At 41.6% G+C, this 57,671-nt stretch carries 42 protein-coding genes (2 of these 42 only partly in view); 9 read left to right on the forward strand and 33 right to left on the reverse strand.

From position 1 onward, the window contains the following. The 21 genes from T359_RS0101150 to T359_RS18925 form a co-directional block, all read right to left on the reverse strand. A protein-coding gene (locus T359_RS0101150; RefSeq protein WP_026515876.1) for an RluA family pseudouridine synthase crosses the window boundary here: on the reverse strand, nt 1-648 show its 5' portion. Its footprint begins 285 nt before the window's first position; only the first 648 of its 933 coding nucleotides appear in the window; its start codon is at nt 646-648; its stop codon lies beyond the left edge, outside the window. After that, the gene (lspA, locus tag T359_RS0101155) at nt 648-1,187 is read right to left on the reverse strand and encodes a signal peptidase II (protein WP_026515877.1); all 540 of its coding nucleotides are present in this window, start codon (nt 1,185-1,187) and stop codon (nt 648-650) included. The genes T359_RS0101150 and lspA overlap by 1 nt, the downstream gene beginning before the upstream one ends. 20 nt (nt 1,188-1,207) lie before the next feature. Then, nucleotides 1,208-2,311: a 3-dehydroquinate synthase gene (aroB, locus tag T359_RS0101160; RefSeq protein WP_026515878.1), complete on the reverse strand. Its 1,104-nt coding sequence runs from the start codon at nt 2,309-2,311 to the stop codon at nt 1,208-1,210. Nucleotides 2,312-2,391: 80 nt separating this feature from the next. Continuing rightward, complete coding sequence (locus T359_RS0101165) at nt 2,392-2,904, reverse strand: cell division protein SepF (protein WP_026515879.1); 513 nt, start codon at nt 2,902-2,904, stop codon at nt 2,392-2,394. Between the two features lie 81 nt (nt 2,905-2,985). Then, nucleotides 2,986-4,512, reverse strand: a complete 1,527-nt coding sequence (locus T359_RS18920) for an HlyD family efflux transporter periplasmic adaptor subunit (protein WP_197027041.1) — start codon at nt 4,510-4,512, stop codon at nt 2,986-2,988. Nucleotides 4,513-4,616: 104 nt separating this feature from the next. After that, the gene (locus T359_RS0101175; protein WP_026515880.1) at nt 4,617-5,036 is read right to left on the reverse strand and encodes a hypothetical protein; all 420 of its coding nucleotides are present in this window, start codon (nt 5,034-5,036) and stop codon (nt 4,617-4,619) included. A 147-nt stretch (nt 5,037-5,183) separates the two neighbouring features. After that, nucleotides 5,184-6,146, reverse strand: coding sequence for a D-alanyl-D-alanine carboxypeptidase family protein (locus tag T359_RS0101180; protein WP_026515881.1), 963 nt, complete (start codon nt 6,144-6,146; stop codon nt 5,184-5,186). Then, nucleotides 6,130-6,525, reverse strand: coding sequence for a methylglyoxal synthase (gene mgsA / locus T359_RS0101185; RefSeq protein WP_026515882.1), 396 nt, complete (start codon nt 6,523-6,525; stop codon nt 6,130-6,132). The genes T359_RS0101180 and mgsA overlap by 17 nt, the downstream gene beginning before the upstream one ends. A 4-nt stretch (nt 6,526-6,529) precedes the next feature. After that, complete coding sequence (locus tag T359_RS0101190) at nt 6,530-7,654, reverse strand: FtsW/RodA/SpoVE family cell cycle protein (RefSeq protein ID WP_026515883.1); 1,125 nt, start codon at nt 7,652-7,654, stop codon at nt 6,530-6,532. Nucleotides 7,655-7,682: 28 nt separating this feature from the next. Further along, complete coding sequence (locus tag T359_RS0101195) at nt 7,683-10,466, reverse strand: penicillin-binding transpeptidase domain-containing protein (protein ID WP_242839020.1); 2,784 nt, start codon at nt 10,464-10,466, stop codon at nt 7,683-7,685. Nucleotides 10,467-10,533: 67 nt separating this feature from the next. Next, on the reverse strand, nt 10,534-11,058 hold the full coding sequence (mreD, locus tag T359_RS0101200; RefSeq protein WP_051544846.1) for a rod shape-determining protein MreD: 525 nt from the start codon (nt 11,056-11,058) through the stop codon (nt 10,534-10,536). Between the two features lie 9 nt (nt 11,059-11,067). Continuing rightward, nucleotides 11,068-11,937 carry a rod shape-determining protein MreC gene (gene mreC, locus T359_RS0101205; protein WP_026515886.1) on the reverse strand — a complete coding sequence of 290 codons (870 nt, stop codon included), beginning with the start codon at nt 11,935-11,937 and terminating at the stop codon, nt 11,068-11,070. Continuing rightward, nucleotides 11,937-12,941 (reverse strand): rod shape-determining protein, encoded by a 1,005-nt coding sequence (gene mreB / locus T359_RS0101210; RefSeq protein ID WP_026515887.1) that lies wholly within the window; start codon nt 12,939-12,941, stop codon nt 11,937-11,939. The genes mreC and mreB overlap by 1 nt, the downstream gene beginning before the upstream one ends. Nucleotides 12,942-12,951: 10 nt before the next feature. Beyond that, the gene (gene radC / locus T359_RS0101215) at nt 12,952-13,668 is read right to left on the reverse strand and encodes a RadC family protein (RefSeq protein ID WP_051544847.1); all 717 of its coding nucleotides are present in this window, start codon (nt 13,666-13,668) and stop codon (nt 12,952-12,954) included. Nucleotides 13,669-13,761: 93 nt separating this feature from the next. Then, nucleotides 13,762-15,060, reverse strand: coding sequence for a methionine gamma-lyase family protein (locus T359_RS0101220; RefSeq protein WP_026515889.1), 1,299 nt, complete (start codon nt 15,058-15,060; stop codon nt 13,762-13,764). Further along, the gene (gene miaA / locus T359_RS0101225) at nt 15,050-15,979 is read right to left on the reverse strand and encodes a tRNA (adenosine(37)-N6)-dimethylallyltransferase MiaA (RefSeq protein ID WP_026515890.1); all 930 of its coding nucleotides are present in this window, start codon (nt 15,977-15,979) and stop codon (nt 15,050-15,052) included. Before miaA ends, T359_RS0101220 begins: the two co-directional genes overlap by 11 nt. Beyond that, nucleotides 15,979-18,066: a DNA mismatch repair endonuclease MutL gene (mutL, locus tag T359_RS0101230; protein ID WP_026515891.1), complete on the reverse strand. Its 2,088-nt coding sequence runs from the start codon at nt 18,064-18,066 to the stop codon at nt 15,979-15,981. The genes miaA and mutL overlap by 1 nt, the downstream gene beginning before the upstream one ends. After that, a complete protein-coding gene (mutS, locus tag T359_RS0101235) occupies nt 18,066-20,708 on the reverse strand; it encodes a DNA mismatch repair protein MutS (RefSeq protein ID WP_035783643.1) in 2,643 nt (880 codons plus the stop codon). The genes mutL and mutS overlap by 1 nt, the downstream gene beginning before the upstream one ends. Nucleotides 20,709-20,789: 81 nt before the next feature. After that, complete coding sequence (gene miaB, locus T359_RS0101240; RefSeq protein WP_026515893.1) at nt 20,790-22,244, reverse strand: tRNA (N6-isopentenyl adenosine(37)-C2)-methylthiotransferase MiaB; 1,455 nt, start codon at nt 22,242-22,244, stop codon at nt 20,790-20,792. Between the two features lie 31 nt (nt 22,245-22,275). After that, nucleotides 22,276-23,526 (reverse strand): peptidase T, encoded by a 1,251-nt coding sequence (gene pepT, locus T359_RS0101245; protein WP_026515894.1) that lies wholly within the window; start codon nt 23,524-23,526, stop codon nt 22,276-22,278. Further along, the gene (locus T359_RS18925) at nt 23,513-25,471 is read right to left on the reverse strand and encodes an alpha-amylase family glycosyl hydrolase (RefSeq protein WP_035783442.1); all 1,959 of its coding nucleotides are present in this window, start codon (nt 25,469-25,471) and stop codon (nt 23,513-23,515) included. Before T359_RS18925 ends, pepT begins: the two co-directional genes overlap by 14 nt. A 135-nt stretch (nt 25,472-25,606) precedes the next feature. On the opposite strand from T359_RS18925, the gene T359_RS0101255 reads away from it, so the two are divergent. After that, entirely contained in the window at nt 25,607-25,969 is a 363-nt protein-coding gene (locus T359_RS0101255; protein ID WP_051544848.1) for a DUF1292 domain-containing protein, read from the forward strand. Here T359_RS0101255 and T359_RS0101260 read toward each other — a convergent pair. From T359_RS0101260 to T359_RS0101275, 4 genes are all read right to left on the reverse strand, one after another. Next, nucleotides 25,900-27,852 carry an ATP-dependent helicase gene (locus T359_RS0101260; RefSeq protein WP_026515896.1) on the reverse strand — a complete coding sequence of 651 codons (1,953 nt, stop codon included), beginning with the start codon at nt 27,850-27,852 and terminating at the stop codon, nt 25,900-25,902. The genes T359_RS0101255 and T359_RS0101260 overlap by 70 nt on opposite strands. After that, nucleotides 27,842-29,323 (reverse strand): glutamate--tRNA ligase, encoded by a 1,482-nt coding sequence (gltX, locus tag T359_RS0101265; protein WP_026515897.1) that lies wholly within the window; start codon nt 29,321-29,323, stop codon nt 27,842-27,844. The genes T359_RS0101260 and gltX overlap by 11 nt, the downstream gene beginning before the upstream one ends. Before the next feature lie 77 nt (nt 29,324-29,400). Further along, on the reverse strand, nt 29,401-29,838 hold the full coding sequence (locus T359_RS0101270; protein ID WP_026515898.1) for a dUTP diphosphatase: 438 nt from the start codon (nt 29,836-29,838) through the stop codon (nt 29,401-29,403). Between the two features lie 19 nt (nt 29,839-29,857). Further along, complete coding sequence (locus tag T359_RS0101275) at nt 29,858-32,476, reverse strand: heavy metal translocating P-type ATPase (protein WP_026515899.1); 2,619 nt, start codon at nt 32,474-32,476, stop codon at nt 29,858-29,860. A gap of 187 nt (nt 32,477-32,663) precedes the next feature. Between T359_RS0101275 and T359_RS0101280 the strand changes: the two genes are divergently transcribed. Both T359_RS0101280 and T359_RS0101285 read left to right on the forward strand, forming a co-directional pair. Beyond that, nucleotides 32,664-35,105, forward strand: coding sequence for a beta-mannosidase (locus T359_RS0101280; RefSeq protein ID WP_026515900.1), 2,442 nt, complete (start codon nt 32,664-32,666; stop codon nt 35,103-35,105). A gap of 130 nt (nt 35,106-35,235) precedes the next feature. Next, nucleotides 35,236-36,348 carry an alpha/beta hydrolase gene (locus T359_RS0101285; RefSeq protein WP_026515901.1) on the forward strand — a complete coding sequence of 371 codons (1,113 nt, stop codon included), beginning with the start codon at nt 35,236-35,238 and terminating at the stop codon, nt 36,346-36,348. Nucleotides 36,349-36,377: 29 nt separating this feature from the next. On the opposite strand, the gene T359_RS21230 is transcribed toward T359_RS0101285, so the two are convergent. Both T359_RS21230 and T359_RS0101295 read right to left on the reverse strand, forming a co-directional pair. After that, on the reverse strand, nt 36,378-39,509 hold the full coding sequence (locus T359_RS21230) for a response regulator (RefSeq protein WP_197027042.1): 3,132 nt from the start codon (nt 39,507-39,509) through the stop codon (nt 36,378-36,380). A 126-nt stretch (nt 39,510-39,635) separates the two neighbouring features. Continuing rightward, entirely contained in the window at nt 39,636-41,270 is a 1,635-nt protein-coding gene (locus T359_RS0101295) for a class I adenylate-forming enzyme family protein (RefSeq protein ID WP_026515902.1), read from the reverse strand. 200 nt (nt 41,271-41,470) lie between these two features. On the opposite strand from T359_RS0101295, the gene iorA reads away from it, so the two are divergent. From iorA to T359_RS0101315, 4 genes are read left to right on the forward strand one after another with little or no spacing between them, the layout of a single operon-like run. Continuing rightward, nucleotides 41,471-43,225, forward strand: a complete 1,755-nt coding sequence (iorA, locus tag T359_RS0101300; protein ID WP_035783444.1) for an indolepyruvate ferredoxin oxidoreductase subunit alpha — start codon at nt 41,471-41,473, stop codon at nt 43,223-43,225. 4 nt (nt 43,226-43,229) lie between these two features. Then, entirely contained in the window at nt 43,230-43,808 is a 579-nt protein-coding gene (locus tag T359_RS0101305; protein ID WP_026515904.1) for an indolepyruvate oxidoreductase subunit beta, read from the forward strand. 31 nt (nt 43,809-43,839) lie between these two features. Then, on the forward strand, nt 43,840-45,141 hold the full coding sequence (locus T359_RS0101310) for a phenylacetate--CoA ligase family protein (protein ID WP_026515905.1): 1,302 nt from the start codon (nt 43,840-43,842) through the stop codon (nt 45,139-45,141). Nucleotides 45,142-45,192: 51 nt separating this feature from the next. Further along, nucleotides 45,193-45,627 carry an ACT domain-containing protein gene (locus tag T359_RS0101315; RefSeq protein ID WP_026515906.1) on the forward strand — a complete coding sequence of 145 codons (435 nt, stop codon included), beginning with the start codon at nt 45,193-45,195 and terminating at the stop codon, nt 45,625-45,627. A gap of 99 nt (nt 45,628-45,726) precedes the next feature. Here the strand turns inward: T359_RS0101315 and T359_RS0101320 are convergent, their stop codons facing one another. The 3 genes from T359_RS0101320 to T359_RS0101330 all read right to left on the reverse strand — a co-directional run bounded on the left by T359_RS0101320 (nt 45,727) and on the right by T359_RS0101330 (nt 49,197). Continuing rightward, on the reverse strand, nt 45,727-46,578 hold the full coding sequence (locus T359_RS0101320) for an amidohydrolase family protein (RefSeq protein ID WP_026515907.1): 852 nt from the start codon (nt 46,576-46,578) through the stop codon (nt 45,727-45,729). A 70-nt stretch (nt 46,579-46,648) separates the two neighbouring features. Beyond that, on the reverse strand, nt 46,649-48,196 hold the full coding sequence (locus T359_RS0101325) for a sodium:solute symporter family protein (RefSeq protein ID WP_026515908.1): 1,548 nt from the start codon (nt 48,194-48,196) through the stop codon (nt 46,649-46,651). 119 nt (nt 48,197-48,315) lie between these two features. Further along, nucleotides 48,316-49,197, reverse strand: coding sequence for an aldose 1-epimerase family protein (locus T359_RS0101330; protein ID WP_026515909.1), 882 nt, complete (start codon nt 49,195-49,197; stop codon nt 48,316-48,318). Nucleotides 49,198-49,326: 129 nt separating this feature from the next. On the opposite strand from T359_RS0101330, the gene T359_RS22340 reads away from it, so the two are divergent. Beyond that, nucleotides 49,327-49,491, forward strand: coding sequence for a hypothetical protein (locus tag T359_RS22340; protein WP_155839948.1), 165 nt, complete (start codon nt 49,327-49,329; stop codon nt 49,489-49,491). 2 nt (nt 49,492-49,493) lie between these two features. Then, nucleotides 49,494-50,222, forward strand: coding sequence for a potassium channel family protein (locus tag T359_RS0101340; RefSeq protein ID WP_026515910.1), 729 nt, complete (start codon nt 49,494-49,496; stop codon nt 50,220-50,222). A gap of 2 nt (nt 50,223-50,224) precedes the next feature. Here T359_RS0101340 and T359_RS0101345 read toward each other — a convergent pair whose 3' ends face one another. The 3 genes in view from T359_RS0101345 to T359_RS0101355 are tightly spaced (each overlapping or abutting the next) and all read right to left on the reverse strand, a layout consistent with a single transcriptional unit that may run on beyond the window. Beyond that, the gene (locus T359_RS0101345) at nt 50,225-52,342 is read right to left on the reverse strand and encodes a sensor domain-containing diguanylate cyclase (protein ID WP_026515911.1); all 2,118 of its coding nucleotides are present in this window, start codon (nt 52,340-52,342) and stop codon (nt 50,225-50,227) included. After that, a complete protein-coding gene (locus T359_RS18935; protein WP_051544850.1) occupies nt 52,343-55,747 on the reverse strand; it encodes a DegV family protein in 3,405 nt (1,134 codons plus the stop codon). Beyond that, nucleotides 55,734-57,671, reverse strand: the 3' portion of a protein-coding gene (locus T359_RS0101355; RefSeq protein ID WP_026515912.1) for a hybrid sensor histidine kinase/response regulator. The gene runs 132 nt beyond the window's last position; the window shows 1,938 of its 2,070 coding nt (coding positions 133-2,070); its start codon lies off the right edge, out of view; the stop codon is at nt 55,734-55,736. The genes T359_RS18935 and T359_RS0101355 overlap by 14 nt, the downstream gene beginning before the upstream one ends.

A 57,671-nucleotide genomic window follows, 5' to 3' on the forward strand; every position in this document is an offset into this window, starting at 1 on the left:
TGTATAAGCTTCTTTTCCGCCGGATTTAACCACTGCCATTTTCTTTCTGTCAGTGGGATGCCTGCCAATAGGAGCTTCCACAAAACCTTCATCCTCTTGGATGATGCCGTAGCATATGGCGTGATACACCCTGTTTATGCTGTGTTCCTTGAGCTGCGCAGCAATTTCCTGGTGAGCAGCGTTATTTTTGCAGATAATAACAGAACCGGTGGTGTCTTTATCGATCCTGTGAACTATTCCAGGCCTCATAACCCCATTTATACCGGAAAGATTGTCCTTGCAGTGAAACATTATGGCATTGACCAGAGTATCGGTGTAATGCCCGGCTGCAGGGTGAACAACCATATCCTTTGGCTTATTCACTACAATTACGTCATCATCCTCATAAAGAATATCCAGGGGAATATCCTGCGGCAGAATCTCCGGAATCTCCAGGGGCGGGATCTCCATTACTATATGGTCACCCTCACTTACATTGAAGCTGGCCTTGACATTCTTTTCATTGCAAAAGACCTTTTTGTCATCAATAAGTTTTTTTATATAAGAACGCGAAAGAGAATCAATAAGCTCACTGATAAGCTTATCGATTCTCATTCCTTCATATTCATCAGTTACATAAAAATCAAAAATGTCTTCTTTACGTTCCATTATTTGAATTCCCTGAATTTATTCTGTTGTCTGAAGCTCAAGAAACTGAAATCGCTCTCCTTATAATAGAAAAGGAAAAGTATTACAAATACAAATGTTGAAACGGTTACATAGATATCGGCCACATTAAAAATAGGGAAATTGATGAGGACGAAATATATAAAGTCCACAACATAATCATGTGTCAGCCTGTCTATGAGATTGCCTGCTGCGCCACTGGCAATAACCACCAGCAGAATCTGCATAGGGGTATATCTTTTATCATCCGGAAGTCTGAAAAGAACATACGCTATGATCACAAGGATAAGGAATGCGACCATTACAAAGAAGCCCTTCTGGTTCTGCAGCATTCCGAAAGCTGCGCCGTTATTTTTCAAAAAGTTAAGTTCCAAAACACCGTTGATAAGCTTTATTGGCGGCTTATCCTGCAAATGAACCACCGCAAGGTGTTTGGTAAACTGATCAATAAAAACCAATAAAGCAATAAGAAGAATGTCCACCACCAGGAAGATCTTCTTTTTTTTGGATATCTTATTCATAAATATATAATACTCCTAAATTAGTCATTATTTTCAATATAGATGATTTCATTAAGTGCTGCTTTCATCTCATCCTCTGTTACATCCGTGGAAATTACGGCTTTACCGATGGATTTCAGAAGGATAAATCTGATCTTGTCTGAATCAGCCTTTTTATCGGATTTGGTGAGCTTTATGATCTCATCAGGATCAAGGTCTTCAACAGAAATTGGAAGATTGAAAGGAACAAACATATCTCTGATCTCATAGTATTCATCCATAGAGATCATTTCCTTCTTCCAGGAGATAAAGGCTGCTGCGACTGCTCCAAGAGCAACACATTCGCCGTGAGCCAGTTCAAAGTTCTTGGCTTTCTCAATTGCATGTCCCAGAGTATGTCCGAAGTTCAAAAGAGCCCTGTCGCCTTTTTCTGTGGGGTCCTTCTCAACCACGGCTTTCTTGACAGCGCAGCTTCTTTCTACCATTTCCAGTACTACGTCGTCTTCTTTATCATTGATCTCATAAATGTTATCAAGAAGCCACTCATAGAACTTCTGATCCTTGATAAGGCCATGCTTCATAACTTCAGCAAATCCGGAAGCATACTGTCTTCCGTCCAGAGTCTTGAGCGTAGAAATGTTGATATATACAAGACTAGGCATATGGAAGGCTCCTACCATATTTTTGTAGCCTTCATAGTCCACGCCGGTCTTGCCACCGATGCTGGAATCTGTCTGAGCTAAAAGCGTTGTGGGAATCTGTACAAAAGAAATTCCTCTAAGGTAAGTAGCCGCAGTAAATCCGGCCATATCTCCGACAACACCGCCACCAAGGGCAACAATAAGATCATGTCTGTCAAAATGGTTTTCGATTAGGTCCTTGTAAATCTTATAGATACTATCCAGGTTCTTATTCTCTTCTCCTGCCTGGATAGCGTGAAGGATTATGGTATCGCTGACCTTCTTAAGCTCATTTTTGATCTCGTCGGCATATAACGGAGCAACGTTGGTGTCCGTTATAATGGCAATTTTTCTGCCTTTTTTACCAAGTTCTTCTATTTTGGAAGAAAGCCCTTCAAAGCTGGTATCGAAAACGATGTCATAGCAGGGCTTATTTTCATAATTTACTGTAAGTATGCTGCTCATTCTGCTTATCCTTTTATTTTATTATATAAGAAAAAAGCTGTTGACTATCAATCTAATGTCAACAGCCTCATTTTATACTATTAGTCAATCTGCTGTGGTCCGTCTGAAATGCCGCCGCCCAAAGCGCCAAGCATGTTCTGGAAATCACCTGAAATATCTACGCTTGCAGGAGTGATAATGAATATATATCTGGAAATCTTCTGAAGATTGCCTGAAATTGCAAAGCAGGAACCTGATGTAAAATCAATGATTCTCTGGGCAATATCAACATCAAGACCTTCAAGGTTAAGAACTACAGTCCTGTTAGCAAGAAGTGTCTCAGTTATCTCCCTGGCATCCTCTACAGATGTAGGCTTAATAACAACAACTTCCATGCCGGCTGTGCTCACCTTCTTAGATCTTGAAGGAACAACCTTGGGAGCTACCTTCTTTTTCTCTTCTGCTACTTCAATACTGGGATCATCTTTTCCGATAGGAGCCTGATTATTGATAGACTCTATTTTAGAACTGGGATCATAATAGTCGTCATCGTAATATTCGCCGTCATCCCCATTAAGCTGAATTGCTTTTAAAAACTTATCCATTACGCTCATATCTATTTACTCCTCAAATAAATTTCCCAACAAAAACCCTAATAATATTATCGTAGTTTTACGCAATCTGTCAACTTTTAATCACTCAGAATCTGATTCTGAGGCTTCCTCAACCGATTCTTCAATCTCTTCTGTTTCGTCTTCCGCCTCTTCATCAGAAGCTTCGTCCGTAGCTTCTTCACTTACTGCAGCATTATCATCATTTATATATTTACTGGTTCCGCTCTCATCAACTACTGAAGCATCCAGGACAATGTAATCATAAACATTAAGACCATACATTGTGTTGGATTTTACAATCGAATATTCTTCGTTACTGTAAAGAATCCTGATCTGTCTGAAATCTGCATAGCCCTTGTTTATATTGTAAACGCCCACAAGAGTGTCTGTCCTGCTGACAACATACCTGTCATTGGAATCAGGTTTAATAAGGTTGTCACCGGACCTGAGCTGCGAAGTATCTACATAATACTCTGTCTCAGTCTCATTATAGATCGAAAGGTTAACAAACTCAGAGGTTTCATTACCCTGTTCATCATACTTACTTCTGAGAACACCGGAAGTATTGTCGTTGTTCTTTATTACATAATCCTTGGGCAAAAGATAAAATGACTTGTTAACGATGGCTGAATTGGGAATCTTAAGCCCTTTCTGATCCTCTGTGATAAGTTCAACACTAAGGAATCTGTCTCTGCAGAAAGTGATCATTGAGTTGGTGAAGGTAAATGCCACAAAGGTGTCGCCTTCATCATTGGTAAAGCTTGAAACCTTGCCCCAGGACTCATCCTGATTTTTGATAAATCTTATCTTTACATACTGAAGGTCAAGAAGTTCCTGAACCTTCTTCTCATCATTTTCCTGAATGACAACAGACCACTCTTCATTCGTACAAAGCTTAAATACCGGATCTCCTGCCTTAACAAGATTGTTGTTTATAAGCTGGGTCTTCTCATAATCTGTTTGATCAAAATCAGACGCCTTAAGGTCCTGAAGTGTTTTCTCTTCGTAGCCGTCCACAGAATAAATAACTATACCTGTATCAGGAGAATATTTATATCCGATGGAATTAAGCGCGCCTCCGGAATTGTTCAGGGACTGAATATTCTGAAGAATATTATTGTTAGAAAGCTTCTGTACCGTACCGTCAAGACTCACCTTAAAATCATATACGGTATAAAATGATTGATTATCAAATGTGGAATGAAAACTTACAATCTGGGATCGCAGCTCTGACATGTCATTGTCAGAAAGAGAAGCCTCCTCTGTTCCCTGAGATTTAAGATAATCCAGAAGTTTACCGGATTCATCTACTGTGTATACCAGGTTGCCTACCGCAACTCTTCCGCCTTCTGAAGCGAAGTAATTGACATTGCCGGCGCTGTCACTTTCAATGATCTTCTCTTTTCTCAGAGCAATAGACTCATAGATATTGTTAGAAGAAAGAGATCCTTCCTTAACTTCGTAACCAATAATGTGATCCTTCCTCAAATAAGTCACAACACTGATAACCACATAGATGGCTATTACTATGAAAAATATCATTCCAATGTTGAGATTATTTAAGTTTTTGGGATATTTAGTTATATTTCGGCCTGATTTATTTGCCATTACCCAATCCTTTTTTCATATAACGAGGTATCCCCGTTACTCCTCATAAGATAAGCCGCGGCAATTCCGCGGCTTATCAGAATAATCATATTAAATAGAATTCATCAAAGAGATACAACAACCTTTGATTTAACAGCCTCAGGAAGCTCTGATTCATCCATAGAAACGCTAAGTACGAAGTCAATCTTGAACTGCTCACTAATCTTTTCAAGCTTTTCGACTGTTTCAGTCATGTCCTTATCTTCGAGACAAGCGATCTTAAGGAAACTGTCGAAATACATCTGCTGGAGATCATGGTCCTGAGAAATAATACCACTTACGAATCCGATGAACTCATCGGGGTTTGAAATCATAAAATCAGAAACTACTATAAGACGAATTTTGTTGTTTAATTCATACATATGCTTAGTGTTCTTATCTAAGAAAGCAACACTGCCGAGTACGTTCTTAACCTCGGTATTAACCCTGTCCAATAAGCATTTGGTCTTTCCTTTTCCCTTTTTCCCAACTATTAACTGAACCATTGGCATACCCTCCATCAAGTAAAGATTTAATTGATGTATTAATTATAAGTTATGCAGGTACAAAAGACAACCTAAAATAAAGAATTATTAAATTAAAACAAATGTTATTAAATTTCTATAAAAACCGCTGAAAATGCAGTATCCATGCTACTTTGTGATAACCGACAACAGCTGTGACATGTCTGTGTAAAGGGTTCCGCTGTCACTGTCTCTCATAATAACGGCTATATACGGATTTCCGCTTGTATCCCTTGCCAAAAGTATCAGACAGTGGCCTGCAGCCTGGGTTGTACCGGTCTTTCCTCCAATAACTGTAACGCCGGAGGGCGCAGTACTTTTCCCTGCAAGATATCCGTTAGTGGTGCTGACAGACACTTCTTTGACTCCGCCTGCAGAATCAAGATATGTGGTATTGTATTCTGTCATATTTATGATCTCGCTGAAGGTGTCATATTCCATGGCAGCATTGAAAATCAGATACATATCATAGGCTGTTACATAATGCTCTTCCGCTGTCAGTCCGTGAGGATTGACGAAATGTGACTTCGTTGCTCCAAGCTTTTTGGCCTCTGTATTCATAAGCTCCACGAAGCCATCTATGGAACCTGAAATATTAGATGCTATCAAGTTGGCAACATCATTGGCTGAATAAATAAGAAGAACACGAAGCGCCTGATCCAGAGTCATTCTGTCGCCCTGTTTTAAGCCTATTTTCTGAGCTCCGCTCTCGGTTACGCCCACATCACTTCCGGCCACCAGAACCTGATCCAGACTTCCGTATTTCAGGGCACAATAAGCGGTCATGACCTTAGTAAGACTGGCGGGCATGACCTGCTGATTTACATTTAAAGCATATAAAGTTTCTTTGTTTTTGAGATCAAAAAGACCTGCGCTGAGACTGTCATCCAGGGCCAGATCAGCTTCGGTTATGTCAGAATTGACAACACAAATATCTGAGGCATAGGTAGGATAAAGAAGACTCTGCCTGTTTCCGGCCTCAGATGAATCAAGTGTGTATTTGGATGAATATGGAAATCCGGAACAACCGGATACAGATACACAAACAGCTAAGCTTAAAAGTAAGGCTGTAAGCTTATTTATACATTTCACGCCACTCAAGATCTCCCCTGTCAAGTGATTTAATCAGTAGTTCAGCAGATGCAAGGTTAGTTGCGACAGGAATATTATGCATGTCACAAAGTGTCATAACATTATTGATATCAGGCTCATGGGACTTAACAGTTAAGGGATCTCTAAGGAAAATAACAAGATCGATCTCATTATGTTCGATAGCTGCTCCCAATTGCTGAGAACCTCCCAGATGTCCTGCAAGATACTTGTGTACTGAAAGATTGGTTACTTCTTCTATAAGTCTTCCTGTAGTTCCTGTTGCAAACAGATCATTCTTACTGAGAATTCCTCTGTATGCAATACAGAAATTTTGCATAAGTCTCTTTTTAGCGTCATGTGCTATAAGTGCGATGTTCATTAACTTACACCCTCCCCAGGTTATATTTATTACTCTGCAGCCTGACATTTAGTACAAATCCTATGCCCATATAAACAGAAAGAAGCGACGTCAGGCCGTAACTTACGAAAGGAAGAGGAATTCCGGTGTTGGGTATTACCCCCGTCGCAACACCGATATTGATAAATCCCTGAAATCCGATCCAAGCTCCTACACCGGCTGCAATAATCTCGCCGGCTCTGTCTTTGGCTTTTAAGGATATCAAAAAGCATTTCACTGCAATGCAAAGTATAAGCAAAACTACAATAAAAGCACCGAGGAAACCAAATTCCTCGCCTATTACTGTAAAAATAAAGTCTGTCTGGGACTCTGAAATGAATCCGCCGTTAAGAACCGAACTGATCTCGTTGGTATTGTAGCCCTTACCGTACAACTGTCCGGAACCTATGGCCATCATGGAGTTGATAGTCTGATAAGCCTCTGAATTGGCATAATCTTCAGGATGCAGCCAAGCCAGAATACGTCTTTGCTGGTAGGGCTCAAGGAGACTGCTCTCTCCCTGAACTGCATTATATATAACAAACAAAACCGTTGGTATCGATACTGTAAGAACAGCCACTACAAGCTTCCAGTTGATTCCTGCTATAAACATGATAACGCTGAAGATCGTCATGACCATAATACATGTAGAAAGGTCAGGCTGGCTTGCTATAAGACCCAAAGGGACAGCTAAAAGCACAAGGCAGATTAAAACAAACCCAAAGTACTTAACTTTATCTTTATATTTCATAATAAACTGAGCAAAAAATAAAATCAATAATATTTTGGCGGTCTCCGATGGCTGGAAAGTGATTCCCAAAATGTTGATCCATCGCTGCGCACCGTTGGTGCTGCTACCCAAGGGCGACTTTACAAGAGCAAGAAGTGCCACGTTAACTATATAAAATGGTATATAAAGCTTAATCAGGAATGTGTAATCAAGAAGTGAAATAAATACCATCAGAAATATTCCGCCGGCAAGTCCCGCAATCTGCTTATTAACAAAAGTAGGCTGCGCGGAGCTTATGGCGAATATTCCGATTATGGTAAGAGCTATGGACATCACCGCAAGGGCGAAGTCATAATCAATTATCCTGTACTTCTTAATCATAAAAAAGTTCCTTTAAAAATATTTACAATTAGTCTGCGTTTATAGCACCATCCTGCAGCGTCTGAGCTGTTCCGGATATGATCTCATCTTCATCAAGAAGATCAAAGTAATAAACCAGGGCATCCTTGGTAATCTGAGCTGCATAGCTTGATGTATAACCGTTGGCAATACGTGTGGCTATAGCAATTTCAGGTTTCTCATAGGGCGCATAGCAAACAAAAAGTGAATGGTTAGGTCTGTTACTGGATTCCTGAGCTGTACCTGTTTTTCCTGCAACATTTACACCAAGATTATTGTAATATGCCTTATCCTGAACAACCTGTCTCATGCCAAGATGTATTGCATTCCAGTATGAATCAGGCATTTCAATGGTGCTTCTTATTTCAGCGGAATTCTCTTCCAAAAGATTGCCGCCGGAGTCTGTTGTCTTATCGATAAGCGTAAGGTTATAACAGGTTCCACTGTTGGCAACCGTAGTTACATATCTTGCAAGGCCCACAGTTGTATAAGCCTGGTTACCCTGACCGATGGCAGATCTTACTGAGTCCTGATTGGAAACCTGAGGCTCTGATTCAGCTATCTCAATTCCGGACTTTTCTGTAAGGCCATAAAGATCGGCATATTTAGCCAGTTTCTCAAGGCCAAGGTCAGAATAGTATTTATCTCCCTGTATACCAAGTCTGTAACCCACTTCGTAAAAGAATACGTTACAGGAATTACGTATACCGCCGGAAACATTAAGTCCACCATGGCCTCTGGGATAGATCCAGCAGCGAGGCGGATGATCAAGTTTATCAAAGATACCGCCGCAATATATGATGGAATCCAGGCCTATAACACCTTCATTAAGTCCCGCTGTGGAGGATACCATCTTAAATGTTGAACCCGGCGCTGTCTTCTGCTGAGTAGCGTAGTTATAAAGCGGATTGGATTTATCGCTTCTAAGCTTTGAATAATAAGCCGCATCAACACCATTGGCCATCATATTGTTGTCATAGCCGGGATATGAAACAAGAGCAAGAACATCTCCTGTGTTAACATCCGTAATGACCATGGATCCGGTACAAGGATCCAGAGCCAGCTGAGCAGGTGTAATATCAAGCTTTTCGATTCTGTTTATCATGAAACTGTAGGCTGTTTCTCCGCCTCTTTGCCAGAGAGAAAGCTCTGTTTCATCAAGAGTTACCGCTTCCTGCTCCAAAAGTACTTCGCAGACCTGAGTTCCACTGATATATCCGTCCAAAAGAAGGTATTTGTACATTCTTGTCTGGAAATCAAAATCCTTTTCCAAAACCTTGATTGTAAAATTTACTATCTGATTAAAGATCTGCTCTGAGTCAGCATACTGGTTGTCAATCTCAAGCTTTGAAACATCGATCCAGTTCATGGCAATTGCATACTTAAGGTATTCCGCCAGGGAAATGGTTTCTTCCGTTGTCCAGGCAATGTACATCTCATCTTCCCTGTCAACCTTGGATGTATCAAGAATACCCTTGGAGTATAGCATTGCAGCTATATGGCTCATGTACCACTGATATTCCTTGGATAATTTGTCGTAGGATGTCTCTTTTTCAGTAAGTTCAGTCCTTATCTGTGCCAGAACATTTTCATTCTTTTCCAAAAATGCGGCATAAACGGCCTTTTCATTGTCCTTGGCATCACTTGCTGATAAATGATTGATGTTAATGACATCATTATCGAACATAGCAAAATAAACATCATATATAGGAATAACAATATTGCTTGAGCTGGATGTTGAAGTATAGGTGTAGGTCTTTACATTCTGAATCTTAGACACCAGAATACCTGCAAGAGATTGCTCTATGATATTGTAGCAGGCCTCAGTAAGGTCCTTATCAATTGTCAGATAAACATCATTACCTGCAACGGAATCAACATAGTTACTGGTCTCTATAACCTGTCCCGTATTATCTACATAGACTGTTTCAGAGCCTTTTTTGCCCTGAAGGACACTTTCCATTGCCTGCTCTATGCCGGATTTACCGACAGTATCGTTTATTCCGTATGAGGAATTAGTCAAAAGAAGTTCAGAGAGTTCTTCTTCAGAAACCTTACCTGTATAGCCTAGAACCTGTGAAAAATAAACGGAATCAACATATTTACGGGCTGTGCTCTCATTTATAGAGACACCTGTAAGGATCTCAGCATTCTCCATAACATCAGCCACAGTTTTGTCACTAACATCAGATGCCACAGTGGTATCAATATACTTCTGGAAGGAATTTGCACTCATATTGAATCTGACAGTCAGAATCTTCAGAGCTCTGTCAGGAGTGTATCCAAGCCTTGGAGTAAAAGTAGAATTATCATCCTCTACTTCATTGGAACCAATTCCAAAGGATTTGCACAAATCGTCAACAACTTCCGTAGCGGATTTGGTTTTTTCCTCGTATTTCAGATCATTTATTGAGGCATGTCCGTAAACATCCGCAAGAAAACGAAGAAGCGAATTGCCCTCTACTGTAAATTCATAGTTGCCGCTGTCATTAATAATTATGTCAAAATCCTGATCAACGCTGTCGCCGTTTTTCTCAATGATATCTATAAGATTATTGAGAGTTTCGTTGATCCTCTTATTCTTGCCTGCACCGGATTTATAAACATCTTCTATGGTAACTGAATTAGCCAGCTCATTATAAGCAAGAATATTCCCGTTTCTGTCATAGATGTTACCTCTGGCAGCAGGAATACTTTTCTCTTTCTTGATGCGCAGCTTAAATGAATCCAGATAATACTCACCACTTATTATCTGCAGCGAAAAAAGTCTATAGATCATGATTGATGCAAGCACAATCAGAACTCCACAGACCATTACTGCTCTAGAAGTTATGAATTTAACAAAACTTTCTTTAAATTCATCAAACAAATTTTTTAGCTTCCTTTTCTTCCTTCTCATCAATGCGATTATTTATCTGCAGAATTAAAGGATAATAAAAAATTGCGATTACCGCTGTATATACCATTTCGGGAATGATCACATTCAGCATGTAATATCCCAGATTGAATTTGGTCCTGAACAGGAACATAAGCACGTAGCATACAAATCCAAAAACAAAATCAGAAATTGTTATAAAAACAATAGGGATTGCCAAATTCTGTGAGAAGAATATCTCATGGAATTTGCCCACAACAAAGCCTATGTACATGTAAATAAGGGCAAAAAATCCTATATAAGTTCCAAAAAACACATCAACAAGAAGGCCACAGAAGAAACCACATATAAGGCCTTCTCTGTCGCCTTTTATAAATGCTGTCGCAGATGTCAGTATCATCAGAAGATTCGGAGCTATATCGCCGAAATCCAGCACTCTGAATACTGTGGTCTGCAAAATAAAAGAAACAATTATTAAGATGAAGTTTGTAAGTACTCTTCTGATATTCATCCAAAACCCTTATTCTGTAACATTCTTCTTGAGTTCAAGAATTACAAGGACTTCATTCATATGTTCAAAGTCTACGGCCGGGGTCAGTGTTCCAGACTTGGTCAGGTTATTGGAGTCGTCGTCCAATGTAGAAATATAACCGATCAGTATTCCCGGAAGATATTTATCACTGATATTTGATGTTACTATCTTGTCACCCACTTTAACCTTATCCGCGTCATCTACAAGTTTGGAGAAATTGATAAAGCCCTGCCTGTATAGTTCCAGGTCTCCCGTGACAATAAGGTTATCGGAAGAAGAAAGAACCATTCCGGAAACAGCGGAATTATCAGCAATTATAGACTGAACCTTCGCCCAATCGGGACCTACGTCCATAACTCTTCCTACAAGTCCGGCTCCGGCAATAACATTCATATCAACAGCAATGCCGTCGTCGCTGCCCTTATCGATAACAAATGAGTAATACCAGTTACCGGCATCCTTGGCAATAATCCTAGCCCCGGTCTTTTTGTAATTTTCATATTGAGCATCCAGCGCATATAATTCCCTAAGCTCAGTCAGCTCGTATTTTTCCTGCTCCAGATTGGTATTAGCTATAGTAAGTTCATCGATCTGCTTTTTCAGACTTTCATTTTCAGAAAGAAGCTGGGTAATGGAGGATAATCTGTCTCCTGACTGTTTAAGGAATGATCCCACCGTGGTTATGCCCTTTTGAAAAGGCACAATAAAAATACCTGTAAACGAATTCAGCGGTCCGGTAAACAGGTTGGTATTAAAGGTAATGACGATCATTCCTGTACATACAATTGTTAAAATAAAGAGGAGATATTTACTTGGCAGAGTAAATTTTTCTCCTCTTCTCTTGATAATGGGACTCATTATTTATCCTCTTCAATTCCATATGCAAGAGCTTTATACTGGTCTTCCCTGATGATTTTGGCAAGACCGAGAGCGCCTGAACCGATAGGATTCTCAGCGATATTAACATTAAGTCCTACACCGTTTGAAAGTCTCTGGGCCAGGTGGCATACCTGTGATGCTCCGCCGGTGAGATAAAGTCCATGCTTGAAGATATCAGCAGCAAGCTCCGGTGGTGTCTTCTCAAGAGCAGCCTTGATATTGTCAAGGATCACGTCAAAGTTCTCGATAAGTGCCTGGTTAAGCAGATCTGTAGGGATTTTTCTCTCTACAGGAAGTCCGGTTACGATATCTCTTCCGTAAACAACAGCTTCTTTTCCTTCCTTCTCAAGCTCCTTAAGAGAGATCTTAACATTCTCAGATGTCTTCTCACCGATAAGAAGACCAAACTCCTTACGGATAACGTTTCTGATGGACTCGTCAAACTTCTTGCCGCCTACCTTGATAAGCTTACTTACAACGATACCTCTAAGAGAAAGAATAGAAATCTCGGTTGTGTCATATCCAACGTTAACAACAAGAACACCCTGAGAATTCATAACATCGATATTCATGCCCAGGCCGTCTGCCAGAGGCTTCTTAACCATCATGATCTTTTTGGCCTTGATTCCGGCGTCATTGATAAGATCATGGAAAGCTCTTCTCTCAACTTCTGTAACATCCTTGGGAACTGTGATATAAACCTCACAGGGCTTAACATTTCCCTTCATTTGATCTGTAAGAAAAAGCTTAACAAGAGTCTCCATATGCTCGATATCAGCGATAACACCACTGTTCAAAGGATATGTGATCTTGATCTTGTCAGGAGCCTTCTCATACATTTCATATGCAGAATTGCCATATGCGAAAACATTGGTCTTGTTCTCGATAGCAATCATATTCTTTTCAACAGTAAGATTGTCCTCATCTCTGTTGTAAATCTTGATATTGCTGGTTCCAAGGTCGATTCCGAAAATATTAGCCAAAACTTCCTCCTTAATTCCACAAAAGTCCCTTCTCTGCGAGACTTGTGTAGGATCTATCTCCTATTATTATGTGATCAATCAGGTAAATATCTAGCATGCTGCCTGACTCACTGATCTTATTGGTAATTGAAATATCTGCCCTGCTGGGGGTTGGGTCTCCGCCCGGATGATTATGAAGCAAAAGTACATTGGATGCCCCACATTTAAGGGCTTTCATGAAGACTTCTCTGGGTGATAGGGATGCAGAATTTACAGTTCCTATTGATAAAAGATATTCCTCTATAAGCTTGTATCTATTATTCAGGCAAAGAAGAATAACCTTTTCTTTATCCTCGTGTCTCATTTTTTCCATGTAATATGATGCTACATGTGAAGGATTGCTGCAATCAAGAGAACTTTTAGATCTCTGAGCTGCCATCCTCTTAGCCAGTTCAGCTATGCATTTGAGCTTAACAGCCTTCACTTCCCCGATGCCATGGACTGACTTAAGTTCATCCAGGGACAGACTGAAAAGACTGTTTAAACCGCTCTCCTTGCCTTTTTCAATATTCAATATGCTGCCGGCTATGTCTATAGGAGATGCATCTCTGGTACCGGTCCTTATGATGATAGCAAGAAGCTCAACATCAGTAAGGCTCTCGGGTCCAAAATTTAAAAATCTCTCATAAGGAAGCATATCCTTAAATATGCCGCCTTCGGCAACTATTGAATTAAAAGAACTGCGCATTAAAGTCCCTCTGTACGTTTTCCGGACGACACATAAAGACTCATTAAATATATTATCACAAAATCATTTAGTGTGAAGAAAAACCTTTATAATTTAGACATTCAAATTGCTCTTATCTACAAGTCCCGCATTTACAAGGCTCTGAAGGGTCTTCAGGATACCAAGCTTGGCATGAGGCCATGTAAGACCGCCTTGGAAAAATACTGAATAGGGCTCTTTGATAGGGCCATCTGCAGAAAGTTCAATTGATGAACCTGAAACAAAGGCTCCGGCTGCCATGATAACCTGCGCATCATATCCCGGCATATCCCAAGGCTCGGGAGCTACAAAAGAATCTACAGGTGCAGCTGCCTGAACGCCTTCACAAAAAGCGATTACTCCTTCCGGCTTACCGAAGGTAACGGCCTGGATTATATCAAAACGTTCCTCAGTTGCATTGGGATGAACTGAAAAACCAAGTTTTTCATAGATATTGGCAGCAAATATGGCTCCCTTAAGGGCAGATGCGGTAACGGTAGGTGCCAGGAAAAATCCCTGATAGAACTGAGGTAAAATTCCGAGGGAAGCTCCTACTTCTTTGCCAAGGCCGGGAGAAGTAAGTCTGAATGCGGCATTTTCTACGCATTCCTTCTTTCCGGCTATATATCCGCCTATTGGAGCAAGACCGCCGCCGGGGTTCTTGATAAGTGAACCTACGACCATATCAGCTCCAAGATCTGTAGGCTCGATGGTCTCAACGAATTCTCCGTAGCAGTTGTCTACCATGCAGTAAACATCGCTTTTTACAGACTTAATAAAGGAAATAAGCTCTCCGATCCTTTCAACAGAAAGGGTAGGTCTTGTCTGATATCCCTTTGAACGCTGAATGGTAACAAGCTTAATATTGTCATGCTCAAGCAGAGCTTTTTTAATATTTTCAAAATCAAAGCCGCCATCAGAAAGAAGATCCACCTGGCAGTATTCAATGCCATACTCCTTAAGGGAGCCCTTTGAATCCCTGATTCCGATAACCTCTTCCAAAGTATCATAGGGCTTTCCTACGGGAGAAAATAGCATATCACCGGGGCGAAGATTGCTCATAAGAGCCAGGGCCAGTGCATGGGTTCCGCAGGTGATCTGGGGTCTAACCAGAGCATCCTCTGTATGGAAAACTGAGGCATAGACAGCCTCAAGCTTCTCTCTTCCTATGTCGTTATAGCCATAACCGGTGGTTCCCAGAAGACAAGCCTCAGAAACCTTGTTGTCCTGCATTGCCTTAAGAACCTTAAGCTGGTTATATTCTGCGTTTTCATCAATCTTTTTAAAGCGTGGAGCAAGATTCTCTAAGATCTTTTCTCCGAATTCAAATACTTCCTTGGAAATTCCAAGCGACTCATAAATATTACTGTTCATAAATCCTCAATATCTCTTTCAAAACTTTATCGTCGTCTCTGTCAAACTGTGATTTGTCGATCCAAATGCTGTCATCTCTGTTTCTGTACCAAGTGAGCTGCCTCTTTGCAAAATGTCTAGTATTGCGCTTGATCAGATAAACAGCCCTCTCCAGGTCATATTCTCCCTGTAGATATCCGATCATTTCGCGATAGCCAAGGCCCTGCATGGATGTGGCAGTCTTTGGAATGTCCATCTCAAGAAGTTTTTTAACTTCCTCCTCAAGACCTTCCTCTATCATTTGGTCTACTCTTTTGTCTATGCGTGAGTATAACGTATTTCTGTCATCTGTCAATACGAAGCACTTAAAGTCATAGGGGGAAGTCCTCTCGTGCTGTTCGCTGTTATGCTGGGAAATAGGTTTTCCCGTCTTCTTGTAATACTCCAGTGCCCTTATAACCCTCTTGGAGTTATTCTCATGTATAGCCTCAGCGGACTCTGGATCAACCGCCCGCAGCTCCTCATGAAGTACATGAACACCCTCGATTCTGGCTCTCTCTTCCAGCTCATGTCTGTAGGTCTCGTCTTCATCGGTCTCAGTGAAATCAATATCATAGATAACTGCCTGAATATAGAAGCCTGTGCCACCAACAATGATCGGTACCTTTCCCCTGGAGGAAATATCAGCTATAGCTTCTTTTACCATCTTCTGGAAAAGAAAAACGTTAAAATCCTCCTTGGGATCAAGAAAATCGATCAGATGATGGGGAACTCCATCCATCTTCTCAGGTGTAATCTTGTCTGTACCGATATTCATGTACTTATAGACCTGCATAGAATCAGCGGAGATTATCTCTCCGCCAAGTTCCTTTGCAAGATTTATTGATAGCTTTGTCTTTCCAACCGCTGTAGGGCCGGTAATAATGATAAGTTTCTGCATTATTCAACAACTCTCTTAAACTTCTTGTCAATCTCATACTTGCTCATGGAAACAATGGTAGGTCTTCCGTGAGGACAGTTATATGGATTTTCCAAGATCAAAAGTTCATCAAGAAGAGCTGACATCTCTTCTCTGGTCATTCTTGTATTTCCCTTAACAGATGCCTTGCAGGCCATGCTGGCGATCTTGTAATTGATAACATCGGGAGTTCTGTCAAGGCCTGTCTCATGAGACAGTTCATCAAGAATCTCAGTAAACATGGTCTTCTCGTTCTCGCAGCCAAAAAGGTCTATTGGAATAGCTCTCATGGCATATTCATGACCGCCGAAGTTCTCGATATTAAATCCCAGTTTCTCAAAATACTGTCTGTAGGATAAAAACAGTGATTCTTCAGCAGCTGTAAGGGTAACAATTACCGGAGGATTAACCATCTGGGACAAAATATCCCCGGATTTATATCTCTTCATCATACGTTCATAATTGACTTTTTCATGAGCCGCATGCTGATCCACCAAAAACATCTTATCTTTAAAAGCGATGATCCAGTAGGTTCCGAAGATCTGCCCCAAAATCTCATATTCCTTCACATTATCCTTGGTGAGGACCTTCTCATCAAAAAGATTGAGCTGCATGGGCTTTTCAACTACAATAGCTTCCTGCTGTTTAATGATAGGTGAAGGGTGTTCGCTTCTTTCAGCGTTTCTTCCGTCGGAATCTCCGAAGATCCTGCTCCAGAGCGCCGATTTATTGGCATCCTGAATCCTGATGGGTTCTTCCTTAACTCCGGTGGCATAAACGGGAGCATCTTCATTTACTTTGTTTTCTTCAAATCTAAGCTTTTCAAAGGGCTCGGGAGCATGAATTTTCTTCTCTTCTTCAGGAGCCTTGGCCTGCGCAGCAGGCTTTTCCTGTTCGTCTTCAAAAAAGACTTCATCCTTGGGATCTGCCTTTTTATCAGGTGTCACGATCTTCTGAGCCGTTACAACCTTCTCGGCTGCAGGAGTTCTTTCTTCAGGAATCGTGATCTTGGCTGCTTCCTTCTTTAGTTCCTTCTTAGCTTCCTTCCTGTCATCACCAAGAAGGGCATCGGGAATCATCTCTTTATTTCTGAGGGTTTCTTCTACGCTGGTCTTGATAAAATCGTAGAGAGCTGCCTGATTGTTGAATCTGACCTCCAACTTGGCAGGATGTACGTTAACATCCACCATCTCAGGATCCATGCGAAGATGCAGCACTGCAAAGGGGAACTTGTGCATCATCAGATACTGCTTGTAGCCCTCTTCCAAAGCTTTGGAAATCACCTTATCCTTAACATATCTGCCGTTTACAAAGAAAATCTCAAAGTTTCTGTTGGAGCGGTTTATAGAAGGCTCTCCAAGATATCCCTCAAGGATCATGCCGTTTTTCTCAGCTTTGATGGGTACAAGGCTTACGGAAACGTCTCTTCCGTAAATCCTATATATTAACTCCTTGAGATCTCCGTTGCCGGAGGTTGAAAATTTATCTTCCTTGTTGTTGATGTAATGAAAAGAAACCGTGGGATTATCAAGAGCAAGATGCTCCATGACATCTCCGATATAGCTTCCCTCTGTCTGAGGAGTCTTAAGGAACTTCTTTCTGGCAGGAGTGTTATAAAAAAGATTCCTGATAATAAGGCTGGTTCCGTCGGGAGCTCCGATTTCCTCAAAGCCCGCTTCTTCTCCGCCGTTAATGGAATATCTGGTTCCCGTGAGATCATCCGCAGTCTTGGTGATAATATCAACCTGAGCCACGGAAGAAATACTGGAAAGCGCTTCTCCTCTGAAGCCCAGAGTATGAATACTGAAAAGATCGTCGATATTCTTGAGCTTGCTGGTGGCATGTCTCTTAAAAGCCTTTCTTATCTGGCTCTTTTCGATGCCACAGCCGTTATCCGTAACGCGGATCATATCGATTCCGCCGCCCTTTATCTCAACTGTGATGGCTGAGGCTCCGGAATCCACGGCATTTTCAACAAGTTCCTTTACAACGCTGGCGGGTCTTTCTACAACCTCACCGGCTGCTATCTGATCTATGGTATTTTTATCAAGCTCATTTATAAAGGCCATTAGCTTTTCCACCTGTTTTTAAGGTCGCTCTGAAGTTTGTAGAGCGTGTTGAGTGCATCCATTGGTGTTAATGTGGTAATATCTATTTCCTTTAATCTTCTAAGGACATCTTCATCTGTAACGGTATCAAAAAGTGACATCTGATCTATATCAACGTCGTCGTAATGTGTCACCTTGGTCTTTTTGACATCCTTGCTGTCCTTGGCGATGCTCTGTACTTTTTCTGTAATGTCATTGTCTGTAAGCTCGGAAACGATCTCTTTTGCCCTGTCAATGACCATATCCGGAACTCCGGCCAGCTTCGCAACCTGAATACCGTAGCTCTTGTCGGCGCCGCCCTTGATGATCTTACGTAAAAAGACGATGTCATCACCGTTTTCCTTAACGGCTATACAGTAGTTATTTACGTTGTCCATCTTACCCTCAAGCTCTGTGAGCTCGTGATAATGGGTGGCAAAAAGGGTCTTGGCTCCAAGGATCTTTCTGTTACTGATATGCTCTGTAACAGCCCAGGCAATGGCCAGGCCGTCGTAGGTTGAAGTTCCTCTTCCGATCTCATCAAGGATAAGAAGGGAATTGGGAGTTGCATTTCTTAAGATATTGGCAACCTCATTCATCTCAACCATGAAGGTGGACTGACCGCTTCCAAGATCGTCAGAAGCACCAACTCTTGTAAATATCCTGTCCACAACACAGATATCTGCCTTGGAAGCAGGAACAAAGCTTCCAATCTGAGCCATCAGTACAATAAGTGCAACCTGTCTCATATATGTGGACTTACCGGCCATGTTGGGGCCTGTAATAATGGATATACAATGCTTTTTGTTATCAAGGAAAGTGTCGTTGGATATAAACATATCCGCCTGATCCAGCATCTTCTCTACAACAGGATGCCTGCCGCCCTTGATGTTAATTGCGCCTTTATCATTTACTGTTGGCTTAACATAATGGTTCTTCTCAGACACATGTGCCAGTGAAGCATACACATCAAGAAGAGCGATTGCCTTGGCTGTAGACTGGATTCGGTCTATCTCAAGAGCAATTGAATCCCTGATCTTGCAGAACATCTCATATTCCAGGTTATTAAGCTTATCCTGGGCATTAAGGATTGTGTCCTCCAGCTCCTTAAGGGCTGTTGTGGTATATCTCTCGCAGTTGGTCAGGGTCTGTTTTCTGATAAAGTAGTCAGGCACCTGATCTTTGAAGGAATTGGTAACCTCAAAGGAGTATCCGAATACATTGCTGTATTTGATCCTGAGGTTCTTGATTCCGGTCTTTTCCTTTTCTTCGTTTTCAAGCTCTGCCAACCAGGTCTTCCCCTTTGTTCCGGCTTCTCTGAAATGATCGATATCCTTATCGAAGCCTTCCTTGATGATTCCGCTCTCCTTAATAGTAAGAGGCGGTTCCTCAACGATGGCCTGATCGATCAGCTGATAAATATCAGAAAGAGAATCCATGCGGTTCATTAGGTCATGAAGCTCTTTATCCTCCTGAACATCACAAAGAGCTGTGATTATGGCTGGAATCATCTTGATGGAATTCCTGAAAGCAAGAAGATCTCTGGGATTGGCTGTTTTAAATATGATCTTGGACATAAGTCTTTCAAGGTCATAGATGGGTCCTAAGTACTCACGGAGTTCTTCTCTGGTTACTACATTCTTATAAAGAGCCTCAACAGCGCTCTGCCTCTGAATGATAAGATCCTTATCAATAAGTGGCTGCTCTATGAAAGAGCGCAGGGTTCTGGCTCCCATGGCAGTCTTGGTCTTATCCAGTACCCACAAAAGAGTTCCTCTCTTCTGCTTATCCCTCATGGTCTCCACCAGCTCCAGGTTACGTCTTGTGGAAGAATCCAGAAGCATATACTTGCTGGTAAGGTAAGGATAAATATGGGTTATGTTGGAGATATCAGACTTTTGCATATCGGTAAGATACTGAAGAAGAGCTCCTGCAGCCACAATACCGTTAGGGAAGTCATCAACTCCAAGTCCTATAAGAGATGAAACCTTGAAATGCTTAAGAAGAAGCCTCTTGCAGCTCTCTTCATCAAAATATCTTGCTTCTAAAGGATTTACAAAAATCTGAAGTCTGTTCTTAAGTTCGGATATATCTACGCCGCTTAAGGTAAATGCATCGTTGCAGATGATCTCACTGGGAGCATATTTGCCGATCTCATCAGTAACAGCCCTGAGACTGTCAACCTCGGTCAGGTAGTAGTCACCTGTTGTAACATCCGCAATGGAGATTCCGATCTTGTCGGAGGCATAAAGAATACACATGAGATAGTTATTCTTGGTTTCCTCCAGGGACTGCATATTCAGGTTGGTTCCGGGAGTTACGATTCTTGTAACCTCTCGCTTGACTATTCCTTTAGCAAGCTTGGGATCCTCAGTCTGCTCGCAAATGGCCACTTTATAGCCTCTGGACACCAGCTTGGTCAGGTAAGAATCCACAGCATGAAAAGGAACACCACACATGGGTGCTCTCTCTTCCAGGCCGCAGGCCTTTCCTGTAAGTGTCAGTTCCAACTCCCTTGAAGCAACTACCGCATCATCAAAAAATAGCTCGTAGAAGTCTCCAAGTCTATAGAATAAAATACAGTCTCCGTTTTCCTGTTTCGTCCTGAGGTAATGCTGCATCATGGGCGAAACTTTTTCTATATCAACATCCTTAAACGTAGTAAGATTTTCCACGTTTATAATTCCCCTGTTCTCTAAACTTTTTTATACCATCTGTCCCATGTAGTAGAAGCCATGGCACTCATCCAGTGAAACCTTAACAAGGCTTCCGATGAGATCCTCTTTTCCCGGGAAGTGTACCAATGTATTGTTGGACATTCTTCCTGTCAAAAGAGATGAATCATGCTCATTTACGCCCTCTACAAGGACTTCTTCTATTCTTCCCTGAAGCTTTTCAGTCTGCTTCTTGGCATTTTCCTGAACTACAGCAAGGAGTCTGTCGAAGTTCTCCTTAACAAGCTCCTCCGGAACCTGATCCGGGAAGCCGGCAGCCGGTGTGCCTGTTCTCTTGGAATAGATGAAGGTAAAGGCATTGTCAAAATGAGCCTTATTAACTACATCAATGGTATCATCAACATCTTCCCTTGTTTCCCCCGGGAAGCCGACTATGATGTCTGTTGTTATGGCTACATCAGGAAGCTCTGTTCTGATCTTGTCAACCAGTGCCAGGTAGCTCTCCTTGGTGTATTTTCTGTTCATTCTTCTGAGAATCTCAGTATTTCCTGACTGAAGAGGAAGATGAATGTGTCTTGCGATCTTAGGATTGCTCTTGATGGTCTGAATGAGCTCATCTGAGAAATCCTTGGGATGTGGAGTCATGAATCTGACTCTCTCAAGACCTTCTACTTTGCAAACCTCCTCGATAAGCTGGGCAAAAGAAATCTTGTCCGGATTGCCGTCTTCAAAATCAAGACCGTATGAGTTAACATTCTGTCCAAGAAGCATAACTTCCTTAACTCCGTCAGCCGCAAGCTTCTCACATTCTCTGATGATATCCTTGGGAGATCTGGATCTCTCACGTCCTCTTACATAAGGAACTATGCAATAGGTACAGAAATTATTGCAGCCGAACATAATATTTACGCCGGACTTAAAAGGATACTTTCTGAACACAGGAAGATCCTCGACAATCTTGTCTGTTTCCTTCCAGATATCAATTATCATTCTGTCGGATTCAAGGCAGGTGCATAAAAGCTCTGCAAATTTATAAATATTGTGGGTTCCGAAGATAAGATCAACAAATCTGTAGCTCTTTTTGATTTTCTCAACCGCTGACTGCTCCTGCATCATACAGCCGCAAAGAGCAATCTTCATATATGGATTCTTTTTCTTGAAGTTGCTGCACTGTCCAAGTCTTCCGTATACTCTCTGATCAGCGTTATCCCTTACTGTGCAGGTGTTATAGATAACAAACTCGCTGTCCTCCGAGTCTGATTCCTCATAACCCACAAGCTTAAGGATGGCCAGGAGCTTCTCGGAATCCCTGGCATTCATCTGACAGCCGAAGGTAACAACGCAGGCTCTGGGAGTTCTGCCCAGCTCCTTTTTCATCTCTTCCACATAGGCCTTGGCCTTCTCGATGAACTCCAGCTGCTTTAAGCTCTCAGCATCGGTAACTTCTTCTTTTGAACCATTTAAAATATTTATTTCTTTACTCATTACTATCAAAAACTCTTTCTAAAAAACTAAATCAATATTTCTCGCCGTAGGCTTCAACAATTCCAAGAAGGATATCAACAACCTTTCTCATTTCCTGAACTGAAGCATACTCATATTTGCCGTGGTAGTTATATCCACCTGTGCAAAGGTTTGGACAAGGAAGTCCCTTATATGAAAGGGCTGCTCCGTCTGTGCCGCCTCTGATAGGCACATCAATGAACTTTATATCAAGCTCTGCCATAACCTTCTTCACATTGTCGATAAGATGCTGATGAGGCTTGATAAGCTCAACCATGTTGTAGTACTGGTCTCTGAGGCTTACATTAACGGTACCCTCACCATATTTCCTGTTGAGAAAATCGGCTGCAGCCTGGAAGATTGCCTTCTTTTCCTCAAAAAGAGCCCTGTCGTGGTCACGGATTATGTAAGAAGCTGTTGCGCTCTCTGTTCCGCCCTTAACCTCTGTAAGGTGGAAGAAGCCCTCTCTTTTCTCTGTGTACATAGGATTCTGGAATACTGGTAAAAGAGAATGGAACTCATAGCATAAAAGAGCCGCATTTACCATCTTGTTCTTGGCATCTCCGGGATGAACGCTTCTGCCGTTAACAGTGATAACTCCCTCTGCCGCATTGAAGTTCTCATATTCAAACTCGCCGAGCTTGCCACCGTCAACGGTGTAAGCAAATTTGGCACCAAACTTCTCAATATCGAAAAATGCTGTTCCTTCACCAATCTCCTCATCGGGAGTAAATGCGATCTTGATTTCGCCATGAGGAATCTCAGGATTTCTGATAAGGAAATCAGCCATTGTCATGATCTCAGCAACACCGGCTTTATCATCAGCTCCAAGAAGTGTTGTTCCGTCGGTAACGATAAGGTCCTCTCCTACATGATTAACAAGCTCAGGGAAATCCTTAGGTGAAAGAACAACCTTGCCATCTGCACTGAGAGTAATATCCTTTCCGTCATAGTTCTCAACGATTTTCGGCTTAACATCCTTGCCGCTTACTTCGTCAGAGGTATCCATATGGGCAATAAAGCCTATGGCAGGTCTGTCCTTGCCGTCTGTAATATTTGAAGGAATAGCCGCATAAACATAGCAGTGCTCCTCATCATAAAAGACATCAGATGCTCCGATAGCCACAAGCTCATCCCTTAAGATCTTCGCAAGGTCATGCTGCTTCATGGTTGAAGGTGATGTACCTGTTTCAGCATCAGACTGTGTATCAATCTTTACATATCTCAAAAACTTTTCGATTACATCAATATCATTCTTTTTCATCTTGCTTCTTTTTAGACTTACCTTTCTTCTTATAATTCGGATCCTTCTCGCTTATATAAATGCGAACTGATCTCTCACAAAGAGTGTCTTTTTCGCTGCTAACCGAACCTTCTCCTTGCTGCAGAGCTTCAAAGTCTCCTGCAGTATCGGATATGCAGGACCACTTAAGTCCTTCAGGGAGCTTGGGAAGCGCGAATTCGGATTTCATCCAGTGCATATTGTAGCAGACATAGATAAAAGGCTTATCCTTGTCGTCCTTGTCATAGATGCCGCAATACAACATTCCCAAAATATGGCTGTACCCGGACAAATCTGGTCTCCAAGCGTCCTTGCCATGGCAGGAAAGATCAGGATAACCGCAGGATTCATAATCCATAAGTTTAAATGGATATCTGCTGTGAAGGATGTTGTGAGAAAATCTGAGGTTCACAAGGAACTTCACATATTCAAAAATATCCTGATTCTTATCAAGGGCCTTCCAGTCCACCCAGCCGGTCTCATTATCCTGGCAATAAGGATTGTTATTACCACCCTGAGAATTGCCGTATTCATCACCGCTAAATAACATCGGTGTTCCCTGAGCCATAAAGAGCATTGTGAGTATGTTCTTAATCTGTTTCTTTCTAAGCTCAAGAATACAGTGTTTTCTGGTTCTGCCCTCTATGCCGCAGTTCCAGCTCAGGTTATTGTCAGTGCCGTCCTTGTTGTTTTCTCCGTTTTCCTCATTGTGCTTGTGCTCATAGGAAACCAGATCAAAGAGCCTGAAACCTTCGTAATCACAGATATAATTCATGATTCCGTGTTCTGCAGAGTTAGCAGTCATGACTTTCAGGAAATCCCCAACTGTATTGTCATCGCTCTTTAAAAATCTTCTGGATGCATATAAAAATGTATTATTGTACTCGGATAAGAGTCTTTCCTTTGGCTTGGCTGTTCCCAGCACCTGGCCGTAATCGAACCACTCGTGCCATATCTTTACATCATCAAACAAAGGCTCTCTTGTAATAAGCGAAACAGGAATTCTGGCTCCCTTTAAGTGGAAGCCGTCTATATGGTAATTGCATCTCCAGAATCTGAGGGCATCAAGAATCATGCTCTCGCTCTCATTCTCGTTAAAGAAAAACTGAAGTACAACCTCTATCTTATTTTCATGAAGGATCTTAACAAAGCTCTTGAATTCATTCTCTGCGTTTGCAGGGTTTTTGCAGTAGGATGCTCTGGGAGCAAAGTAATAACCCTTCTTGTAACCCCAGAAATTGATCTTGGGTTTGATTGAAGCTTTATCAACAATAGCGCCGTCCTTGGAATAAATACCGCTTCCAAGCTCTTTTAATGAGTTCTCAACGCAGTTCATCTCATAAACCGGCATAAGCTCAAGGGTTGTTACACCCAAAGACTTGAGATAAGGAAGTTTTTCAAGGATACCGCTAAAGGTTCCTCTTTTGGCAGCAGCTACGCCGCTGGAGGAACTCTGTGTAAAGCCTCTGACATTCAAAAGGTAAACGAAACTGTTTTCGTAAGGAATATGAGGTGATGTTTCTTTTCCCCAGTCAAATTCGGTCTGAGAAGCACGGATAACAGCCTTATTGTCGAGACTGGCACGGATATCACTTAACTTAACATCCTTGCCAAAGGTCTCAAGGCCAATAACATGCCTTGCATAGGGATCGCAGAAAAAATTGTTTCCTTCAAAAAAGTTATAGGAATCATATTTATCAATATCTTCAATTCCTGTAATTCTGGCGGAGTATATCCTTCCACGCTTGACGTCCTTGGGGAGCCTTATGGTAAGCGGCTCCTGACCTTCACATGATGAAGAATAAAGAGTAACGCCGCAGGCCCTGCGGTCGTCATAGACAGCCCTCACCACCAATGATTTGTCATAGTCGATATAACAGCCCAACGGATAGGGCTTTTCTCTGATTATCTTATATTTCCCCTGCATTTATTTCTCCCGAATCCTTACAAATACATATGTCTTTCTATTCTATCACATAATTCCTTTATATGCTAACTGAAAAGAATATGGTATTATAAAGCTATCTGATAATATTTTTCACCGATATAGGAGGCGTTTTTAATGGAATTTTCCAAGATTGCAACAGATATGAACACAAGGATTGAAAACGACGAGCAGATGACCGTAGACGTCGAGCTTGATAACGGAGAAACCGTTACCTGCGCCATTATCATAGTTCTTACAGTTAATTCCAAGGATTATATCGTGCTTCTTCCCCTTGATAAGAACGGCCAGAACAATGACGGCAACGTATGGTTCTATGAGTTCATTTACAAGGGTGATGATGAGGAGCCTGAACTTGGCTATATTGCTGATGATAAGGAATATGAGGATGTGGCAGAGGCCTTCAATCTTTATCTTGATGACGTAGAGTTCGACGAGATCATCGAACTTCCTGAGGAGGGCTTAGACGGAGAAGAATGATCGTTTTCTTTCTTTTCCCAGAGATGCCTTATTGGTCTCAAAAATCTTGAAGGGAGCATGGGATTATCCTCTTCTCCCGCAACATAGGACATTATGAGCGCTGTTTTTGCCCGGGTCATTCCCACATAGAGCATTCGGCGCTCTTCTTCTATCTGCTGCTGTGTTTCCGCACTTCTGGAGGGAATTATTCCTTCGTTGAGGTCAGGAAGCCAGACAATATCAAATTCCAGTCCCTTTGAGCCATGCATTGTAAGAAGTTTGACGCAGGATTTATTGTTTCCGCCTTTTCTTATGCTCTTTGTTCTTTTTATGTTCTCAAGCTCTTCATTTATGTCCCTTATGAAATCCTCCGCATACTCATAGCCTCTTGCCCTTTCCAGAAGATTGTCCATCGCCTCTTTTGACCCAGGGTACAACTTATCTATACCAATATCCCTCCTGATATATCTGACAGCCAGGTAGGGCCTTAGATGCGATATCATGTTAATTTGTATAAAGAACTTTTTAACATCTTTTGTTTTTGAAGAATTTCCTCTGTAATAAGCAAGAACCTTCTTTTCACTTATGATATCATCCAATGCTGTCTCTCTTGAGATAAAGCGCATTGGCTTATTTATTATCTTCAGATAATCCGCTCGTTTCTGGCCGAGATAAGCAAAAGAAAGGTATGAAATCACCAGGTTTACTGCCTCATCCTCCACATAACTTCTTGAAAAGCTGTCAAGATTGGTCATAATGCCATATTCTTTAAGGCAGGATGCCAACGAAAGGGCTTCCGAATTGGTTCTGTAGATAACTGCAACTCTCGAAGGATCCACATTTCCGCTTCCAAGATAAGATGATATAGCCTTATACTGAGCACTTTTGTCCCTAAATCGCCTTGTGATCACATAGCCGTCTTCATTTTTCTCCCCCGGGCATATGTCTTTTTTGTATCTGATCTTATTTTCATCGATTAAAAGACATGCATTTTCTATGATTTTTTTTGCGCAGCGATAATTTTGCTTAAGCACAATCTTTCTTGGTGAATATTCCCTGAAGCTTTCCTCAAAAGAAAGCATGATTCCCGGGTCGGAACCGCGAAATCCATAGATAGACTGGTCATCATCCCCAACTACGAACACATTACCATGGGGCTTTGATAAAAGTTTAAGTATTTGAAACTGCATGGAATTGATGTCCTGATATTCGTCCACCAGATAAAAAGAGAACTTATTTTGATAAAACGAAAGTATTTCACTGTCGTTTCTAAGAAGCTCAAGACATTTACAGATCATATCGTCGAAGTCAATTTTTCCAAACTCTCTCAATCTGTTATTGTAAAGTATAAAAATGTCCTTAAAGGCTGCCTTACAAAGGTTTGATACCTTAACCGTATTTATATCCTCACCTGTATTCTTGACTCTTGATATGTCAGTGAGAATGTCGCTGATATCACTGTCTGAAATATCTCTGGTTTCACAGCCTTCTTTTTTCAGGATTTCACTGATTTCAGCCTCATGTAAAATATCTCTGATAAGCCTTATCTTAAAGCAGTCATCTGCAATACTGTAATTTTGATTACCGGATTTATTTTGACGAATTATCTGATAAAAAACAGAATGAAATGTTCCGAAATTGACCTCCGGATAAGAACTATCCGTGAGTTTGTAAAATCTTTGCTGCATCTCGATGGCAGCTGCTTTGGTAAAAGTAATGACAAGTATACGTGAAGGATCCTCATGCATCTCTTCAATAAGATATCTGAGACGCTGCACGATCACGAAGGTCTTGCCGCTTCCGGGACCTGCAATAACCATCGCAGGTCCCTTATGATGCCTTATGGCATCCATTTGAGCAGCATTGCCGATAACGCCATTACTCAGTGCGTTATTATTTTTCAAGTAATTCAATTCCTTTTTTAATTCTCTTAATAGTCTCTTCTTTGCCGATGACCTCCATGAGTTCTGTAGCTCCGCAGGGAGTCATCTCTTTTCCTGAAACTGCGATTCTTACAGGCCAAAGAACATATCCGTTCTTGTACTCATGCTCCTTGATGTAATCTGAAAGCATTGCATAAAGAGCATCGTTTGTGTAATCCTCGTGGGCCTCAAGAAGTGGAAGCACCTCTTTGAGAACTGCCAGGGAAGTCTCCTCATTAGTCTTCATCTTCTTGTGAGCATAAATAGCTGTGTCATAAGAAGGAAGCTCATTGAAGAAATCAACCATATCCTTGATATCTGGGAATATCTCAATTCTGGTCTTAACCATATTTGAGATCATCTTGAGCTTATCATCGCTCTTAAGTGCAGGAACTGTAATAGCCTCCTCGAGATAAGGCTTAGCCATCTCAAAGAACTTGTCCTCATCCATAGCCTTGAGATACTCGCCGTTCATCCACTTAAGCTTGGTAAAGTCGAATACAGCAGGTGATTTGCTGATTCTGTGATAATCAAACTTCTTGATAAGATCCTCAAGGCTCATGATCTCGTTGTTATCCTCAGGAGACCAGCCAAGAAGAGCTACAAAGTTAACAACTGCCTCAGTAAGGAAGCCCTGCTCGATAAGATCCTCGAATGAAGAATGTCCGGATCTCTTGGAAAGCTTGTGGTGATCCTCATCGGTAATAAGAGGACAGTGAATGTACTTGGGAACCTCCCATCCAAATGCATCATAAAGTCTGTTGTACTTGGGTGAAGAAGAAATGTACTCGTTACCTCTTACTACATGTGTGATTCCCATAAGGTGGTCATCTACAACGTTAGCAAAATTGTATGTAGGGAATCCGTCAGACTTGATAAGGATCATGTCGTCCAGTTCCTTGTTCTCAACGGTTACATCTCCGTAAAGTTCATCATGGAATGTGGTTGTTCCCTCTGTGGGGTTGTTCTGTCTTACAACGAAAGGCTTGCCCTCAGCAAGGTTCTTCTCAACCTCTTCCTTGGAAAGATGGAGACAGTGCTTGTCATAGAAGCTGATCTCCTTCTTGCCGCCATTGCCATCGTCAATCTCCTGAACCAGAGTAGCAAGTCTCTCCTGATCGCAGAAACAGTAATATGCCTCGCCCTTATCGATGAGCTCCTTGGCATACTTCATGTAAATACCGGCCTTCTGTCTCTCACTCTGAACGTAAGGGCCGCATCCCTTGTCCTTATCGGGACCTTCATCATGAATAAGTCCTGTCTTTTCAAGGGTTCTGTATATGATCTCGGTAGCGCCCTCTACATAGCGCTCCTGGTCTGTATCCTCAATTCTAAGGAGGAAATCTCCGCCTTCATGCTTAGCGATCAAAAACTCATAAAGTGCTGTTCTTAAGTTTCCCACATGCATACGGCCTGTTGGGCTCGGTGCATATCTAGTACGAATCTTAACCATAATTACTCCAATCTAAAAGCTTATTATTAAACCGAATTATAATTCTAGCACAATAGATTTATTTTTCAATGAAGAATTTACTTTGTTCCTGTGGAACCGAAACCTCCGCGGTCCTGGCCCTCAAGATGTTCGCATTCAGCAAAAATGATCTGAGGCTGATTCTCCATGATCCTGAACTGACAAATGCGGTCATTGAAACCGATATGAGTATCTCTCATGGCTATTACCGGAACAAACCACTGATCATTGTCCCCGCAGTAGGAATGATCGATAATTCCCATATGGTTGGCCTGAATAATGCCGAAGTTCTTGAAAGTTGAACTTCTGGGAACAACGTGGGCCTCATAGCCCTCCGGTATCTCCATCGCTACCCCCAGAGGAATAAGCTTGAACTCACCCTGCTTAAGATCCACATCCTCAGCACTTCTAAGGTCGATCCAGTCGGATTTCCCATCGATATACTGAAGCTTTTCAAGCTTATCGTTAAAATACTTGATCTTGATTCTTTTTTCCATACCTGTAAAAATCTCCTTATTATTCAACACTTACTACCTTGTAGTCTTTCTCCTCTACAGCTTTTTTAAGTGTATCATTATCTACGTCTGAAGAAAGAGTAACAACTGCAGTACCCTTCTCATGGCTGACCTGTGCCTCAGTAACACCTTCAAGGGCTTCAAGAGCCTTTTTTACGTTAGCTTCGCAGTGTCCGCACATCATTCCTTCAATAGTCATAGTCTTTGTCATTGTTTTTTCCTCACTTTCGTTTACAACTTTTTCTATTTTACCATCTGATAAAAATTCTTTGCTATCTTCTTTTAGTATAATTTCTGTAACAGGATCCTTTACAACAATATCTTTTGAAGAATCATGTATATCAAAAAAGTTAAGTCTCAGAGCATTGGAAACCACAAAGAGACTGGATAAACTCATGGCAGCAGCACCGAACATAGGATTAAGGGCCCAGCCGAACAGATGAATATATGCACCAGCCGCCAGAGGAATTCCTATTACATTGTAAAAGAATGCCCAGAAAAGATTTTCGTGAATATTTTTAAGAACCTTTCTGGAAAGTCTTATGGCTGCGGCAGCATCAAGAAGACTGTTTCTGACAAGTACCACATCCGCTGCATCTATAGCAATATCGGTTCCTGCGCCGATGGCTATACCTGTATCTGCTCTTGTAAGAGCCGGAGCATCATTTATTCCATCTCCAATCATGGCAACACTGCCATATTTCTGAAGTTCCTTTATGGCATTTTCCTTCTGTCCGGGAAGAATGCCTGCAATTATCTCGTCTACTCCGGCCTGCTCTCCTATAGCCTTGGCGGTTCCCTTGTTGTCACCGGTGAGCATGACAACCTTAAGTCCCATATTTTTCAGTTCTTTTATGGCTGCAGCGGAGTCTTCCTTTATTGTATCAGAAACCGCAATGATTCCCAGAAATCTCTTGTCTATCGCATAAAATACAGGGGTCTTTCCCATGGCCGCAAGACTTTCGGCTTTTTCCTTAAGCTCTGACTGAACATATGCATATTTCTCGATAAATTCAAGATTGCCACCGTAGATATTGTGTCCATTAAGTACAGCCTTAAGGCCGTTTCCGGGAAGAGCTTCAAAATCAGATACTTCCAGGAGCTCATCCTCATCATCTTCATAGGGATGAAGATCTTTGATATAAGAATTTATCGCCTTTGCCAGTGGATGCTCACTTCTGGATTCAAGTATTCCTGCTATTTTAACCAGCTCATCCTCCAAGTTATTCAAAAGAGAATATCCGCTGCTGGTAAGTGCTTCAGCAGGGAAAATATCTGTGACAATGGGCTCACCCTTTGTAATGGTTCCGGTCTTATCAATTGCTACAATCTTGGTTTTCCCGGTATTTTCAAGGGATGCCGCGGTTTTAAACATAATTCCGTTTTTGGCGCCAACACCGTTTCCTACCATTATGGCAACGGGAGTAGCAAGTCCAAGTGCGCAGGGACAGCTGATAACAAGAACTGCTATGGCTCTGGCCAAAGCAAATCCAAACTCAGCCCCAACCAGTAGCCAGATAAACATTGTAAAAAGCGCAATGATGATAACTATGGGTACAAAAATTGAAGATACCTTGTCTGCGATCTTTGCAATTGGAGCCTTGGTTGCTGCAGCATCGCTGACCATTCTGATTATCTGTGATAGAGTTGTATCTCTGCCAATTCTTGTGGCCTTGCATTTAATGTATCCGGCCTGATTTATGGTGGCAGCAGATACTTCATCTCCGAGAGCTTTATCAACGGGAATGCTCTCACCTGTAAGTGCGGACTCGTTTATGGCACTGTTTCCTTCAATGACTGTGCCATCCACCGGAACAGCTTCTCCGGGCTTAACTACGAAAATATCTCCGATCTTTACTTCCGAGATATCAACTACCTGTTCCTGACCATCTGCATTGATAATGGTTGCAGTTTTTGGGGAAAGCTTCATCAGTCCTCTGATAGCATCTGTAGTTCTGCCCTTACTTCTTGCTTCAAGCATTTTACCCACAGTGATCAGAGTAAGGATCATGGCGGCTCCCTCGAAATAGAATTCATTCATAAGAGCCTTTGCACCTTCAAGATCTCCCGCCGTCTGTCTGATGGTCATTATCACCAGTGCTGCCACACTATAAATAAATGAGGCTGCACTTCCAAGAGCAACAAGAGTATCCATATTTGGAGCAGCATGAATAGCGGACTTGAATCCGCTTATAAAAAACTTCCTGTTTATGATCATGATAATAAGGGCCAGAACCATCTGAACCAGGCCCATAGCCACATGATTATCCGCCATGAATCCCGGAAGCGGGAAACCAAACATCATATGTCCCATGGAAAAATACATAAGAACAATCAGAAATCCAATGGAAAGGATAAGCCTTTTCTTAAGTGCAGGTGTTTCTCTGTCCTCAAGAATATCCTCATTGTCTGCAATATCATCTGCCATTAGATAAGCACCGTATCCGGCATCCTCAACAGCTTTGATGATATCTTTATCCGTTGCATTGCCTTCAACGCCCATTGAATTTGTAAGGAGATTTACATTACATGTAGTAACCCCGGGTACTGAGCTGACTGCCTTCTCAACCCTTGCCTGACAAGCGGCACAACTCATTCCGGTAATTGAATATTTATCCATTTATAATTCCTCATTAAGTCGATCTAATTGTATGCAACTAAATCATAATACTCCTTTGTTAATTATTTTACAATACTCCATACATATTTAGCAAAGAAAAAGGTAAAGACTGTTAAAGTATACGGATATACTGTAAAATTATAGCGATACTGTTCAAGCAAACTACTACTCTTACGAGGTAAGGAAAATGACACAGATTTTTTTACATGAAAATTGGAAATTCAAGCGTACCGATGAAGATATTTTCCATAATGCCACTGTTCCGGGCTCCGTTTTCCAGGATCTTATTGATAACAAGCTGATGGAGGATCCCTATTATCGAAACAATGAGGATAAGGCAAAGGAGTTCATGAACTATGATTATGAATACATAACTGAGTTCTCATCTTCTTCGTTTGATTCATATATGGCCGCCTCCGAAGTATTCCTTCGCTTTGAAATGGTTGATACCTTAGCTGATATCTATTTGAATGATATGCTTCTTGGCAGCCCCAATAACATGCACCTTAGCTATGAATACCCTGTAAAAAAGCTTCTCAAAGATGAAAATAAGCTTCGTGTAGTATTCCACTCACCAATTAAATATATCAAAGAGAAATTCAAAGAGGATCCTCTTCTTGGAACCGAGGACTGCACCAGAGGCTTCCCACATCTTAGAAAAGCCCACTACATGTTTGGCTGGGACTGGGGCCCAAGGCTTGCGGACATGGGACTTCAAAGGCCTGTTTCTCTTCTTTTTGCTGAAAAAGCAAGACTATCTGATTTTTATATAATTCAGGATCATAGTGACGGCGTAACCATTAAGATATCCGGAAGCTCTCAGGTTTTGGATAATACGACCGGAAGCTCTGTAAATGTTAAATACACTGTTACCGCACCGGATAGCAATGTCATCGGAAAAGATATTCCCGTTAATAAAGAGTTTAAAATCCCGGATCCGCAGCTTTGGTGGCCAAATGGCTACGGAGATCAACCTCTTTATACCGTTGAAATTGATTTATTTGACAACGAGACCGAAAAGCTCCTGGATTCCCAGACAAAGCGAATCGGTCTTAGAACCATGGAAATCTCCACTGAAAAAGATGAATATGGCAGCGAATTTGCCCATAAGGTAAACGGTGTCAAAATTTTCGCCATGGGCGCAGACTATATCCCACAGGATAATATCTTGCCCAGAGTTAACAAAGAGCGTACCCGCACTCTTCTTAAGCACTGCAAGGACTCCAACTTTAACTGTATCAGAGTATGGGGCGGTGGCTACTATCCCGAGGATGACTTCTTTGATATTTGTGATGAGCTGGGTCTTGTAGTTTGGCAGGATCTCATGTTTGCCTGCGCAGTTTACAGACTCACAGAGGATTTCGAAAGAACCATCACCGAGGAAATTTATCAGAATGTCACAAGAATCAGACATCATGCCTCTCTCGGACTTTGGTGCGGCAACAACGAAATGGAGCTTTTTGTAGGTCAGGAGCACTGGGGTGCCAAAAATACTCTTAAATCAGACTATGTAAAAATGTATGAGTATCTTTTCCCGAGACTTCTGAAGAACCTGGATCCTCAAACCTTCTACTGGTGCGCTTCACCTTCCTCAGGAGGTGGATTTGACGATCCTAATGATGAAAATCGCGGCGATGCTCACTACTGGGAAGTATGGCACGGCAATCAGCCTTTTACCGCTTACCGCCAGTTCCATTTCCGTTATCTCTCCGAATTTGGTTTCCAGTCTTTCCCTTCAGTAAAGACCATAGAGACCTTTACCGAGCCCAAGGATCGCAACATTTTCTCCTATGTGATGGAAAAACATCAGAGAAATAATGCTGCCAACGGCAAGATAATGAATTACATGAGCCAGACCTTCCTTTATCCGGAAAGCCTTAAGGATGTGGTTTACTATTCACAGCTTTTGCAGGCTGAAGCCATTAAATACGGTGTTGAACACTTCAGAAGAAACAGGGGTCGCTGCATGGGTACCGTTTACTGGCAGCTAAATGACTGTTGGCCTGTTGCTTCCTGGGCATCCATAGACTACTATGGCAGATGGAAGGCACTTCAGTATTATGCAAAAAGATTCTTTGCTCCTCTGCTTATATCCTGTGAGGAAAGAGGCTTTCTTGACCAATGCTTAAGTGTCAATGACGAGATCGATGAGCTTGTTAAATCCATTAAAATCTATGTCAGCAATGAAACCATGCAAAACCGTGATGTAATTGCTGTTTGGCAGCTTCGAAACAGCAAGGCTGAGATCCTGAGACAGGAAAACTCCCTTCTTACTGTAGAAGCCCTCACCTCCGAATTTGTTCAAGAGGAAGTCTTTGATGACATTGATATACATGAAAACTATGTCAGCTTTGCATTGATCGATCACGACACAGATGAATTGCTGTCTGAGGGCACAGTACTGTTCTGCCCTCCCAAGCACTTCAATTTTGCAGATCCCGGGCTTACATTTACCGTAAATGGTGATGAAATAACAGTTTCATCCTCCGCCTATGCCAAGAGCGTAGAGATACGTAATGAAAATGATGATCTGCTGCTTTCTGATAACTATTTTGACTTAAATGCAGAGTCCAAAACAGTTAAGATTCTTAGCGGAGAGCCGAAAAACATTGCAGTAAGAAGCATTTAAACGCAATAATTGACCTATTTTAGATAATATGTGATAAGCAACAACAGCTGCAAACTACTAAAATACTTGAAGGATAAGAGTAATTCTTATCCTTCTTTTTATTTGAAACACTTGGAGGTATGTAAAAAACATGAAAAAGAAATATTTAGCGGGGGTTATGATCATGGCTACAATTATGACCGGCTGCGGAAATGCTGCAGCTACTACAACTACAGAGGTTGCTCCCACTGTTGAGGCCACAGTAGAGGCTACAGAAGAAGCATCTGTAGAAGCATCAGTCGAAGCTGCAGCAGAGGCTACTGTAGAAGAGGCAGTTCCCGATGGAATTCAGGAAGCCATCAACCAGGAGACCTCATATTCAGAAGAAGCATCTGAAGCTTCATCAGAAGAAACCAGAGAAGCTACAGCAGAGATTGGTGATTTAGTTCTTCCCAAATATACAGCTTTAAGAACCGATGAAGCCGGAGTTATCGAGAGAATCACTTACACAACTTATGATTATGCCGGAGATGGCCATGAGTATACCAAGGAAGCCAATGTTTATCTTCCTTACGGCTACAGTGAGGACAAACAGTACAATGTCATTTATCTCATGCATGGTATCGGCGGTAATGAAGACGAATGGGGAATGAATAAGAGTACCTCAAGAGTTAAGGCTATTATGGATAACCTGGCATATTATGGTGACATCGAAGGCTTTATCGTTGTTACTCCAAACGGAAAATCAATCGATGTAGGCAACTCCACAGGTAATGCAACCGACTCCTTCTATCGCTTTGGAAAAGAGCTCAGAAATGACCTTATTCCTTATATCGAATCACATTACAGCACTTATGCAGACTATGACGAGAACGGCTATGATATGGCAGCTTCAAGAGATCACAGAGCCATGGCCGGGCTTTCAATGGGCGGAATGCAGACAATAAACATCGGTATCGGCGAATGTCTTGATCTCTTCTCCTATTTCGGTGCTTTCTCAGCAGCTCCTACCAGCAACGGCGCAGCCAAGACCGCAGCAACTATCGATGCCAGCGAGTATGATGTCAAATATTTCTATAACATCTGCGGAATTCAGGACAGAGTTGCTTATGGCGCAGCATCTGCTGCAGCAAAAACAATACCTGCTCTTTCAGAAAAACTTGTGGAAGGTGAAAACTATATGTGGCAGGAACTTCCCGGTCAGCATGACTTTAAGATCTGGTATCTTGGCTTCTACAATTTCGCTCAGCTTGTATTTAAATAATGCTCTAATAAAACAGCTTGTAACTTCTGTTACAAGCTGTTTATCATTTCTTCCATTTCATCCCAGTTAACTTCTTTCAACAGCTTTTCCAGCTTGTCAAAATACTCTTTGTCTTTCTCCGGAAGCTTATACATTTTTATATCTTCCATGATCATTTCTATGGCATCATAGTCCATTTTGGGGATGAATTCTTTTAATGCATTATAGGCTCCCTGCAGTTCCTCTTCGGATATAGGAGTCTTTTTTAAAGTCTTTTCTTTTTTGGGTACTGCTGAAAGCTTATCCTTATACTCCCTGTACATTTCCAGCAGTTCTTTTATATGTTCATCAAAAAACTGTATATCATCTCCTCGGCCGGCTTTTTCAAGCTGTTCCGCCAGATAAGACAGATGTGTAGCACCTATAATTCTGGCTGTACTCTTAAGAGCATGTACCTTGATGGTACAGAACTCATAATCGCCGCCTTCATATGCGGTCTCAATTTCTTTTGCCTTATCATCGATACCCATTTCAAAGGAATGAAGGAATTTGAGGTAAGCATCAAGATTGCCACAGTATTTTATACCGTCGTTAAGCTTTATACCCTCTATGTTCCTTAAGGCTTCTACAACCTCTTTGTTCGCCTCATCATCAAGTTCACTTAAGGCTTCGTCAGTAATATGCTCAAATTCATCATAGTTTTTCAGAAGTCCCACAGGAAGATACTTGAGAATAGTCTCTTCAAGAGTCTTTCCTTCAACAGGCTTTGAAAGATAATCATCAAATCCAGCCTCTTTGTAGAAAGCAGCGCCGCCGTTCATGACATTGGCAGTAAGAGCTATTACCGGGATCTGAATATTCTTTTCCCTGATTCTCTTAAGGGTCTCAACACCGTCCATTCCCGGCATCATATGATCAAGAACAATCAGATTAAAGGCGTCCTTCTCAAGCTTTTCAAGACACTCTTTTCCGCTTATGGCAAGAGTAAGCTTAAGTCCTGTTTTCTTAAGGAGCCCTTCAATTACCTTAAGATTCATGTCATTGTCATCAACAACGAGAACCTTTGCTTCAGGAGCAAAGAATGCAGGAACATACTCATCTCGTTCCTTTTTAACAATATCTGTTATTGCTCCTATTGGAGCATTATCTACAATTCCCTGTTCCACAACAAAGAAGAATCTCGAACCTTCTCCTTCTTTACTTTCAACAAGGAGTTCGCCTCCCAGGATATGGCAGAACTGATGTGAAATATGAAGTCCCAGACCTGTACCCTGAATGGAGCTGTTTTTATCCTCATCAAGTCTTTCAAAGGCCTCAAATATTTTGTCGAGTTTGTCCTTTTCGATACCAATTCCGGTATCTTCTACAGAATAATAAACGCTGCATTTGTTCTTCTGCCTGCCCACCAGAGAAACCGTCAGTTTAACCTTACCGGAATCGGTATATTTAATAGCATTGGACAAAAGATTGATCAGAACATGCTTTATCTTGCCATCGTCACCATAGAGCCATGAGGGGAGCTGAGGATCAATGTCAGTTTCAAAGCAAAGGTCCTTCTCCTTGGTCCTGGTCTTAAACATAGTGATGATGGAACCAAAGAACTGCTTGGTGTCATAGTTCTGTTCCACAATACTCATTTTACCGGACTCGATCTTGGAAACATCGAGGACGTCATTTATAAGTCCCAAAAGATGTATAGAAGCATTTTGGATATCATGAGCATATTCTGTGACGGATTCGAGATATTTTACAGGAACACCCTCAGTATCTTCTCTAAGGATCATTTCATCCATTCCCAGAATCGTATTGATAGGAGTTCTGATCTCATGGGACATATTTGCAAGGAAACGTGACTTGGCAGTATTAGCCCTGTCGGCCTCGTCCTTGGCGGCTAAAGTCATCTCATAATGCTTATCGATAACCCTGTGATAGCTGGAAGCCATCCACATACCGTAGGATATGGCAAGAATAAGGAAGCTTGAAGAAATCAGCACTATCCTGAAAAGGAATGCATATGAATAATCACGAACATTCTTCATGCTGATATCAACGCCGGCATAAGCCACGCAATTACCTGCCTTGTCAAATACAGGTTCATAAGCCGTGAGAAACCATCCGTAAACACTCTTATTTTCTATGACGTCTACTCTTTCACCCTTAAGAAGCTTCGGAATATACTTCTTATAAGATTCTTCATAAGCTAAAAAATCACCAACTCTTCCGCTTTGAGCAAAGAGCGGGTCTGTATCAAATACTGTATAGCAGCCATCTTCCCTGATCTGATATACATATACATAAACGGCATCAGGGGTACTGTTCAAAATAGCCTGCAAAGTAGAATATCCGAATCGATAACTATCCGGAGCTTCCGAAAACTTATATCTGTGCTCAAGATAATCATTAACCTCGTCAGCAGGAACAGCTCTGCTGGCAAGTTTAGCAGCTCCCTTTGCTATATTGACTCTGTCTTCAGTGGATTTAATGGTGTAAAGAGAAACACTGATCCAGGCAATGGCCACAGTAAGAGCGAGAGCGATAAATGCCAGAAGAAGCAAAAGTCTTGATCTCACCCTCTCCCTGTTGGATGGATCCCAATTATCCGCGCCCACATCAAGGCCCATATGGGTGTCCCAGATCTCATCGGAAATTCTTTTGGGAATAAGTTTAAAAATCACAAGTGAAAGTAACAGTGAAAAAAACTTATCAATAAAGCTGAAAATATTTCCTGCTATGAAAAAGGCAGGAATCATAGCCATCCCTAAATTACTCTGCAAATAATCGGTTATACAGGCAACCGTATGATTACAGGGAACCCCTGCAAGCCCCCATTCGATAAGAACTCCCACTGTACCGGTGACAAGAGAAAGAGAAACATAGAAAAAGAACTTGTCAGTCTTTTCCTTACCTCTTCGCCTGTAATAAAACATGGAAGTCATGATGGCTACAAGCACATTTACAATAGAAAAATAAACGGAATATTCATAAAAAGTGCCGGTGATAATATTTGATGTCAGAGCAGTCAGAATACTAAAGAAAAGCCCGCACTCCCGAGCTACTACAATGGTTCCTATTACGTTCAGGTAAAGAGGAAGATCATAAGCATAGTCCAGTTCCATGGATATAACGTTGATAAAAACGCCAAGTATGGAAATAACAAGGCATTCCAGCGTTATTTTATTCATTTTGATCTTGTTATCTCCCCATGCCCCCATGAATCAACCTCTGCGATACGTAATTTTGAACACCATTTTATATTATAACACATATGGCGGGAACTGTAATAACAATTCCCGCCATGAAGTCGTAACTTATGATTGATTCTGCTTTTCAACTATTTTTTCACCGCAGTAGATTTCACGGAGCTTGGGCTTGTCAATCTTACCTGTGGCATTTCTGATAACGTTGGCAAAAATAATTTTTCTTGGCCTCTTATATCTTGGAAGATCCACACAGAAGCGCTCTACTTCCTCTTCTGTCATGGTCATTCCCTCTTTTACCTGAATGATGGCTGCTGCAATCTCACCCAGACGGGCATCCTGAAGTCCTATAACAGCTGCATCATGTATTTTGTCATTCTTGGCAAGGAAGCTCTCGATCTGCACAGGATAGAGGTTCTCACCTCCGGAAATGATAACGTCCTTTTTACGATCTACCAGGAATATGAAGCCCTCCTCGTCCTGACGGGCCATATCTCCTGTAAAGAGCCATCCATCCTTGAGGATCTCAGCTGTCGCCTCAGGATTCTTGTAATACTCAACCATGACTCCGGGACCCTTAACACAAAGTTCACCTATCTCGCCCTGTTTAACTATATTGCCGTCTTCATCAACAATCTTGGTCTTCCAGCCGTATCCGGGAACGCCGATAGCGCCTACCTTGCGAACATTCTCCATTCCAAGGTGTACACAGCCGGGACCTGTGGACTCAGACAAACCGTAGTTTGTGTCATATTTATGATTCGGGAAATACTCAAGCCATCTTCTGATAAGACTGGGTGGAATAGGCTGAGCACCGATGTGCATCAGACGCCACTGACTTAAGTGATAATCCTTTATGTTAAGTTTGCCACTGTCCAATGCAGCCAGGATATCCTGTGCCCACGGAACAAGAAGCCAAACTATTGTACATTCTTCTTCGGAAACCGCTCTGAATATTGCCTCGGGAGAATTGCCTTTAAGAAGTACCGCTCTGCTTCCTGTATAAAGTGAACCAAACCAGTGCATCTTGGCTCCGGTGTGATACAGAGGGGGAATACAGAGGAAATTGTCCTCATGGGTTGTCTCATGATGCATTGCTTCCATCTTGGCTGACTGCATAAGTGCAGTATGGATGTGAAGAATAGCCTTGGGGAAGCCTGTTGTCCCCGATGAGAAATAAATAGCAGCTTCGTCCTTATCCTCGATAAGAACTCTGGGTGCTACGGATGAACTGTTGGAAACCTGTCTGTAGTAGTCATCCGCATAGGATGGACACTGATCTCCAACGTAGAAAATAAGGGTATCTTTCTTGATTTTCTCGGCAATGTCCTCGATTCTGCCGATGAACTCCGGTCCATAGAAAAGAACATCGGAATCGGAAGCCTTAAGACAGTAATCAATTTCTTCCGCAGTAAATCTGAAGTTAAGAGGAACCGCGATGGCACCGGATTTCAGGATTCCGAAATAAATAGGAAGCCATTCAAGGCAATTCATAAGAAGAATGGCACATTTCTGTCCCTTCTTGATACCTCTCTCAATAAGCATATTTGCAACTCGGTTGGCCTTCTCATCAAAAACCGACCAGGTTATCTGTCTTCTGTAATAAGATGTGGAAGTGGGCTGGATCAGCTCGTATTCCTTCCAGGTAACTCTCTGTTCCTCTTTGATCTCAGGATTGATCTCCACAAGAGCAACTTCGTCCCCATACAATTTGCTATTACGCTCCAATAAGTCTGTAATTGGCATTACTTTTTAACCTCCTTTAGCACGCAAAAGTGCTAAAGTAAAGTATACTAGCTTTTGTAAAAAAGGTCAAACGGTCAATTGGAAAAATACTTGATTTTATGCACTTTATCCATTATCCTAGATAGTAGCCGCTTTATCGCTTTAAATCACCATAAAGCTGTTTTTTACGGCTTAAAATATGTTTGGGTAGGAGGTTTTTAATGGAAAAAAATGCTAACAAGCAGCTTATGCTTGGTAATAAAGCTGTGGCCCGTGGTCTTTATGAGGCCGGCGTCTGCTTTATTTCAAGTTATCCCGGAACTCCCAGTACGGAAGTAACCGAGGAAGCTGCCAAATATGATGAAATCTATTGTGAATGGGCTCCCAATGAGAAGGTAGCCATGGAGTCTGCCTTCGGCGCATCTCTTGCTGGCAGAAGAGCTTTTTGCGCACAGAAGCACGTTGGACTTAACGTAGCTGCAGACCCTCTTTACACAATGTCCTATACAGGCGTAAACGCCGGACTTGTTATTGTTGTTGCTGATGATGCAGGCATGCACTCATCTCAGAACGAGCAGGATTCCCGTCACCACGCCATCGCAGCCAAGGTTCCTATGCTTGAGCCTTCAGATTCTGCCGAGGCTCTTGAGTTTACCAAGCTCGCCTATGAACTTTCAGAAAAGTATGATACTCCCGTACTTCTTAAAATGTGTACCAGAGTCGCACATTCTCAGTCTATTGTAGAGCCCGGAGAAAGAACTGTTCCTGACTTTAAATATGAAAAGAATATTGCAAAGTATGTTATGACTCCTGCCAATGCCAAAAAGCGCCATCCTATCGTTGAGCAACGCACAGCAGATCTCATTGCATATGCAGAAGAAGCTCCTGTCAACCGAGTTGAAATGGGTGATACCAAGATCGGAATCATCACAAGCTCCACTTCTTATCAGTATGTAAAAGAAGTATTCGGCGATTCAGCATCTGTACTTAAGCTTGGCATGATCAATCCTCTTCCTGTAAAAAAGATCAAGGATTTTGCAGCTAAAGTTGAAACGCTCTATGTTGTTGAAGAGCTTGATCCCATTATTGAGAATCATGTAAAACAGCTTGGAATTGAGGTTTCAGGAAAAGATCTTCTTCCTATCTGCGATGAATTTTCACAGACACTTATTGCTAACGCTTTTGGCAAAGAAGTTCCTGCATCATCAACTATTGAAGACCAGATTCCCGGCCGTCCTCCTGTAATGTGCGCAGGATGCCCTCACAGAGGACTGTTCTATACTCTTAAGAAAAATAACTGCACCGTTCTCGGAGATATCGGCTGCTATACACTTGGTTCCGCTCCTCCGCTTGGTGCAATAGAAATGACTCTTTGCATGGGCGCTTCTATCGGAGCTCTTCACGGCTTCAACAAGGTAAGAGGCCAGGAATCAGAGCACAAGACTGTTGCTGTTATCGGTGATTCCACATTCATGCATTCAGGTATGACAGGTCTTGCCAACGTAGCTTACAACCAGTCCAACTCCACTATCGTCATCGTTGACAACTCAATCACCGGAATGACCGGACATCAGCAGAACCCCACCACAGGCTACAACATCAAGGGAGAGCCTGCCGGAAAGGTTAATCTCGAGGCCCTTTGCAGAGCTATGGGCTTTGAAAGAGTTCGTGTGGTTGATCCTTATAACCTGGATGAGTGCGACAAAGTCGTAAAAGAAGAACTTGCCGCAGATGCTCCTTCAGTTATCATTTCCAGAAGACCTTGTGCACTTCTTAAGTATGTTAAGCACAATCCTCCGCTTAATGTAAATACCGATAAGTGTGTAGGCTGCAAGTCCTGTATGCGAATTGGCTGTCCTGCTGTATCCATGAAGGATGGCAAAGCTAACGTTGACTTTACACTATGCGTTGGCTGCAATGTATGCTCACAGCTTTGCCCTGTCGGAGCATTTGAATCACAGGAAAAGGAGGCCTAAAGCCATGGAGACTAAAAATATAATGATCGTGGGCGTTGGCGGACAGGGCTCACTTCTTGCAAGTAAATTACTGGGTCATCTTCTTATGTCACAGGGTTATGACGTAAAGGTCTCAGAAGTTCACGGAATGAGCCAGAGAGGCGGAAGCGTTGTTACTTACGTTAGATACGGAGAAAAGGTTTACTCTCCTGTTATCGATAAAGGAGAAGCTGATTACATAGTATCCTTCGAGCTTCTGGAAGCAGCCAGATGGCTCCCCTTCCTTAAAAAAGATGGCCAGATTGTAACAAATACTCAGCAGATCGATCCTATGCCCGTTATTACCGGTGTAGCTGAGTATCCTGAGGATCTTGTAAACAAATTAAAGGCTACCGGAGCCAAGGTAGATGCTCTTGATTGCCTCTCTCTTGCTGAGGAAGCAGGCTCTTCCAAGGCCGTTAACATCGTACTTCTGGGAAGACTCTCACACTACTTCGATCTTCCTGAGGAAGCATGGATGCAGTCCCTGGAAGCCAATGTTCCCGCCAAGTTCCTTGATATGAACAAAAAGGCTTTCGAGCTTGGAAAAAACTTCGCAAATTAAAAACGCTATATAAATAAATGGGAGGAGCCACATGGAAAGGTATTACCAGAAAGAAATCGAATGCGCACCTTTAGAAGAGCTTAGGAGCATTCAGACAGAAAAGCTTAAAAAGCAGGTTCAGCATGTTTGGGATAATGTTCCCTACTACCGTAAAAAGATGGAAGAAAAAGGCGTTAAGCCTGAGGATATCCAGTCAGTGGATGACCTTGGCAAGCTCCCTTTCCTTTCCAAAAAAGATTTAAGAGATGCATATCCTTACGGACTTCTTGGCAAGCCCCTTAAGGACTGCGTAAGGATCCAGTCTACATCAGGAACCACCGGCAAGCGAGTTGTAGCATTTTATACTCAGCATGATATAGATCTTTGGGAAGATTGCTGTGCGAGAGCCATCACTGCTGCAGGCGGTACAGACGAAGATGTATGTCAGGTTTCCTATGGTTATGGCCTTTTCACAGGTGGTCCCGGACTTAACGGTGGCTCCCACAAGGTTGGATGCCTTACCATCCCCACCAGCTCAGGTAATACCGACAGACAGATAATGTTCATCAATGACCTTTCTGCTACTATCCTGTGCTGCACTCCCAGCTACGCTGCTTACCTTGCAGAGCGCTTTAAGGAGCTGGGCTATGGTCCTAATGATATCTCACTTAAGGCCGGTATCTTCGGCGCAGAGGCATGGAGTGAGGAAATGAGAGCTGACATCGAAAAGACTCTCGGCATCAAGGCTTATGATATATATGGTCTTACAGAGCTCTCCGGCCCCGGTGTTGCCTTTGAATGTTCTGCTCAGGGCGGAATGCACATCAATGAGGATCACTTCATCGCTGAGATCATCGATCCCGATACAGAGGAAGTTTTACCTGAAGGATCCCAAGGCGAGCTGGTATTCACTGCCATCGACAAGGAAGCCTTCCCTATGATCAGATACCGCACAAGAGATATCTGCAAGCTTTCAAGAGAAAAATGCTCCTGCGGCAGAACTCTCATCAAGATGGCTAAGCCTATGGGACGTTCTGATGACATGCTTATCATCAGAGGTGTCAATGTATTCCCGAGCCAGATCGAGACAGTTCTTCTCAACAACGGCTACGCAGCTAACTACCAGATCGTTGTTGATCGTGTTAACAACACAGATACACTTGATGTTCAGGTAGAAATGACTCCTGAGATGTTCACTGATAACGTCGGTGAGGTTGAGGAGCATCAGAAGAAGCTTTCAGAAGGCCTTAAGTCCATGCTTGGTATTAAGGCTAAGGTTTCTCTCCTGGCACCTAAGTCCATCGCTCGTAGCGAAGGAAAGGCTGTCCGCGTAATTGATAAGCGTAAGATCTGATGATAAACTATTATTAGAGACTTTAATAGCAACAGGAAAGGGGATACAAATATGAGTATCAAGCAGATTTCCGTTTTCTTAGAGAATAAACCCGGCACTCTTAAAAAGCTTACAAGTGTCATGGCCAAAAACAATATAGACATGCGTGCCACATCCCTGGCTGAGACCAAGGATTTCGGTATTGCAAGGATCATCGTTGATGATGCCCTTGATGCAGTTAACACCCTTAAGGAAAATGATTTCGTAGCAAGCCTCACATCAGTTCTTGCTATTGAGATTCCCGATGAGGCAGGCGGACTGGACAAGCTCCTGGATGTATTTGCAGACGCTCAGGTCAATATCGAGTATATGTATGCATTCCCTGGAAGAGGCGTTAATAACCACGCTTATATGATCTTCCGTGTAGCAGATACCAAGGCTGCGGAAGCAAAGCTTGTAGGTAAGGGCCTTAAGATCTTAACCCAGGAAGATATCGCAAATATCTGAATATCAACACATCAAAAGAGACAGTCTTTTAAGGCTGTCTCTTTTTTGTTTATTATTTTAATAAATAATTAACTAGAAAATCAAAATTACGTTAATTATTTAGGACTTATTTGAGCAAATAAGATTATAAGCATTTCCACCCAGGATTCCTTCAAGCTCCTCCTGCTTTAAAGGAAGTCTTTTTATGAAATCAATGCTGTCCTTCTGTGATGTCCAGGGGTTGTCAGAACCGAAAAGGATCCTGTCTGCGCCAATGGAATTAATTATCTTCATAACTCTGTCCTCTCCCATCATGGAGAGATTCTTGCCATCCCAATAACCGTCATTCAACGGTTTTATCTTCTCTGTAGAAAAAGAAGTATCAAGATATACTTCAGTACCGGCAAAATATTCAGGAACTTCTTCCCAGTTCTCCCAGCCGCCCATATGTGCCAGAACAAACTTGAAAGAACCGATCTCATCCCATACATGTCGGCACATCTTGGGGCTGCACTTCACAACTCCCGGAAAACCCACATCCAGGCCTGCATGAGTAAGGACAATCAGGCCATTTTCTGCAGCGCAGTCAATAATATCCAAGAACTTCACATCATCAATATCCAGTTTCTGATACACAGGATGGATCTTAATTCCTTTTATTCCAAGGTCAGCAATTCTTCTTAGTTCATTTCTATAGTCTTCAAATTCCGGATGAATGCATCCAAAGGAAATAAGAGACTCTTCCTCTTCATTTACTTTTACAGCCCTGTCATTAATCTTAACAACCTGCTCCGCAGAAGTTGCTACCGGCATAATAACAGAAATATTTACGGAAGCCTCCTTCATTGATGTCTTAAGACCTGCGTTAGTCCCGTCAGTATTGGCCACAATATGAGCCTCTTTACTAAGGCTTTCTATGGCCTTAGCAGCAATTTTTTCAGGAAATGTATGTGTATGTATATCTATTATCATAATGTCCTCGTAAAAAAGAAAATGGTGGCGAGCCAAAAAAGCCACGCCACCATAAAGTCTAGCATAATTATCACTCCGTGTCGTCTGAAAGTGATGTACTCTGATGTACCATAACTTCCTTTTCGTAGCAGGCAAAGGCACCATCCACAAGAGCCTTGTCAGGCTTCTTTGTAAAGAAGGAAACAACAGGTACGATAACAAGGCCTGCGATCATGCAGAAAGCACCGGCATTGATAGGTGACTGAAGGAGCTTGGGGAAGCTTGATCTTACGATCATGTTAGCAAGCATCACAACAGTTGAGAATACGAAGCTGCACCATACACCGGCTTTACTTGTGCCCTTCCAGTAAAGACCATAGAGGAAAGGAGCCAGGAATGCACCTGCAAGAGCTCCCCATGAAACACCCATGAGCTGAGCAATGAAGGTTACGTTCTGCTTGTACTGGATAATAGCAATAACTACAGAAATAGCTACGAATACAACAATAAGAACTCTCATAATGAGTACCTGAAGCTTCTCATCCATCTTTTTGACAACATGTCCCTTAAGAAGGTCCAGGGTCAGAGTTGATGAGCTGGTAAGAACCAATGATGAAAGTGTGGACATAGAAGCTGAAAGCACAAGAACTACAACAACAGCGATAAGGAAATCAGGAAGTCCTGAAAGCATTGTAGGAACTACTGAGTCATAGCCATTTGCAGCGATATCGATCTTATCTGAAAAGAGTCTTCCGAAACCGCCAAGGAAATAACATCCGCCGGCAACAACAAAAGCAAAGAATGTGGAAACAATGGTTCCTTTTGCAATAGCTTTCTCACTCTTGATGGCATAGAACTTCTGAACCATCTGAGGAAGTCCCCAGGTTCCGAGAGATGTAAGGATTACAACTCCAAGAAGGTTGAGAGGATCGGGACCAAAGAATGATGCAAACACACCGGGTGTTGTTGCTACGGTCTCATCTGAAATTCTTGCAAGGCCGTCAAGAGCTGCCATAAAGCCGCCCTGGCTGTTAAGAACCGCATAGATAACTGCGCAGATACCAACCAGCATGATGATTCCCTGAATAAAATCGTTGATGGCTGTAGCCATGTAACCACCTGCGATAACGTATATTCCGGTAAGAACAGCCATAACAATTACACATACTGAGTAGTCAATGTTGAAGGCCATTCCGAAAAGTCTTGAAAGACCGTTATACAATGAAGCTGTATAAGGGATAAGGAAAATGAAAGTGATGATGGAAGCAGCGATCTTGAGAGATCTTCCACCGAATCTTGCTGCGAAGAACTGTGGCATTGTAGCGGAATCAAGATGCTGAGTCATGATCCTGGTTCTTCTACCAAGGATAACCCACGCAAGCAAAGAACCGATAAGTGCATTGCCGATTCCAACCCATGTAGAAGCAATTCCGTATTTCCAACCGAACTGTCCCGCATAACCTACGAAGATAACCGCTGAGAAATAAGATGTACCATAAGCAAAGGCCGTAACCCAAGGACCTACGCTTCTGCCACCGAGCACAAAACCATTTACATCAGTGGAATTCTTGCGACAGATAAAACCAATAGTCAGCATCAGAGCAAAAAAGATTACAAGTAATAGAATTTTGATAAACATATATACCCCCTAGGCATTCTTTTTTCTTTTAATACTTTAACGCTTTTAATCGTTAAAGTCAACATAAATAAAGAAAAACTGCACCATTTTTTGATGCAGTTTTAACAGTATTAACAGTATTAAAAAACCTTTATATCATAACTGGTTATAAACTCTTCTCCCATTTGAAGAGCTGTGCCATATTCACGTTCTTCAATCTTCTTGTTAAATCCAACCTTGTCGCATCTGCCATACCAGGGCTCTATGCATACAAAGGGCGCATGCTTGCCTGCCGGGGACCACACTCCGAAAAGCGGAGCATCAAAGGAAAGTGACAAAACTTTTCTTTCATGTACATCCATAAGAGTTACGGTATCGCTCTGGAAATTCTCAAAAATAAGAGCATCTTCATCAAACATCTCCTCAGAAAGATCAAGGATGCCATTATTAAGCTTAAGACTCTTCTGTCTGTCAGAAAGACATCCGCTGCCGTCGCCTTCTATTATTCCGGAAATAAGACTTCCTTTTACAGGACTTTTCTCTTTTTCGAATAAAAGCTTTGCACTCTTTAAATCACAGTTAAAAGCAGGATGTCCGCCAATAGAAAAGTACATTGTCCTGATATCTGTATTCTTTACATTCCATACGACCTTAACAGTGTCGCCCTCAAGCTCATATGCAATTGTCAAATAGAAGGAAAAAGGATATTTTTCCTTAGTCATCTCATTATCCCTGACAAGGAATTTGAGACTGGTATCAGTCATGGCCACAGGATGAAAATCCATATCTCTGGCAAATCCGTGCTGCCCCATGGTATAGGTCTTACCGTCATAGACGGATTCCTTCTCAAAATAGTTACCTACAAGAGGAAAAAGAACCGGTGATGTCCTTCCCCAGAAAGCGGGATCAGCCTGCCACATAAGCTCTTTGCCGTCACTTTTTCTTATAAGAGATCTGATCTCGGCTCCGTGCTCGGATACTGTCAATGATAATCTGTCATTACTAATTGTATGTTCAGCCATATTATGGAAACTCCTTTCATCTCAACATTATCATTTTCCATCAAAAACAGCCCTTTTTCAAGCTTGTTTATATTTCCTTAATTGTTTAGCGTTATAACGTATGCTACGATAAAAAAGAGGATTATAAATATGGGTGATAAATCAGCTGATCAAAATCATCTTATAGATGATTCCGGCATCTATCAGGACAAAAGGAAACAGACCCAGGCCACAGTTTTCATACTGTACTGCAGATTGGTAACTTTGGCACTTATTGGGCTTGGTCTTGTAGCGCTTATTATAGGAAATATGTAAAAATGTATAACAGAAAGAAAAGAATCTACGAAGTCATTGAAGTTTCAAATATCGGAGATGATTCCAGCAGAGCCTATGATGTCATGATCACCACCGCTGTCATAGTAGGCCTTGTTCCCATGACTTTAAAAGCTGAGAGCACCTATACCAAGATCATTGAGCTTTTAACCAGTCTTCTCTTTCTTATTGATTATTGTGTCAGAGTTTACACCGCCGATTATAAAATGGGCTATAAAAGCAGCAAAGCTTACATTGCATATATTTTTACGCCCCTTGCTATTTTTGACCTTCTTTCGATCGTTCCGGTAATCTCGCTCTTTCTCCCTGTAAATACCCTTATCAAGCTCCTTAAACTCTTCAGATTTTTCAGGGTGTTTAAGCTTGTGCGCTATTCCAAGACAATGATTGTCATCGCAAATGTCATAAGAAAAGTAAAAACACAGCTTTTGGCAGTGCTTATACTGATAATCATTTATATTTTTGTTTCTGCAATGCTGATATTCCAGTTAGAGCCTGATATTTTCAACAGTTTCTTTGACGCCCTCTATTGGGCCACCATCTCCATCACCACCATAGGTTACGGAGATATCTCCCCTGTTACCCCCATGGGAAGGATGATCACCATGATCTCTGCCCTGGTGGGAATGGCCGTAATCGCGCTGCCTACAGGTATCATAACCGCAGCCTATATGAACGAGATCTCCAAGAAAAAATCCAAATATGAATTATAATCTTATTTTCCATCCTGATAACACAGCTCATTGGCTTTGTTAATCACTACATTTATGTCCTTTGCTCCATAAATGCAGTACACTGCACCGGTTTGTAGTTTAACTCCAACTTCCGAGATCTGCTTTTTAAATCTCTCAATATCATTCTGGAAAAATACTTCTTCCGACTCAAAGCCAAAGGCCACAAGCTTTGATCCGCTTATTCTGAAAACATTCTCTTTTCCGAAAACTTCGGTAAGATAATTGGAGGTTTCAATTACCATCTTATCTCCCGAATCAAAACCAAGCATCTTATTGGCATTCTCCAGGCCCTGGATAATACATACGAAATAGCCAAAAGGTGAAGAAAGATCAAGTTTTTCCTCGATAAATTCCTTATAGGCTCTTCTGTTCAATGTTCCTGCAAGAGAATCATTGTAAATAAAGGTCCTGAGTCTCTTATCCTCATCACGTCTCAAAAGAAGCTGAGAAAGGAAATAAGAAGTCAGACCGATGATTTCCGAAGCCTCAGACAACAGTCCATGAGGAAGCTCAAGCAAAGTTATCATTCCCATGAGCTTTTGATTTATCTTAAGAGGACTCGCTACCATGTTTTCAATATGATTTGATTTTAAAAGATTATACAGCTGCTGATTTGAATTCTTATATTCCTCAATATCCGAAACCACCAGCCTGTTTCCTGTTACTTCAAAGGTCTTTTCTACATCCTCCACAAATCCCTTATAGGGAAGATACAAAAGGTCGATGGCTCCGGGATCCTTATCTTCCCTGCACCACTGATAGGAACCATGGAATTTTCCGTTTCCCTGATCCTCAAAAATTACAAGTCTTCCTACTTTCAGCTCTTTTCCTATATATTCCAAAATCGAACTGATGATATCGTCCGGAGAATTGGAAGAAATCGCATAATGCATGATCTTATTAACAAATCTGTCTCTTCCGATAAGAACCTGGTCCTTAGACCACCAGCTCAGGAAATTGGTTATCATTATTCCTATAAAAAGCATCATGCCTATACGGGTGAATGTACCGAAGGAATCACCCCTGATCAGCTTTTTTTCATAAACAAACAGATCAATCAGAGCTGAAACCATAAGTACAGCCGTTCCAATGAATACATACTTCACCCTTTGTTCAACGCCTTTTCGTCTGCAATATGCGCTGTTATCCACAAAAATGATAAAAATGACAACAACGATAGTTGAAAGATATGCTGAAATTATTGTTGCAAAGGAATCTATCATGTCGATGCCGAAAATGTATCTTGAGATCAAAAGAGTTGCCAGGAAAAAGACTGACAAAGTAAGGCTCACATGATGATAAATACCTCTCTGGTGCTCTGTAAGGGAGTTAAAAAAAGCCACAAGAGGAAATGCCACAAAGAATATGATTATTCTGTGCAACACACGCCAGACATATATATCGCCATATAATATCTGTGGAACATTTGTATCGATAAAAAGCCAAAGCCCCATAACAAATGATGTAATGCCAAGAGCTGCAACGTCAAAAGGAAGATCTTTTCCATTCCTTACAAAGAAGAATGAAAACAGAAGCATCATACCAAAAATACCTATAATCAATGAACTGACAGCACCAGGAGCATTTTCTATCAGCTTAAAATGTATATAATCATCCGCAGGACTTATATAAACTTTAGAAATTCCGGCTCCTCCAAAGCCTTCATATACACCCTCAAATTCTATTTCTACTGTTTTTCCGACGTAGGCTTTAGATAATCCCAATTCATGAAAAACAATTCCGTAACCATAGCCACTAATATTCTTTTCGGATTTAAAATTGTATATTTCCTGACCTTCAATAAATACCTTCAAATTGGCATTATTAGATTCAAAACATAAACTGTCATTGTCACAGACATCCATAGGAAGCTGCTTGAAAAGCGTTACTTTTCCGCCATAATCACCGTTTTTGACATTATCAATAAAGACAGTTTCACCGTTTTCCAATACCCAGGCATCAGAAAAGTCTCTTATATGATCACGGAAACTCTGATCAAAGAAATCAGTAAGAAACAGGATCATGATAATGAGCATAATCACAGAAACGCTGAAGACTATGGTATATATTCTTTTTATTAACGGCACCTCATTTTTCATTTAGTAATCCTCGGATTTGATCAGCACTGCTTTTATGCCTTCCAGGTCTCCTGCTTCATATAATTCTTTTATCTTATCAATATCAGCCTTTACTTCTCCCGGCATATCACATTGCCCTGCTTCATCAAGAATATTCTTTAATCCTTTACAATCATTTTCATTTACTTCATTAAGCAGTGCATCATAAAGGCTCTTTACCAGTATGTTTTTGTAATCATCAGCACATGGAACGGGTTCATTATCTTCGGCTTCATCCTCCACATCCTGCTCTTCATCAAACAGGGATATAAGCGCATCATGAAAGCTTCTTAGTTTAGTAACAAAAGGACTGTGATTCTCCCTGATATAGTATGTGTTTCCTTCCTTACCGGCTTTTTCCAGTTCTTTTGCATCATCTGAAAGTTCCAAAGCCCCCACCAGCTTTGCGGAGCTCTTCATGGCATGAACCTTAATGGTGTAATTTTCCAGATCCCCATTGGAAAAATAGCTGTCAATTTCATTTATTTTGTCTTCCAACGAATCATAGAAGATCTTAAGTACAGTCCTGAAAGTATCCTCTGAACCACTGTTCTCTATAGCGCTCTTTGCATCGATTCCGTCGATTTCCTCATACCACTGCTTTACAGTTTCCTGTTCGTCGATCTCAGGCTCTTCATTTTCGTTTTCTTCTTCCTGTTCTTCAGGTCCCTGAATTTCATCGCCAAACATCATTGAACTGATATTGTAGGAAGAATTTCCGTTCTCAATATAGGAAACACCGATAGCCTCTATTCCGGCATTGAGTGCCAGAACAGGTGAAGCTTTCTGGAATACAATATTGATAAACTGATGACGCCTTAATATAAGCTCCTTAATATAATCCTGAAGTTCTTCATTGAGTTCCGAATAGATCACAAAAATTATATCCAGGTCAGGTTTTGAGCTTAGAGGAAGGACATGATCTATATACTTCTTGTAAACATCCTTATGTTCACCAAGACCTATCTGGGTCACTCTGTATCTGCCTTCTTTACATCTGATTACCGGTTTGATATTAAAGGTTTTCATGATGTTTAAGGCACCTATAGAATAATTGTCACGTTTGCGGACATAGAAGGAGCCATCTGTAACAAAACTGCAATGTATGGCGCTTCTTGCTTTTTTAAGCTCATCAATGATCTTTTCCACGGAATCTCCTCTGGATGCCATTCTCTGAGCCAGTAAAACCAGCATTCCTGACGCACTGGAGCCAAAGCCTGAATCGAATACCAATACGTTTCCATAGGTCTCAGCAGCCTGAGAAGCCCTTTCATACTCATTACTCAAACTTCCGGCTGTAGAGATATAGATCACATTCAAAGCCTTCTTTAATTCTTTTGCAAAAAATCTCTCGAATTCCTCAACGGAAGGCGCATCAGAAACATATTCATAACCGTTTTTAACATATCTTAAAAGCTCATCGGTCTGAACTTCCACACCGTCGTAAAAAATTCTGTCCTTGCCTTTTACTACAAAAGGAATAGATTCTATCTGATATTTCCTGATAACATGCTTTGGCAGATCACACATACTTCCTGTGGTTATCAGAACAGGAATCTTTCTGCTATAGCCTCTTATGGTATTCATGGAAAGTCTTGAAATATCGGTTTCGTCGGAAATATGCACCTTCGTTCTTGGTGCATGTTCAATTATTATGTCCTCAAGAGCTCTTCCTGTTACCGGCTTAACGAGATATCCTTCAAATCCGCTCCTTCTGTAAAGCTCTTTATTCTCAGCCCCGGCATTGGCAGTAAGAACAATGATAGGAACCTTGTTATTTAATCCGGCAGCCTGTTTTCTGATATTCTGCATACACTCTATGCCATCCATCTCAGGCATAAGGTGGTCCATAAATATCAGATCATATCTATGAATCGAAGTAAGGTTGAGAGCTTCAACACCGCTCATACAGGTATCAATAATGATCTCTGTACCATCCAAAAGCTTTCTTTCAACCTCCAGGTTCATCTCATTGTCATCAACTATAAGAAGTCTTAGGTCAGGAGCTGTAAAACTGACCGTATAATCACTCCTTTTTTGACTTCCAAGATTACCCAGTATATTTATCTCTCCTACGGCATCAAATCTGGATACTTTCTGCCACAGCGTAACGATAAAAGTAGACCCCTGTGTATAAACGCTGTTAACAGTGATCCTTCCACCCATAAGATCAACCAGCTGCTTAACAATCGAAAGTCCCAGTCCTGTACCTTCTATTTTCGTATTTTTCTCAACATCCACTCTCTGGAAAGCATCAAAAAGATACGGAAGGGCATCCTGTTTGATACCTATTCCCGTGTCAGATACAGATAAGCTGAGAGCCACCTGATCCTCATTCATGGTTTCTTTTTCGATATGAAGAGTGACAGAGCCTTCTCTTGTGTATTTAACTGCATTATTCAAAAGATTTACAAGAATCTGCTTGATCCTTACTTCATCGCCAAAAAGCTCCGCAGGTATGGAAGGATCCACTTCGATTTTCAGCTCCAGCCCCTTTTCCTGGGCTCGTAGCCAGATCATATTAACAATTTCTGAAATCATAGATGCCAGGTTGTAATTCACGGGAACAATATCCATTTTTCCTGCTTCTATTTTGGAAAAATCCAGGATATCGTTGATAATGGCCAGAAGCATCCTGCCTGCCCCCTGAATATTTGTAGCGTCTCTTACGATTTCGTCGGAAGCGTCCTTTTGGCGAAGAATGATCTCATTCAGACCTAATATGGAATTAATAGGAGTCCTGATCTCGTGGCTCATGCTGGAAAAGAATCTGTTTTGAGCATTGTTCAGGTCTTCTACCTTTTTTGTTTCCTCTTTAGCCTTCTTGTTTTCCTGGTTATAGAGCCTGTTCTGGAACCAGGTCATAATAAAGCACACAAGTCCAACCTCGATTACTGCCAGCGCAGAATCCAGGAATTCTATGTCCCTTGATTTATTGTGGATAAGTTCAGGATATGCATAGCCTATATAATAGAGTGCTATCACCGTTACTGACATTACAGCCAGCATAAAAGTTCTCCACCAGCCGGTGATAACAAGTCCGATATAGAGATAACTGAATATAAGCCAGGGCACTGTTCCGCCGTTAACTCCTCCGCCAAATATGAAGGATAATGGAATTACCACAAAAACAACTCCCAAAGATATTAGTTTGGTGGCAAAATCAATCTTATTTTTCTTATAAGCCCAGAATGTGGCGAAAGGCACAAGAATAAGGGTGATCAGGATAGCCATTATCTCAACAATATTATCCTGATAAGCTATATCTCCGATAAGCGTGATAACAAGAGTGACAAGTGCAATCAGTGTCAGCATCACAAATACACGCTCTTTTAAACTTCTTGAGGTATCCGATATCAGAGACCTGAACTTTTTAATCAGTTTCATTCAGACCTCCTCTGGCACCTTCAAGGGCCGGCTTAACTTTGAGCATAGTTCTTTCAAAGCTGTTTATGTCAATGGGCTTACTTATAAAACCGTCAAAGCCTTCTCGCATAAACATCTCTTTTGCACCGCTGATAGCATTTGCCGTAAGAGCTATCATTACTACTCTTTTTTGCTTTTCCTGGGCAATGTTTCTAATCCTGTTCATAGCCACAATGCCGTCCATTTCAGGCATCATATGATCCATGAACACAATGTCATAGTCATTTTCATTAAACAGCTTTATGGCTTCTATACCGCTTGAAGCTGTCTCGGTTATCATGTTGTAATCCTTAAAAAGACCTGTAGCCACCACAAGATTCATAGGCTCATCATCTACAACCAACGCCCTGACTCCGTCAAACATGGGCTTTTCATAATTATCCAGAGAGCCTATAAAACTGTTCGCATCTCCATTTATTGCTTTTACTATGGAGCCGCCATAAAGAGGCTTTGGCATAAGCTGAACACAGCTTCCTTCCTTCACTTTAAATCCATAGGAGGCAGCAACGATTACAACTATATTTTTTGTAGCAAGATAGTCAAAATAGTCAGAATTAGAGCTATATTCCTCCATGCCTGTAAAGACATGGGTAATTCCGCCTCTGTCTACAAGATTCTCACATTCCTTGATATTTGAAGCCGAATAAAGATTGATCCTAAGTCCGGAGGCCAGATTGGTAGCCATATTGCGATAAAAATCTCTAATCTTATTTACTTTGTATTTATCAGGCTTATTACACAAAGCTATATTTACAAAGCTACCGCTGTTCACAGAAAGACAGGGCTCAGGATTAACAATCTCCTGTGAAATGCATACCTTAACTGTAGTACCTTCCTTGACCTGGCTTTCAATGGAAACAAAACCGTCCATCGCTCTTACAAAACCATATACAATAGGCAGACCCAAACCTATACCGCCGGTACTCCTGTTTCTTTTTCTATCGGTCTGATAACCACCCTTGGAGAGCATATCTATATATTTCTCTTTTATTCCGATACCTGTGTCAGAAACCTCAAACATGAGATTTATGCCATAATCTCTCATGATTCCGGAAACCTTCAGATATACACCGCCTCTTTTAGTGAATTTGTAAGCATTGCTGAGCATATGATGAAGGATCTTTTTTAACTTATTAACATCACCCATGAGAGTACATGGCACATTGGGGTCAATATCCACGATGAATTCGAGATTCTTTTTATTGTCTCTGCCCCTGAATTCTGCGATTATATCGTTCAAAAGAGATATAATCATGTACTTATCTTCTTCAAGTACTACATCGCCCCTCTGAATCTCGCTGTAATCCTGAATATCCTCAATCTGCCTTGCAAGTCTTTCTCCGGCTTCCCTGATGGCAATTACATCTTCCCTGTCCTCTTTTTTCAGAATAAGACTGGAAAGACCATTGATTACATTGACAGGCGTCCTAAGTTCATGGGAAATATTTACAAGAAAGTCCTCCATTTCAAGCTTAGTACATTCTTTTTCTGTATTCTGTCTTTCTAAAGCTTCTTCATTTTTTGATGTTTTCCTGATAATTACGCTAAGAACTCTGAAAGCGCAGACTTCAACAAAGCAATGAAGGAAGATCCTGGATATCAAAAGAGCATTAAATTCCATAGTCTTTCCTTTTATAGCAAGGAAAAGCTGTAAGATCATTAAAAGGAAATATTCAACAAGAATTAAGATAAGATACTCTCTATGACCAAACAGGGTAATAGTGAGCATAAGAAGCAGAGATATAACAACCACGTCAAAAAAGCTGGACTCATGCACTCCATGAAAAAATGAAACCAGCATGCAAAAAATCAGATAATAATGCTCTCTCAGTGTGCTTTTTCCATAATGAGTCACGTGAATGATCCATCCGGAGGCTAAACCGAC

It is taken from the genome of Butyrivibrio sp. MC2021 (assembly GCF_000621605.1).
Taxonomy (GTDB): Bacteria; Bacillota; Clostridia; order Lachnospirales; family Lachnospiraceae; genus Butyrivibrio.

Bases quoted from the DNA above. Each gene is read 5' to 3' on its own strand.
- lspA (WP_026515877.1), bottom strand. From the start codon at position 1,187: ATGAATAAGATATCCAAAAAAAAGAAGATCTTCCTGGTGGTGGACATT.
- aroB (WP_026515878.1), bottom strand. From the start codon at position 2,311: ATGAGCAGCATACTTACAGTAAATTATGAAAATAAGCCCTGCTATGAC.
- T359_RS0101165 (WP_026515879.1), bottom strand. From the start codon at position 2,904: ATGAGCGTAATGGATAAGTTTTTAAAAGCAATTCAGCTTAATGGGGAT.
- T359_RS18920 (WP_197027041.1), bottom strand. From the start codon at position 4,512: ATGGCAAATAAATCAGGCCGAAATATAACTAAATATCCCAAAAACTTA.
- T359_RS0101175 (WP_026515880.1), bottom strand. From the start codon at position 5,036: ATGGTTCAGTTAATAGTTGGGAAAAAGGGAAAAGGAAAGACCAAATGC.
- mgsA (WP_026515882.1), bottom strand. From the start codon at position 6,525: ATGAACATCGCACTTATAGCACATGACGCTAAAAAGAGACTTATGCAA.
- T359_RS0101190 (WP_026515883.1), bottom strand. From the start codon at position 7,654: ATGATTAAGAAGTACAGGATAATTGATTATGACTTCGCCCTTGCGGTG.
- mreD (WP_051544846.1), bottom strand. From the start codon at position 11,058: ATGAATATCAGAAGAGTACTTACAAACTTCATCTTAATAATTGTTTCT.
- mreC (WP_026515886.1), bottom strand. From the start codon at position 11,937: ATGAGTCCCATTATCAAGAGAAGAGGAGAAAAATTTACTCTGCCAAGT.
- radC (WP_051544847.1), bottom strand. From the start codon at position 13,668: ATGCGCAGTTCTTTTAATTCAATAGTTGCCGAAGGCGGCATATTTAAG.
- T359_RS0101220 (WP_026515889.1), bottom strand. From the start codon at position 15,060: ATGAACAGTAATATTTATGAGTCGCTTGGAATTTCCAAGGAAGTATTT.
- miaA (WP_026515890.1), bottom strand. From the start codon at position 15,979: ATGCAGAAACTTATCATTATTACCGGCCCTACAGCGGTTGGAAAGACA.
- mutL (WP_026515891.1), bottom strand. From the start codon at position 18,066: ATGGCCTTTATAAATGAGCTTGATAAAAATACCATAGATCAGATAGCA.
- mutS (WP_035783643.1), bottom strand. From the start codon at position 20,708: ATGATGCAGCATTACCTCAGGACGAAACAGGAAAACGGAGACTGTATT.
- miaB (WP_026515893.1), bottom strand. From the start codon at position 22,244: ATGAGTAAAGAAATAAATATTTTAAATGGTTCAAAAGAAGAAGTTACC.
- pepT (WP_026515894.1), bottom strand. From the start codon at position 23,526: ATGAAAAAGAATGATATTGATGTAATCGAAAAGTTTTTGAGATATGTA.
- T359_RS18925 (WP_035783442.1), bottom strand. From the start codon at position 25,471: ATGCAGGGGAAATATAAGATAATCAGAGAAAAGCCCTATCCGTTGGGC.
- T359_RS0101255 (WP_051544848.1), top strand. From the start codon at position 25,607: ATGGAATTTTCCAAGATTGCAACAGATATGAACACAAGGATTGAAAAC.
- gltX (WP_026515897.1), bottom strand. From the start codon at position 29,323: ATGGTTAAGATTCGTACTAGATATGCACCGAGCCCAACAGGCCGTATG.
- T359_RS0101270 (WP_026515898.1), bottom strand. From the start codon at position 29,838: ATGGAAAAAAGAATCAAGATCAAGTATTTTAACGATAAGCTTGAAAAG.
- T359_RS0101275 (WP_026515899.1), bottom strand. From the start codon at position 32,476: ATGGATAAATATTCAATTACCGGAATGAGTTGTGCCGCTTGTCAGGCA.
- T359_RS0101280 (WP_026515900.1), top strand. From the start codon at position 32,664: ATGACACAGATTTTTTTACATGAAAATTGGAAATTCAAGCGTACCGAT.
- T359_RS0101285 (WP_026515901.1), top strand. From the start codon at position 35,236: ATGAAAAAGAAATATTTAGCGGGGGTTATGATCATGGCTACAATTATG.
- T359_RS21230 (WP_197027042.1), bottom strand. From the start codon at position 39,509: ATGAATAAAATAACGCTGGAATGCCTTGTTATTTCCATACTTGGCGTT.
- T359_RS0101295 (WP_026515902.1), bottom strand. From the start codon at position 41,270: ATGCCAATTACAGACTTATTGGAGCGTAATAGCAAATTGTATGGGGAC.
- iorA (WP_035783444.1), top strand. From the start codon at position 41,471: ATGGAAAAAAATGCTAACAAGCAGCTTATGCTTGGTAATAAAGCTGTG.
- T359_RS0101305 (WP_026515904.1), top strand. From the start codon at position 43,230: ATGGAGACTAAAAATATAATGATCGTGGGCGTTGGCGGACAGGGCTCA.
- T359_RS0101310 (WP_026515905.1), top strand. From the start codon at position 43,840: ATGGAAAGGTATTACCAGAAAGAAATCGAATGCGCACCTTTAGAAGAG.
- T359_RS0101315 (WP_026515906.1), top strand. From the start codon at position 45,193: ATGAGTATCAAGCAGATTTCCGTTTTCTTAGAGAATAAACCCGGCACT.
- T359_RS0101320 (WP_026515907.1), bottom strand. From the start codon at position 46,578: ATGATAATAGATATACATACACATACATTTCCTGAAAAAATTGCTGCT.
- T359_RS0101325 (WP_026515908.1), bottom strand. From the start codon at position 48,196: ATGTTTATCAAAATTCTATTACTTGTAATCTTTTTTGCTCTGATGCTG.
- T359_RS0101330 (WP_026515909.1), bottom strand. From the start codon at position 49,197: ATGGCTGAACATACAATTAGTAATGACAGATTATCATTGACAGTATCC.
- T359_RS22340 (WP_155839948.1), top strand. From the start codon at position 49,327: ATGGGTGATAAATCAGCTGATCAAAATCATCTTATAGATGATTCCGGC.
- T359_RS0101340 (WP_026515910.1), top strand. From the start codon at position 49,494: ATGTATAACAGAAAGAAAAGAATCTACGAAGTCATTGAAGTTTCAAAT.
- T359_RS0101345 (WP_026515911.1), bottom strand. From the start codon at position 52,342: ATGAAAAATGAGGTGCCGTTAATAAAAAGAATATATACCATAGTCTTC.
- T359_RS18935 (WP_051544850.1), bottom strand. From the start codon at position 55,747: ATGAAACTGATTAAAAAGTTCAGGTCTCTGATATCGGATACCTCAAGA.